At 71.2% G+C, this 55871-nt stretch carries 49 protein-coding genes, 1 tRNA gene and 1 pseudogene (1 of these 51 running past the window's edge); 22 read left to right on the forward strand and 29 right to left on the reverse strand.

The window, feature by feature from the left end; all coding sequences use genetic code 11:
* Window positions 1-521: 521 nt before the first annotated feature.
* The 3 genes from BMZ47_RS24965 to metG are packed head-to-tail and all read right to left on the reverse strand — an operon-like array spanning window position 522 to window position 3738.
* A complete protein-coding gene (locus BMZ47_RS24965) occupies window positions 522-1340 on the reverse strand; it encodes an MBL fold metallo-hydrolase (protein ID WP_091864789.1) in 819 nt (272 codons plus the stop codon).
* Window positions 1337-2131, reverse strand: coding sequence for a TatD family hydrolase (locus BMZ47_RS24970; protein WP_091864791.1), 795 nt, complete (start codon window positions 2129-2131; stop codon window positions 1337-1339). The genes BMZ47_RS24965 and BMZ47_RS24970 overlap by 4 nt, the downstream gene beginning before the upstream one ends.
* Window positions 2132-2148: 17 nt before the next feature.
* The gene (gene metG, locus BMZ47_RS24975) at window positions 2149-3738 is read right to left on the reverse strand and encodes a methionine--tRNA ligase (RefSeq protein WP_091864793.1); all 1590 of its coding nucleotides are present in this window, start codon (window positions 3736-3738) and stop codon (window positions 2149-2151) included.
* Window positions 3739-3949: 211 nt separating this feature from the next.
* Here metG and BMZ47_RS24980 point away from each other — a divergent pair, with 211 nt between their 5' ends.
* The gene (locus tag BMZ47_RS24980) at window positions 3950-4969 is read left to right on the forward strand and encodes an FkbM family methyltransferase (protein ID WP_167369100.1); all 1020 of its coding nucleotides are present in this window, start codon (window positions 3950-3952) and stop codon (window positions 4967-4969) included.
* Between the two features lie 11 nt (window positions 4970-4980).
* On the opposite strand, the gene BMZ47_RS24985 is transcribed toward BMZ47_RS24980, so the two are convergent.
* The 6 genes from BMZ47_RS24985 to BMZ47_RS25010 all read right to left on the reverse strand — a co-directional run bounded on the left by BMZ47_RS24985 (window position 4981) and on the right by BMZ47_RS25010 (window position 11150).
* A complete protein-coding gene (locus BMZ47_RS24985; protein WP_091864797.1) occupies window positions 4981-6033 on the reverse strand; it encodes a DNA polymerase III subunit delta' in 1053 nt (350 codons plus the stop codon).
* Window positions 6034-6420: 387 nt separating this feature from the next.
* A complete protein-coding gene (tmk, locus tag BMZ47_RS24990; RefSeq protein ID WP_091864799.1) occupies window positions 6421-7122 on the reverse strand; it encodes a dTMP kinase in 702 nt (233 codons plus the stop codon).
* Window positions 7123-7132: 10 nt separating this feature from the next.
* Entirely contained in the window at window positions 7133-8353 is a 1221-nt protein-coding gene (locus BMZ47_RS24995; RefSeq protein ID WP_007562999.1) for a D-alanyl-D-alanine carboxypeptidase family protein, read from the reverse strand.
* A gap of 140 nt (window positions 8354-8493) precedes the next feature.
* Entirely contained in the window at window positions 8494-9810 is a 1317-nt protein-coding gene (locus BMZ47_RS25000) for a septal ring lytic transglycosylase RlpA family protein (protein ID WP_091864801.1), read from the reverse strand.
* A 388-nt stretch (window positions 9811-10198) separates the two neighbouring features.
* The gene (locus BMZ47_RS25005) at window positions 10199-10519 is read right to left on the reverse strand and encodes a ribbon-helix-helix domain-containing protein (RefSeq protein WP_050736065.1); all 321 of its coding nucleotides are present in this window, start codon (window positions 10517-10519) and stop codon (window positions 10199-10201) included.
* Complete coding sequence (locus BMZ47_RS25010) at window positions 10503-11150, reverse strand: division plane positioning ATPase MipZ (RefSeq protein WP_007563006.1); 648 nt, start codon at window positions 11148-11150, stop codon at window positions 10503-10505. The genes BMZ47_RS25005 and BMZ47_RS25010 overlap by 17 nt, the downstream gene beginning before the upstream one ends.
* Window positions 11151-11528: 378 nt before the next feature.
* Between BMZ47_RS25010 and BMZ47_RS25015 the strand changes: the two genes are divergently transcribed.
* Complete coding sequence (locus BMZ47_RS25015) at window positions 11529-12089, forward strand: PAS domain-containing protein (protein ID WP_007563008.1); 561 nt, start codon at window positions 11529-11531, stop codon at window positions 12087-12089.
* Between the two features lie 75 nt (window positions 12090-12164).
* On the forward strand, window positions 12165-13802 hold the full coding sequence (locus tag BMZ47_RS25020) for an acyl-CoA synthetase (RefSeq protein ID WP_007563010.1): 1638 nt from the start codon (window positions 12165-12167) through the stop codon (window positions 13800-13802).
* A gap of 11 nt (window positions 13803-13813) precedes the next feature.
* On the opposite strand, the gene BMZ47_RS28715 is transcribed toward BMZ47_RS25020, so the two are convergent.
* The gene (locus BMZ47_RS28715) at window positions 13814-13987 is read right to left on the reverse strand and encodes a hypothetical protein (protein WP_007563012.1); all 174 of its coding nucleotides are present in this window, start codon (window positions 13985-13987) and stop codon (window positions 13814-13816) included.
* Between the two features lie 248 nt (window positions 13988-14235).
* Here BMZ47_RS28715 and BMZ47_RS25025 point away from each other — a divergent pair, with 248 nt between their 5' ends.
* Entirely contained in the window at window positions 14236-15486 is a 1251-nt protein-coding gene (locus BMZ47_RS25025) for an alpha/beta hydrolase (protein ID WP_091864804.1), read from the forward strand.
* A gap of 357 nt (window positions 15487-15843) precedes the next feature.
* Window positions 15844-18093 (forward strand): TonB-dependent siderophore receptor, encoded by a 2250-nt coding sequence (locus BMZ47_RS25030; RefSeq protein WP_007563015.1) that lies wholly within the window; start codon window positions 15844-15846, stop codon window positions 18091-18093.
* A 300-nt stretch (window positions 18094-18393) separates the two neighbouring features.
* Here the strand turns inward: BMZ47_RS25030 and BMZ47_RS25035 are convergent, their stop codons facing one another.
* From BMZ47_RS25035 to BMZ47_RS25085, 11 genes and pseudogenes are all read right to left on the reverse strand, one after another.
* Window positions 18394-19917 (reverse strand): PhnE/PtxC family ABC transporter permease, encoded by a 1524-nt coding sequence (locus tag BMZ47_RS25035; protein ID WP_091864806.1) that lies wholly within the window; start codon window positions 19915-19917, stop codon window positions 18394-18396.
* Entirely contained in the window at window positions 19917-20591 is a 675-nt protein-coding gene (locus BMZ47_RS25040; protein ID WP_091864808.1) for an ATP-binding cassette domain-containing protein, read from the reverse strand. Before BMZ47_RS25040 ends, BMZ47_RS25035 begins: the two co-directional genes overlap by 1 nt.
* Window positions 20592-20595: 4 nt before the next feature.
* Complete coding sequence (locus tag BMZ47_RS25045) at window positions 20596-21486, reverse strand: putative selenate ABC transporter substrate-binding protein (protein ID WP_091864810.1); 891 nt, start codon at window positions 21484-21486, stop codon at window positions 20596-20598.
* Window positions 21487-21701: 215 nt separating this feature from the next.
* Window positions 21702-21938 (reverse strand): hypothetical protein, encoded by a 237-nt coding sequence (locus BMZ47_RS25050; RefSeq protein ID WP_091864812.1) that lies wholly within the window; start codon window positions 21936-21938, stop codon window positions 21702-21704.
* 48 nt (window positions 21939-21986) lie between these two features.
* Entirely contained in the window at window positions 21987-23258 is a 1272-nt protein-coding gene (locus BMZ47_RS25055) for an adenylate/guanylate cyclase domain-containing protein (RefSeq protein WP_244536934.1), read from the reverse strand.
* 170 nt (window positions 23259-23428) lie between these two features.
* Window positions 23429-24901: an MFS transporter gene (locus BMZ47_RS25060; RefSeq protein WP_091864816.1), complete on the reverse strand. Its 1473-nt coding sequence runs from the start codon at window positions 24899-24901 to the stop codon at window positions 23429-23431.
* Between the two features lie 43 nt (window positions 24902-24944).
* A pseudogene (soxR, locus tag BMZ47_RS25065) lies at window positions 24945-25443 on the reverse strand (redox-sensitive transcriptional activator SoxR).
* A gap of 83 nt (window positions 25444-25526) precedes the next feature.
* Window positions 25527-26948, reverse strand: coding sequence for a GTPase HflX (hflX, locus tag BMZ47_RS25070; RefSeq protein ID WP_007563027.1), 1422 nt, complete (start codon window positions 26946-26948; stop codon window positions 25527-25529).
* Between the two features lie 361 nt (window positions 26949-27309).
* Window positions 27310-27561, reverse strand: a complete 252-nt coding sequence (gene hfq, locus BMZ47_RS25075; RefSeq protein ID WP_007563033.1) for an RNA chaperone Hfq — start codon at window positions 27559-27561, stop codon at window positions 27310-27312.
* Window positions 27562-27791: 230 nt separating this feature from the next.
* On the reverse strand, window positions 27792-29156 hold the full coding sequence (gene ntrX, locus BMZ47_RS25080) for a nitrogen assimilation response regulator NtrX (RefSeq protein WP_007563035.1): 1365 nt from the start codon (window positions 29154-29156) through the stop codon (window positions 27792-27794).
* Window positions 29153-31666 carry an ATP-binding protein gene (locus tag BMZ47_RS25085; RefSeq protein WP_091864818.1) on the reverse strand — a complete coding sequence of 838 codons (2514 nt, stop codon included), beginning with the start codon at window positions 31664-31666 and terminating at the stop codon, window positions 29153-29155. Before BMZ47_RS25085 ends, ntrX begins: the two co-directional genes overlap by 4 nt.
* A gap of 638 nt (window positions 31667-32304) precedes the next feature.
* Here BMZ47_RS25085 and BMZ47_RS25090 point away from each other — a divergent pair.
* From BMZ47_RS25090 to BMZ47_RS25125, 8 genes are all read left to right on the forward strand, one after another.
* A tRNA-Sec gene (locus BMZ47_RS25090) sits at window positions 32305-32397 on the forward strand.
* Window positions 32398-32538: 141 nt separating this feature from the next.
* Window positions 32539-33519 carry an amidohydrolase family protein gene (locus tag BMZ47_RS25095; RefSeq protein WP_091864820.1) on the forward strand — a complete coding sequence of 327 codons (981 nt, stop codon included), beginning with the start codon at window positions 32539-32541 and terminating at the stop codon, window positions 33517-33519.
* A gap of 82 nt (window positions 33520-33601) precedes the next feature.
* Window positions 33602-34129, forward strand: a complete 528-nt coding sequence (locus BMZ47_RS25100; protein WP_091864822.1) for a hypothetical protein — start codon at window positions 33602-33604, stop codon at window positions 34127-34129.
* Entirely contained in the window at window positions 34126-34362 is a 237-nt protein-coding gene (locus BMZ47_RS25105; RefSeq protein WP_007563043.1) for a hypothetical protein, read from the forward strand. Before BMZ47_RS25100 ends, BMZ47_RS25105 begins: the two co-directional genes overlap by 4 nt.
* A 231-nt stretch (window positions 34363-34593) precedes the next feature.
* Window positions 34594-35049: a carboxymuconolactone decarboxylase family protein gene (locus tag BMZ47_RS25110; RefSeq protein ID WP_091864824.1), complete on the forward strand. Its 456-nt coding sequence runs from the start codon at window positions 34594-34596 to the stop codon at window positions 35047-35049.
* 208 nt (window positions 35050-35257) lie between these two features.
* Window positions 35258-36007, forward strand: a complete 750-nt coding sequence (locus BMZ47_RS25115) for an SDR family oxidoreductase (protein ID WP_091864876.1) — start codon at window positions 35258-35260, stop codon at window positions 36005-36007.
* Between the two features lie 41 nt (window positions 36008-36048).
* Window positions 36049-36465 (forward strand): cupin domain-containing protein, encoded by a 417-nt coding sequence (locus BMZ47_RS25120; protein WP_091864826.1) that lies wholly within the window; start codon window positions 36049-36051, stop codon window positions 36463-36465.
* A 92-nt stretch (window positions 36466-36557) separates the two neighbouring features.
* Window positions 36558-37463, forward strand: a complete 906-nt coding sequence (locus BMZ47_RS25125; RefSeq protein ID WP_167369102.1) for a sigma-70 family RNA polymerase sigma factor — start codon at window positions 36558-36560, stop codon at window positions 37461-37463.
* 259 nt (window positions 37464-37722) lie between these two features.
* On the opposite strand, the gene BMZ47_RS25130 is transcribed toward BMZ47_RS25125, so the two are convergent.
* Entirely contained in the window at window positions 37723-38109 is a 387-nt protein-coding gene (locus tag BMZ47_RS25130; protein WP_342029075.1) for a hypothetical protein, read from the reverse strand.
* A 265-nt stretch (window positions 38110-38374) separates the two neighbouring features.
* Here BMZ47_RS25130 and BMZ47_RS25135 point away from each other — a divergent pair, with 265 nt between their 5' ends.
* From BMZ47_RS25135 to BMZ47_RS25145, 3 genes are all read left to right on the forward strand, one after another.
* Window positions 38375-38611: a DUF4170 domain-containing protein gene (locus tag BMZ47_RS25135; protein ID WP_007563053.1), complete on the forward strand. Its 237-nt coding sequence runs from the start codon at window positions 38375-38377 to the stop codon at window positions 38609-38611.
* Window positions 38612-38774: 163 nt separating this feature from the next.
* Entirely contained in the window at window positions 38775-39719 is a 945-nt protein-coding gene (locus tag BMZ47_RS25140) for a ribose-phosphate pyrophosphokinase (protein WP_007563055.1), read from the forward strand.
* A gap of 72 nt (window positions 39720-39791) precedes the next feature.
* Window positions 39792-40721: a hypothetical protein gene (locus BMZ47_RS25145; protein ID WP_244536935.1), complete on the forward strand. Its 930-nt coding sequence runs from the start codon at window positions 39792-39794 to the stop codon at window positions 40719-40721.
* Between the two features lie 28 nt (window positions 40722-40749).
* Here BMZ47_RS25145 and BMZ47_RS25150 read toward each other — a convergent pair whose 3' ends face one another.
* Entirely contained in the window at window positions 40750-41025 is a 276-nt protein-coding gene (locus tag BMZ47_RS25150; protein ID WP_007563059.1) for a YiaA/YiaB family inner membrane protein, read from the reverse strand.
* A 39-nt stretch (window positions 41026-41064) separates the two neighbouring features.
* Window positions 41065-41739, reverse strand: coding sequence for a PspA/IM30 family protein (locus tag BMZ47_RS25155; RefSeq protein ID WP_091864832.1), 675 nt, complete (start codon window positions 41737-41739; stop codon window positions 41065-41067).
* A gap of 104 nt (window positions 41740-41843) precedes the next feature.
* Here BMZ47_RS25155 and BMZ47_RS25160 point away from each other — a divergent pair, with 104 nt between their 5' ends.
* Window positions 41844-42470, forward strand: a complete 627-nt coding sequence (locus tag BMZ47_RS25160; RefSeq protein WP_091864834.1) for a TetR/AcrR family transcriptional regulator — start codon at window positions 41844-41846, stop codon at window positions 42468-42470.
* A 93-nt stretch (window positions 42471-42563) separates the two neighbouring features.
* Here the strand turns inward: BMZ47_RS25160 and BMZ47_RS25165 are convergent, their stop codons facing one another.
* A complete protein-coding gene (locus BMZ47_RS25165; protein ID WP_091864880.1) occupies window positions 42564-44240 on the reverse strand; it encodes a methyl-accepting chemotaxis protein in 1677 nt (558 codons plus the stop codon).
* 167 nt (window positions 44241-44407) lie between these two features.
* Here BMZ47_RS25165 and BMZ47_RS25170 point away from each other — a divergent pair, with 167 nt between their 5' ends.
* A complete protein-coding gene (locus BMZ47_RS25170) occupies window positions 44408-45451 on the forward strand; it encodes an ABC transporter substrate-binding protein (RefSeq protein WP_230368148.1) in 1044 nt (347 codons plus the stop codon).
* A 465-nt stretch (window positions 45452-45916) separates the two neighbouring features.
* Window positions 45917-46618, forward strand: coding sequence for a DUF1013 domain-containing protein (locus BMZ47_RS25175; protein WP_007563070.1), 702 nt, complete (start codon window positions 45917-45919; stop codon window positions 46616-46618).
* 35 nt (window positions 46619-46653) lie between these two features.
* Here the strand turns inward: BMZ47_RS25175 and BMZ47_RS25180 are convergent, their stop codons facing one another.
* Together BMZ47_RS25180 and BMZ47_RS25185 are read right to left on the reverse strand one after the other, a co-directional pair.
* Window positions 46654-47679, reverse strand: coding sequence for a histone deacetylase family protein (locus BMZ47_RS25180; RefSeq protein ID WP_091864836.1), 1026 nt, complete (start codon window positions 47677-47679; stop codon window positions 46654-46656).
* A 155-nt stretch (window positions 47680-47834) separates the two neighbouring features.
* Entirely contained in the window at window positions 47835-49028 is a 1194-nt protein-coding gene (locus BMZ47_RS25185) for an HD domain-containing phosphohydrolase (protein ID WP_244536938.1), read from the reverse strand.
* A 597-nt stretch (window positions 49029-49625) separates the two neighbouring features.
* Here BMZ47_RS25185 and BMZ47_RS25190 point away from each other — a divergent pair.
* The 3 genes from BMZ47_RS25190 to BMZ47_RS25200 all read left to right on the forward strand — a co-directional run bounded on the left by BMZ47_RS25190 (window position 49626) and on the right by BMZ47_RS25200 (window position 53759).
* Complete coding sequence (locus BMZ47_RS25190; RefSeq protein WP_091864840.1) at window positions 49626-50510, forward strand: LysR family transcriptional regulator; 885 nt, start codon at window positions 49626-49628, stop codon at window positions 50508-50510.
* 223 nt (window positions 50511-50733) lie between these two features.
* Window positions 50734-51927: an FAD-dependent oxidoreductase gene (locus tag BMZ47_RS25195; protein ID WP_244536936.1), complete on the forward strand. Its 1194-nt coding sequence runs from the start codon at window positions 50734-50736 to the stop codon at window positions 51925-51927.
* 143 nt (window positions 51928-52070) lie between these two features.
* Window positions 52071-53759, forward strand: a complete 1689-nt coding sequence (locus BMZ47_RS25200; RefSeq protein ID WP_091864844.1) for a thiamine pyrophosphate-binding protein — start codon at window positions 52071-52073, stop codon at window positions 53757-53759.
* Window positions 53760-54001: 242 nt separating this feature from the next.
* Here BMZ47_RS25200 and BMZ47_RS25205 read toward each other — a convergent pair whose 3' ends face one another.
* Both BMZ47_RS25205 and BMZ47_RS25210 read right to left on the reverse strand, forming a co-directional pair.
* A complete protein-coding gene (locus BMZ47_RS25205; protein ID WP_091864846.1) occupies window positions 54002-54991 on the reverse strand; it encodes a DUF808 domain-containing protein in 990 nt (329 codons plus the stop codon).
* A gap of 133 nt (window positions 54992-55124) precedes the next feature.
* On the reverse strand, window positions 55125-55871 hold the 3' portion of the coding sequence (locus BMZ47_RS25210) for an Nramp family divalent metal transporter (protein WP_039902862.1). The gene runs 531 nt beyond the window's last position; the window shows 747 of its 1278 coding nt (coding positions 532-1278); the start codon falls outside the window, past its right edge — the gene reads right to left on this strand; it ends in the stop codon at window positions 55125-55127.

The raw sequence follows: 55871 nt of genomic DNA on the forward strand, positions 1-55871 counted from the left end.
CCAGCGTTCGCTCTGAGCCAGGATCAAACTCTCACGTTGAAGAGATTGATCTGGCCGATCACGTAATTCTCAGACGGAGCCTCACAATCGATCCCGCAGCGCTTCACAGCGCGACAAAATCGGTGAGCTCAAAAAGAGAAACACGACGATCGGCACTAGTCTCTCACTTGCCAGGGCACGAAGCCCCAGCCGCAAGGACAAACGCCGTCCGCGTCTCCCTTCCTCAAATCCAACAATGTCAAAGACCGGTCGATCGGGCCCGAGGACCCACCCACCAGAGACAGACAGCCGATCGCCCGGCGTTCCCGCCGGCCAACCCCGCCGATCTGTCAGAAGATGCCTCAGCGCCCGGGCCACTTCCGCGGCCGGCGCCGATGAGCGGTGTATACGCAGATGGTTCCCGGCCGTCAACAGGGTTGTTCCGGGATGGAGCCGATTTTCTTGGACTCCGGTGACGACAGGGGTGTGACGGCCGATTCGGTTTCGACCCCCGATTGTGTCTCCCCGCCCCCGAACGCGGCTCAGGCGTCGAGGGTCAGGGTCATCCCGTCATAGGCGGGCACCACACCCGCCGGCAGGCGCTCGGCCAAGGCAGCGTAGTCGAGATCGGTGTGGAGGTTGGTCAGCACCGCCCGGCGGGGCTGCGTCTCGGCGATCAGCGACAAGGCGTCCGAGACCGAGAAATGCGTCGGGTGAGGCGTATCCCGCAGGGCGTCGATGATCAGGAGATCGAGGCCGTGGAGCCGCGCCCGGCTCGCCGCCGGGATCAGGCTGACATCGGGCATGTAGGCGGCGTTGCCGAACCGGAATCCCAGCGCCGCCTCGGTGCCGTGCTCCACGGGCAGCGATTCGACCGGGATCGGGCCGCCCGGCCCGTCGAGGGTCAGTGCGGGGGGGAGGTCGCGCAGGTCGAGAATCGGCGGATAGGCGCTGCCGGGCGGCGTCTCGAAGCAGTAGCCGAACCGGGTCGTCAGCAGCGACCGGGTGAGCGTGTCGGCATAGACCGGGATGCGCGCCCGCATGGTGATCACCAGGGGCCGCAGGTCGTCGATGCCGTGGGTGTGGTCGGCATGGGCGTGGGTGTAGAGCACGGCGTCGAGGCGCTGGACATCCGCATCGAGGAGCTGCTCGCGCAGGTCCGGCGAGGTGTCGACCAGCACCGTGGTCCGCCCTCCCCCGGAGACGCGCTCGACCAGGATCGAGCAGCGGCGACGCCGGTTGCGCGGATCCTCCGGATTGCACGCGCCCCAGCCGCTGGCGACCCGCGGCACCCCGCCGGAGGAGCCGCAGCCGAGGATGCGCAGGGTCAGGCTCGCCGGCGCATCCACCGAAACCGTCACGCTGCCTCCCCGGGTTTGGCCTTGTTGAACAGGGCGAAAAAATTCGCCGTGGTGATCCGGGCGAAATCCTCGGCAGAGAGCCCCAGGGTCTCGGCCAGCGACCGGGCGGTGTCGGCCGTATAGGCCGGCTCGTTGGTCCGTCCGCGATGCGGCTCGGGGGCGAGGAACGGCGCGTCGGTCTCCACCAGGATCCGGTCGCGGGGCACGCGCCGGGCGATGTCGCGCAGCGCCTGCGAGCGCCGGAAGGTGACGATGCCGGAGAACGAGATCGACAACCCGAGCTCGACCCCCACCTCGGCGAGGCGCTGACCCGACGAGAAGCAGTGCAGCACCGCCCGGAACGGTTTTTTGCCCATCTCGTCGGTGAGCACCCGCTCCATATGGTCGTCGGCATCCCGGGCATGGATGACCAGGGGCAGGCCGGACAGGCGCGCCGCCTCGATATGGGCGCGCAGCACCCGCTCCTGCACGGCCTCGGGGGCGCCGTCGGGATAGTGGTAGTCGAGCCCGGCCTCGCCGATCCCGACGCAGCGGGGATGCGCCTTCGCGATCCCCGCGATCGTCTCGGCGGGCACGTCCGGCTCCTCGGCGGCCCCGTCCGGATGGGTGCCGATGGTGAACCAGATCTCGGGATGGGCCTCGGCGATGGCCCGGTAGGTCTCGGCCCGGGCGACCCGGGTCGAGATGGTCAGCATCCCGGTGACGCCCGCATCCCGGGCGCGGGCGATCACGCCCGGCAGGTCGGCGGCGAAGTCCGGGAAATCCAGATGGCAGTGGCTGTCGATCAGCATCGTGTCTCGGAGCGCTGTCAGGCGGCCGGCGTTTCGGGCCGCTCGAATCGCGGGAAGACCGGGGCCGGGGCGGGCAAGGCGGTGCCCGGCACCAGGCGACCGCCCTCCCCCATATCGGCGAGCGTGCGCCGGTCCGGCGGAACGGCGAGCAGGTCCAGGAGCCTGGACGCCGCCGTGGGCACGAAGGGCTGGACCAGGATGCCGAAGGCCCGCAGGGCTTCCAGCGTCGTGTAGAGCACGGCGTTCATCCGGGCCGGATCGGACTTGCGCAGCTTCCACGGCTCCTGGCCGGCGAAGTAGCGGTTGGCCTCGGCCACCACCGCCCAGATCTCGGCCAGGACGCTGTGGAGCGCGAGCTCGCCCATCAGCCCGCGCACCGTCTCCGGCAGCGCATCGGCCAGCGCCAGGAGGGCGCGGTCGGCCTCGTCCAAGGAAGCGGGCAAGGCACCGGGATCCGGCACCGCGGCGTCGCAATTCTTGGCGACCATCGAGAGCGAGCGCTGAGCGAGGTTGCCGAGGTCGTTGGCGAGGTCGGCGTTGATCCGGCCGATGATCGCCTCGTGGCTGTAGCTGCCGTCACCGCCGAACGGCACCTCGCGCAGCACGAAGTAGCGCACCGGGTCGACCCCGTAGGTGTCGGCGAGCTCGAACGGGTCGAGCACGTTGCCGAGCGACTTCGACATCTTCTCGCCCTTGGAGAGCAGGAAGCCGTGGCCGAAGACGCGCTTGGGCAGGGGCAGCCCGGCCGACATCAGGAAGGCCGGCCAGTAGACCGCGTGGAAGCGGACGATGTCCTTGCCGATCACGTGCAGGTCCATCGGCCAGAATTTCGCCCGGGGATCGGCCTCGTCCGGGAAGCCGGTCACCGTCAGGTAATTGGTCAGGGCGTCGACCCAGACATACATGACGTGGCCGGGATGGCCGGGCACCGGCACGCCCCAGTCGAAATTGGTGCGGCTGACCGAGAGGTCCTTGAGGCCCGAGCGCACGAAGCTCGCCACCTCGTTCCTCCGGGTCTCCGGGCCGATGAAGTCCGGCTGGTCCTCGTAGAGCTTCAGCAGCCTGTCCTGATAGGCGGACAATCTGAAGAGAAAATTCTCCTCCTCCATCCACACCACGGGCGTGTCGGTGGCGAGGCTGCGGCGGCTGCCATCCTCGAGCAGGCGGGTCTCGGCCGCGTCGTAATAGGCCTCGTCGCGCACCGAGTACCAGCCGGCATACTTGTCCAGGTAGATGTCGCCTCTGGCCTCCATCCGCCGCCAGATCTCCTGCGCGGCGGCGTAATGGCCGGGCTCGGTGGTGCGGATGAAGCGGTCGTAGGTGCAATCCATCCGGTCGGCCATCGCCTGGAACCGGGCGGCGGTGCCGTCCACGAAGGTGCGCGGGCTGGTGTTGGCGCGGGTCGCCGCCTGCTGGATCTTGAGGCCGTGCTCGTCCGTGCCGGTGGAGAACAGCACGTCGTAGCCGTCGAGCCGGTGGAAGCGGGCGATGGCGTCGGCGGCGATCACCTCGTAGGCGTGGCCGATATGCGGCGCGCCGTTGGGGTAGGAGATCGCGGTCGAGAGGCCGAAGGTCTTCTTGGAGTGCGCCGGGGCGTTGGACGTCACGTCTGTGGTGTTCCGGATGATCGCGAGAGGCTGCCCGCGTTGTCGCGCGGCAGCGGCGGGGACGCAACCGCCGGGATCGGCTCCCGGCCGGGTGCGGGACCGCCGGCGGGGGATGGCGGGCCCGTCAACGCGGCTGGTGAACGCTTAAAACTTTGGCAACCCTATCGAGATGACAAGAATCCGGCATTCTCTCTTGTGGAGCCGGCCCGTCGTGAGTTTTGCGCTCGACATCGTCAGAAACATCGTCGCGCATCGCAGCGCCGAGATCCCGGATCCGATCATCGACCGCTGGGTGTTCGGCGACCGGGTTCCGAGCCCGCTCCCGGCGGCGCACGCCCTCGAGGCGGTCGCCCGGCTGATCGAGAATCAGGCCGAGTACGACCATGTCGGGAGCCTCCTCGACGCGCGCTCCCGCAAGCTCCTGGGCGACGTCATCACCTACCGCGCCCTCGGACCGGTCCGCTACGCGCTGCCGATGAGCACGCCGGACTACATGGACCTCTACGCCAAGGCCGCGACCTTTCGCGTCGGGCCGAGCGAGCAGGTGTTCCCGCCGTTCCTGTTCGAGACCTTCGCGGTGGAGGACCAGGGCCACAGGCTGGAGCTCGGCGCGTGGCTCGGCAACATCGTCGCGACCTTCCTGGTCCGGCAATACTACCTGGACGGGCCGCGCCGGATCCAGCCCGAGACCGGCGACGTCGTGATCGATGCCGGCGGATGCTTCGGCGACACGGCGCTCGCCTTCGCGGCCAGCGTCGGCGAGACCGGGCGCGTCTTCTCCTTCGACCCGCTGCCGGCGCATCAGGCGGTCATGCGCGCGAATTTCGACCGCAACCCGCAGCTCGCCGAGCGGATCGCGCTGGTCCCGCACGCGCTCAGCCACGCGGCCGGCGAGACCGTCCGGTTCGCCGCCAAGGGCGCGGGCTCCTTCATGCACGCCCAGGGCGAGATCGAGGCCCGGACCGACACGATCGACCAGCTCGTCGAGCGGCAGGGGCTCGACCGGGTCGATTTCATCAAGATGGATATCGAGGGCGCGGAGCGGTCGGCGCTGATCGGGGCCCGGGCCACGATCGCGCGGCACAAGCCGAAGCTCGCGATCTCGGGCTACCATTCCGAGGACGACCTGATCATCATCCCGATGCTGATCAAGCGCCTGAACCCGGACTACGAGATCCACATCGGGCACCACACCAACTTCGAGTGGGAGACGGTGGTCTACGCCGCCTGAGGCGCGCCGCCCTACGGCGCCTCGGCGAGGTCGCCGAACAGGGACAGGATCACCGGGCGCCGGTCGAGATTGTAGATCGCGGCCTCCCGGGCGGCGCGGCCGAACCGCTCGGCCACCTCCACCAGGGCGGCGAGACGCGCCGGCGGCTCGTCCCGGCGCCGGTCGAGCTCGGCCGAGACGAAGCGCAGGACCGCGTCCTGGGCGGCCTCGAACCGGGCCTCGGCATCGCGCCCGGCCAGGGTCTCGGCGAGCTTGAGCACCCGGCCCCAATCGGGCGTCTGCGCCCGGGCCAGCAGGGTCTCGACCTCCGCGACGAGGCCGGCGGTGACCGGATCGAGCATCGCCAGCGCCCGGGCGACCGAGCCCTCGCACTGGGCGACCGCCCGGGCCAGGGCGGCCTCGTCGGGCTGCGGGAACGGCTCGGGCAGGCCGCGCACCACCTGGGCCACCGCCTCGGGCGCGAGGGGGCGCAGCATCAGCACCCGGCAGCGGGAGCGGATCGTCGGCAGCAGGCGCCCGGGCTGGTGGGCCAGGATCAGGAACAGGGCGCGGGGCGGCGGCTCCTCCAGCACCTTGAGCAGGGCGTTGGCGGCGTTGGCGTTCAAATCCTCGGCGCTGTCGAGGATGCAGACCCGCCAGCCGGAATCGGTGGCCGTCGAGGCGAACAGATCGAGGGCCCGGCGGACCATGTCGACCGAGATCTTGGTCGGCAGCGCCTTGGCGCCGGCGGTGCGGTGGCGGCGCAGGGCCACGAGGTTCGGATGCGACAGGCCCGCGACCTTGCCGGCGACGGGGTTCTCGTCCGGCACATCGAGCCCGGCCGGCCCGCCGCCCTCGGGATAGGCGAGCAGGCGGCGGGCGACCCGGTAGGCGAGGGTCGCCTTGCCGATGCCGGGGGCGCCGCCGATCAGCCAGGCATGGTGCAGGCGCCCCGCCGCGATCCCGGCCGCGAAGGCGTCGGCCGCGGCCTCGTGGCCGACCAGCGCCCGGGTCTCCCGCGGGCGCGGGATGCCGGGAAGGTCGCCGGGCTCGACATCGTCGGCGGCGCGGTCTGCCAATCTCATGCGGCCTGTCTCATCGCGCGAAGGCCCGACCACCCGGCAAGGAGCGGCAAGCGCTTTGAAGTCCTCGTTGCGCGCGGTTTACACAGACGGGACGGCGACGCCCACCGCCCCGGGTCCGAATCACGCCGGCCTCGCACGGTGGCCCCCGCCAACCCGCTCCGCGAAGGCCGCACGGGGCCGGGAGCGCGGAGAATCATTTTCTCTCCTCGGCAGTCTCCAGAACAGCAGACGCCGCGTGGAGCCTGCACCTGCGCCTCGCCGTCCACCCGCTGAACTGGGCTCGGCGACACCTTGACGGGTGAAGGCCAGGGATCGGCGGCAGCCACCACCGATCCCACGCCCGAAGATCGACCCGTCGAGACGCCCCGCAAACCCGGATCCGGCCCCTCAGGCGGCGCCCCGGCTTCCCTTCAGCGGCAGCAGGCCCGGCAGGCGGGACGCCACGGTGGCGCGGATCGCGGATTCCACCGAATCCGGGTCGCGCGCGGCGTCGATCACCGCGCAGCGCTTCGGCTCGGCCCGGGCGATCGCCAGGAAGGCCTCGCGCAGCCGCGTGTGGAAGGCGAGGGATTCGGCCTCGAACCGGTCGGCCCCCTGCCCCGTCCCGGCGCCGCGCCCCGCCGCGCGGGCGAGCCCGTCCTCGGGCGGCAGGTCGAGGATCAGGGTCAGGTCGGGCCGGGTCGGTCCGACCACGACCCGCTCCAGGGCGGCGATCACCGCCGGGTCGAGCCCGCCCGCGGCGCCCTGGTAGGCCCGGGTCGAGTCGATGAAGCGGTCGCACAGCACGATCTCGCCCCGGCGCAGGGCCGGGCGGATCAGCCGGTCGAGATGATCGATCCGGGCCGCGCTGAACAGCAGTGCCTCCGCGAAGGGGCCGTAGGGCTTGGCGACGCCGCCGAGCAGGGCCGCGCGGATCTCCTCGGCCCGGGGCGAGCCGCCGGGCTCGCGGGTCACGCAGACCGCCCGCCCCGAGCGGGCCCGCAGGGTCGCGGCCAGGCGGGCGACCTGGGTCGACTTGCCGGCGCCCTCGCCGCCCTCGAAGGTGATGAAGGCTCCCTGCGCGCGCTCTTCGGCGTCTGGCACGATCACGGGCGCCCAATCACGTCGGATCGGCCGCCCGGTCGCCGGATTTCGCGTCCTTCTTGCCGACCCGGTCGAAGGCCTTGCGGACCAGGCCGGTGCCGAATTCGAGCGCCGCATCCATCGCCCGCTGCGACAGGGTGCCGGGCTCCACTGTGGCGCCGGCATAGAGCGGCTGGTCGAGGGCGACCGTGTCGCCGCGCTGGATCCGCAGGGTGCCGACCTGCCGGCCCTCCTCCACGGGGGCGATGAGCGGCCCGGTATAGACCGCCTTGGCGCTGACCCGGTCGCTGGAGCCGCGGGGCAGCAGCACCCGCACCGGCTTCTTCGAGACCAGCGGCACCGAGCCGGCCTCGCCGCCGAACACCGAGGCCTCGGCCACGGTCTCGCCCGCCGCGAAGATCTGCCGGGGCTCGAAGGCGCGGAAGCCCCATTCCATCAGCTTGCGCGCCTCGGCGGCCCGGTCCCGGGCGGTCTTGAGGCCCGAGATCACCAGCACGAGGCGCTGGCCGTTCTGCACCGCCGAGCCGGTCAGGGCATAGCCGGATTCCTCCAGGTAGCCGGTCTTGAGCCCGTCGGCGCCGATATCGAGCGCCAGCAGCGGGTTGCGGTTCTGCTGGCGGATCTTGTTCCAGGTGAACTCCTTCTCGGAGAAGATCTTGTACAGGTCCGGGTAGGTGTCGATCAGGTGGATCGCGAGCTTGGCCATGTCCCGGGCCGTGACCTTCTGGTCCGGCGCCGAGTAGCCGGTGGCGTTGCGGAAGGTCGAGTTCGTCAGCCCGATCTCCTTGGCGCGCTGGTTCATCAGCCCGGCGAAGGCCTCCTCGGTGCCGGCCATGTTCTCCGCGATGGTGATCGCGGCGTCGTTGCCCGACTGGACGATCAGCCCGCGCAGCAGGTCCGACATCTTGATGCGGCTGTTGACCTGCGCGAACATCGACGAGCCGCCGCCCCCGGCCCCGCCCCGCTTCCAGGCGTCCTCGGTGACGGTGAACTCCGTGTCCATCGAGACGCGGCCGGATTTCAGCGCCTCGAACACGATGTCGGTGGTCATCAGCTTGGCCATGCTGGCCGGGGAGAACCGCTCGTCGGCGGCCTTCTCGAACAGCACCGAGCCGGAATCGGCATCGATCAGGATCGCGTGCGGGGCCGCGGTCTGGAAGCTCTGGGCGGCCGCGGCGGCGAGGCCCGCCCCCAGCGCGCAGGCGGCCGCGACAAGGGTGAGAAGGGTCCTGCGCATCACCGTTCCGTCCCGCGCCTGCCGTCCGACCGGAGGGACTCCGACCGTATCCGGATAACAAGCGTGACCATATTACGGTTTCGACGCGGGATCGAACGCGAAATGCCGCATTGCGGGACCGGGGCGCGCCGGAGGCCGCCTCAGTAGATCCCGGCCAGGCGCGCATGCCCGGCGCCGCCCGCCCCCGGCTTGGCCGGGCCGCCGGCTTTCGCCTGGGCCGGCGCCTTGGCGGCGGTGGCGACCTTGGCGGGCACCGCGACCTGGGCGGGCGCCGCACCCTTGGCGGAGGCCGTCGTCTTGGCGGGGATCGCGGCCGGGCCCCTGGCCGGCGCCGCCGCGGAGGCGAGATGCGCCAGGGCGGATCTGGACGCGGGCGGCAGCGCCGCGGGCACCGCCGCGGCGACCTTCACCGGAGCGCCGGGGCGGCCCGGGCCGGGGGCGGTCCGGAGGGCGGCGATCTTCGACGCCGCGCCGTGGCCGCCCGCCTGCGGCGAGGTCTGGCCGGAGGCCGGGTTGAGGCCGGCGACCTTCAGGCCCGCGCCCTTCGTCTCTGCGGCCTTGTTGTCGGCGACCTGGATCGGCGCCGGCCGGAAATCCCGAACCTTCTGGGCGGTCGGCTGGACGGCCGCCGGCACCCGCATGGCGGCCGAGGCCATCATGATCGGGGCGCGCACCGGAGCCGGCCGCTCCTGCCGCGGCGCCGGGGCCTCGTCCGACTGCGCGCGCTCGGGGGCGGGCTTGAAGGCCAGCGGCTCGGGGGCCGAGCGGGCGTAGCGCTCCGGCTCCTCGGTGGGGCCGAGATCGGCCATCATCACGGTGGAGCGGCCGGCCGGCTGTCCGTCCGTGCGCAGGCTGGCGAGCAGCTTGCGGTCGTCGCTGCCGGCGACCGAGGCCCGGCCGGCATATTCGACCCGCACCCGCGCGGTGCCGCGGCGGTGGAAGCCCAGGGCCTCGGCCGCCTCCTCGGAGACGTCCATGACGCGGCCGGCATGATAGGGGCCGCGGTCGTTGACCCGCACGATCATCGAGGAGCCGTTGTCGAGGTTGGTCACCCTCGCGTAGCTCGGCAGCGGCAGGGTCGGGTGGGCGGCGGCGATCGAGTGGCGGTCGAACACCTCGCCGTTGGCGGTCATGCGCCCGTGGAAGGCCGAGCCGTACCAGGAGGCCAGGCCCTCCCGGACGTAGCCGCGCGGATCCTCCTTGGGCACGTAGGTCTGGCCCGCCACCACGTAGGGCTTGCCGGTGTAGCGGCGCCCGCCGCCCTTCGGGATCACGTCGCCCTCGTTGTAGAGGCGCGGGCTCGCCTTGACCCCGTATTTCGGGTCGATGCCGTTGCCGGAGGCGAGCTTCTGCTGCTGGGGATTGGTGGCGCAGTTGGCCGTGGCCAGGGCCACGCCCGAGACGGCCAGGAGCCGCAGGGCGAGGCGCGCAGGCCGGGGAAGGGTCGTGCGCACCATATCGGGGATCACCAAACTCTACGCGGGACCATGGCCGGGGGACGGACCGGCACCGGCCGCGCCTCTGGGCTCAGCCGGTCCACCGAGAATTGTATCGGTCGCGTAAAGGAAGGCTGAACGACGCCTGCGGTCGTGGTTCAGGAGATGCCGCCGAGCCGCTCCCGAGCCTCGCGTGGGACATCAGGAATTGCCGGCAGGTGGCTGCAGGAACGACGTTTCTCGTTCTCGGCGGTGAAGGCCCGGGCGCATTCGTCGCGCGGGCGAATGCCGAAGGGCCGGCACGGAAGCGGGGGACGGATCGCGGATGTCCGAGTCGGCCTCGGCATCCGCCCCGTCGTCCCGACGAACGCTTCGAGCACCCTGCGCGGGCGCAGGGCCATGCCCGGGTTCAGCGCGGCGGGGTGTCGGTCAGCTGCGCGATGGAGCGGGCGCCGCGCTGCTTGAACAGCAGGTCGAGGCCCTCCAGCATCAGGGCGTGCATCTTGGTCCGCTCGGCATAGGCGAGGTCGCGAAGCTGGTCGTAGACCGGCGGCTCCAGGTAGACCGACATCTGCCGGGCGCGCTGCTTCAGCGTCGCGGCCGGCTTCGCCGCCGGGGGCGCCAGCGCCAGGGTCACGATCTCGGCGCCCTGCGGCCGGGCCGCATGCCGGTCCGGCGGGTTCGCCGAGGCGACGATCGCCGCGAGGCTGAGCTTAGGCGGCTTGGACATGCTGGCCCGTCTTCAGTGACTGCGTGCGGCGCTCGATCCACGACCAGAGGCGGCGGACCTCCCCGGCGGCCTGGCCCTTGGGATTGAACTCGGTGACGCCCTGGCCGAGGCCGATCGCGTCCTGGTGGTCGGTGCGGGCGACGATGTTCACGTCGGGCAGGATGCCGAGCACGGCGAGCCCGTCGGCCGCGTCCCGGACCCGGTAGGAGCGGGGCGGGGTCTGGTTCAGCACGAAGGCGAACTTCTTCTCCAGCCGGTAGACCGCGGCCAGCGTCGGCTTGAACGCCCTCAGGTCGGCAGGCGTCGGCCGGCACGGGATGATGCACAGGTCGGCCGCGCGGATCGCCGAGAGCGTGCCGGTGGAATCGACCCCCGGCGTGTCGATGAACACGTAATCGTAGGCCGAATCACGCAGGCGCTCCATCACGGCGTCGATCTGCGTCGCGTCGATCTGGGCGACCTCGGGGCCGTCGGCGGTGCGGTGGTCGAGCCAGTCCGAGATCGTGGCCTGGCGGTCCATCTCGAGGATGCAGACCGTGTGGCCCGCCTCCCGGGCGGCCACCGCCAGGGAGATGCACAGCGTGCTCTTGCCGCTGCCGCCCTTCTGCGTGACGAAGGTGATCGCTTTCATCCTGGGCGTCCTCCAGAAGGCCCCGCGCATCCGCCGGGGTGCGGGCAACCACGATTGCCGCGCCCGCGCCGGGCAACCTCAGGTGCCTGATCACGGGCTGCCGCGATCCTGTGACCCAAGGATGTCGTGCGGCACGTTGCGTCCGCTATGGTTAACGACCCGTTAAAGGGCGTCGCCGCCGCCGGGCCGCCGGATCCCGCGCGTAACTGGTCCGCCCCGCACAACCTAAACTTCAAGTTAACATTTGTGTCGACCGAGACTCGAACGGTCTTTTCAGTCGTTGGTGGATACCGTAGCTTCACGGTCGCCGGCGCCGGCACCTCGATGGATTTAATAACCTCAGGTTTCGTTGCGTTCGACAGTCCGGCGAGGAATGGTATGTCCGAAGCCCCGATCTCCCAATCCGTCCTCGACGCCTCCGGCGTGGTCGGGACCTGGGTCCACGATCACTGGGCCGATCGTCTGGCGCTCTCGGCCTCCCTGGCGGGGCTGCTCGGCCTCGACCCGGAGGCGGCCGCGAGCGGCGTGTCGCTCGCGGTGTTCCTAGACCGCACCCATCCGGAGGATCGGATCCGGATCGAGAGCTACCTGCACGCGGTCTCGGAGACCGGCGGCACCCTGGAGGCGGAGTTCCGCACCCGCGACACTCGCAAGGGCGTGCGGACCCTGCTGATGCGCGGCCGGATCGACCGCGATCCCACGGGCCGGACCCTGCAGGGCCGCGGCATCGCCATCGACCGGACCGAGACGCAGACCGCCAACCTCCTGCAGAGCGAGCGGGTCGTGAACCGGATGGCCGAGCACGTCATCGCCCTGCGCGACCTCGCCCAGGCCCTGCAGCGGCCGGTGCTGGTCGAGCGGATCGAGCACCTGATGATCGAGATCGGCTTCGAGCTCGCCCGCTTCCTGCCGGAGCCCGAGGACGAGCCGCGCCACTGAGCCCGCCGGTGCGCGATTGATCGCGGCCGCGCCCGCAAGCTACGGTCCCGGAAAGACTTGACCGGGAGGACGCCCATGGCGCGCGACACGATCTACGACCGCGATCTCGACCGTGTGCCGGCCAACCACCAGCCGCTCACCCCCCTGCTCTATCTCGAGCGGGCGGCCCAGGTGTTTCCCGATCAGGTCGCCGTGATCCACGGGGGCCTGCGGCGCACCTACCGGGAGCTCTACGCCCGGTCCCGGCGTCTGGCCTCGGCGCTGGCGCGGCGCGGGCTCGGCCGCGGCGACACCGTGGCGGCCCTGCTCGCCAACACCCCCGAGATGATCGAGTGCCATTACGGCGTGCCGATGACCGGGGCGGTGCTCAACACCCTCAACACCCGCCTCGACGCCGCCGCGATCCGCTTCTGCCTGCAGCACGGCGAGGCCAAGGTGCTGATCACCGACCGGGAATTCGCCAGGACCGCCGCGGCGGCGCTGGAGGGGCTGGAGCCGAAGCCCTTCGTGATCGACGTCGACGACCCGGACTATGACGGGCCGGGGGCGCGGCTCGGGGAGACCGCGTACGAGGCCTTCCTGGCGCAGGGCGACCCGGCGCACGATTGGGCGCTGCCCGGCGACGAGTGGGACGCGATCACCCTGAACTACACGTCGGGCACGACCGGCGACCCGAAGGGCGTTGTCTACCACCACCGGGGGGCGGCGCTGCTGGCGCTCGGCAACGTCATCACCGGCGCGCTCGGGCAGCACCCGGTCTATCTCTGGACCCTGCCGATGTTCCACTGCAACGGCTGGTGCTTCCCCTGGACCCTGTCGATCGTGGCCGGCACCCATGTCTGCCTGCGCCAGGTCCGCGCGGAGGCGATGTACCGGCTGATGGCCGAGCACGGGGTCACGCATCTCTGCGGCGCGCCGATCGTGATGCAGATGCTGATCAACGCCCCCGATGCCGAGCGCCGGGACCTGCCCCGGCGGGTGGCGTTCTTCACCGCCGCGGCGCCCCCGCCCGAGGCGGTGCTGGCCGGGATGTCGGAGGCCGGGTTCGACGTGACCCACCTGTACGGCCTGACCGAGAGCTACGGCCCGGCGGTGGTCAATGCCTGGAACGCCGATTGGGACGCCCTGGCGGCGGACCAGCGGGCGGCCAAGAAGGCCCGCCAGGGGGTGCGCTACCCGGTTCTGGAGGCGCTGGACGTGCGCGACCCGGACACGATGGCGCCGGTGCCGGCCGACGGCACGACGATCGGCGAGGTGATGATGCGCGGCAACGTCGTGATGCGCGGCTACCTCAAGAACCCGAAGGCCACGCAGGCCGCGTTCCGGGGCGGCTGGTTCCGCACCGGCGATCTCGGGGTGAGGCACCCGGACGGCTACATCCAGCTCAAGGACCGCTCGAAGGACATCATCATCTCAGGGGGCGAGAACATCTCGTCGATCGAGGTGGAGGATGCCCTGTTCAAGCACCCGGCGGTGTCGGCCGCCGCGGTGGTGGCCAAGCCGGACGCGAAATGGGGCGAGACGCCCTGCGCCTTCGTCGAGCTGAAGCCGGGCGCCTCGCCCAGCGCCGACGAGCTGATCCAATGGTGCCGCGGCCGGCTGGCGGCCTATAAGCTGCCCCGCCACGTGATCTTCGGCGAGTTGCCGAAGACCTCCACGGGCAAGGTTCAGAAGTTCATCCTGCGCGAGCGGGCCCGCCAGGATGGGACCTGACGCGGAGCCGGTCAGGCCTGCGGGGGCTGCCGGCGCTCGGCGCGGACCGGCACGCGCACGGCCTTGGCGGCGCGCAGGTCGGAGGCGATCTGGGCGATGAAGGCCTGGATCGACACGAGGCTGAACAGGCTGATCGAAGCCACCAGGGCGGCGGAAACCAGGATCTTGGCGGTAGCGGGGTCCACGGCGTGACGTCCTTGACGTAGGTCTCGCCGCGGGCTGCCCGGGCGAGGGGCGCCGTCGAGGGCGCCCGCGATGAACCGAAGGTGGGCGTGCGGCCGCGGTTTCACCAGCGTCGCCGTGATGGGCCTGGCATGCGTGTGGGTTCGGGCTCTCGCGGAGCCGTTCCTGCGTCAACCGGAGGTGCTGGCCCAATGCTCCGTTTCCCGCAATAAGCCGGCCCGGTGCGGGGCGCGCACCGGGGGAGAGACGTATGGCCGGCAAGGGGCGCGCGAAGGGGCTCGCGAAGGGGTTCGCGGAAGGGGTTGCGGAGCGGATCGCGGGCGGCCTCCTGGTGGGGGCGCTCGCGGTTCAGGGCGCGATCCTGGCGGCGGCGCCGGTCCGGGCCCAGGCGCCAGCCCAGGACCCTGCCAACGAGCCGATCACCCGGGCGGGCTACGTCTATGTCGGCGGCCGCTACCAGAAGCTCGGCGACAAGACCGTGATGGTCGGCCAGATGTTCGTGCAGTCGCGCACGCCGGCCAAGATCACCCAGCCCTACCCGGTGGTGATGGTGCACGGCCTCGCCCAGACCGGGGTGAACTTCCTCGCCACCGCGGATGGCCGCCCGGGCTGGGTGCAGCGCTTCGTCGAGAAGGGCTACCAGGTCTACGTGGTCGATCAGGTCGGGCGCGGGCGGTCGGGCACCAACCCTGAGGTCTACGGCCCCTACGACCGGCTCGGCACCCGAAGCCTCGAGAAGACCTACACGGCGCCGGAGGTCTACGACCTGTTCCCGCAGGCCAAGCTCCACACGCAATGGCCGGGCGGCCCCGGCGTGCAGGGCAATGCCGCGTTCGACCAGTTCTTCGCCAGCCAGGTCCCGTTCCTGGCCAACGGCCAGCAGACGGAGGAGCTCGTCGACCCGGCCCTGGTGGCGCTGCTCGAAAAGATCGGGCCGGCGATCCTGCTCACCCACGGCCAGGGCGCCCTGTTCGGCTGGGCGGCCTCGGATGCGCGGCCCGACCTGGTGAAGGCGCATGTCAGCGTCGAGCCGAACGGGCCGCCCTTCTTCGACGTGCAGTTCCGCGGCGGCAAGGAGTTCTGGGAGAAGTCCGGCGACGGCCGCGCCCGCGCCTACGGGCTGACCCGGATGCCCCTGACCTTCGAGCCGCCGGTCAAGGCGCCGGAGGATCTGGTCGTGGCGCAGCAGCCCAAAGGGGCGGACAAGGCGGCGGACAAGGGAGCGGACGGCCAGATCCGCTGCTGGCTGCAGGCCGAGCCGGCCCGGACCCTGCCGAACCTCGCCAAGGTGCCGGCCGTGGTGGTGACCGCCGAGGCCTCGTTCCACGCCACCTACGATGCCTGCACGGTCGCCTTCCTGACCCAGGCCGGCGCCAAGCCGGACGCGATCCGGCTGGCCGACCGGGGCCTGCGCGGCAACGGCCACATGGTGATGCTGGAGACCAACAGCGACGCCGTGGCGGATCTCGTGGCCGGCTGGATCGGGTCCCACGTGAAGTAGCCGCCCCGGCGCGGGCTGCGCTATCCGCGCCTCGTCCGGAGATGTGTGAAACCGCGAGCCGGAGCGGGGTGAGCGGCGCGCTACCTCGCGGCCGTCCACAGGCGTCTGCACGGGCCCGGGCTCGGGCCGCGCCGCCGGGCAGGCGGGGCGCGCCATCGCCGCGTGTTGAAACCGCAACAGCCCTCGCCTTCCGCGTGTGACCCGCTTGCGGCCAAGCCTGGCCGCACGTACTGCGTGTAGCGGAAAGCTGAACGAAAACAGCAGTTTATCACAATTCTAAAGAGCGGGGCAGCCCCGCCGGGACCGATCCCGGCGAACGCGGCCGGCTGTCCACGGCGTCGTACAGGGCTCAGGCAGATGAGAGTCGTTCACCCCCGTTCCGGCGCCCTGCGCGCGCTTCTCGCCGGCGCCTCCCTGGCGGTGCTGGCGCAGGCCGTGCCGGCGCAGGCCCAGGACGCGACGCCCCCGCGCCGGGGCGTCTCCCGCCCGCCGGCCGAGGGCAGCGTGCAGCTCGACGAGATCAGCGTCGAGAGCCGCGGCGGCGGCCCGGTCCAGGCGGCGCGCTCCACCGCGGCCTCGCGCGCCGTGGAGAGCCCGACCGGCCCGATCGACGGCTTCGTGGCCAAGCGCTCGAACACCGCGACGAAGACCAACACCCCGCTGATCGAGGCGCCGCAATCGATCACCGTGATCGGGCGCCAGCAGCTCGACGCCCAGAACGCCCAGACCCTGACCCAGGCGACCCAGTACGTGGCGGGCGCCTATGGCGGCGTGTTCGGCGCGGATTCGCGCATCGACTACCTGACCCTGCGCGGCTTCGTGGTCAGCGATTTCGGCATCTACCGGGACGGGCTGCAGCAGCTGAATTACGGCTTCGGCTACTTCAAGACCAACACGTTCGGGCTCGAGCGCATCGAGGTGCTGCGCGGCCCGGCCGCGGTGCTGTTCGGGGCCGGCAGCCCCGGCGGCATCGTCAACCAGGTGACCAAGCGTCCGACCCTCGACCCGTTCGGCTATGCCGAGGTCGGCGGCGGCTCGTTCGGCCAGAAATACGCCGCCTTTGATTTCGGCGGCCCGGCCGACCAGGAGGGCCACTGGTTCTACCGGCTGACCGGCTACGGCCGCCACGGCGGAACCCAGGTCGAGGGCGCCCCGGACGACAGCTTCTACATCGCGCCGGCGGTCACCTATAAGCCGGACGGGGCGACGCGCTTCACCTTCCTGTCGAGCTTCCAGCACGACAACACCGCGGTGACGTCGAACTTCCTGCCGTATTTCGGGACCGTTCGGCCCAACGCCTCCGGCCTGCGCATCCCGCGCTCGCTCAATGTCGGCGATGCCGGCTTCAACACCTTCCAGCGCGACCAGGCCTTCCTGGGCTACGAGTTCGAGCACGATTTCAACGAGACCTGGACCTTCCGGCAGAACCTCCGCTACTCGTTCCTCAAGAGCTTCCAGAACTCGGATATCGGCCAGCTCGGCTACAGCAACCCGGCCCAGACGCTGCTCGCCCGCTACCAGTTCCGGGACAGCGCCAAGGTCAACCTGTTCCAGGTCGACAACCAGGCCGAGGCGCGGTTCTTCGACGGGTACTTCCGCCACGACCTGCTGATGGGCCTGGATTACAAGGATTACCGCCTGAACGACAACCAGGCGTCGCTGTTCCCGGCGAGCGACCTGAACATCCTCGCCCCGGCCTACGGCCTGCCCACCGGGACGCCGTCGCCGTACCTGATCAATTCCGACGCGTTCAAGCAGCTCGGCCTCTACCTGCAGGACCAGATCAAGATCACCGACCGGCTCACCCTGCTGGTCGGCGGCCGCCAGGATTTCGCCGACAACCGGGTGGTGGACAAGCTCAACAACGGCACGGGCAACAACGGCCGCAGCGATAACGGCACCACCTACCGCACGGCGCTGATCTACAATTTCGACAACGGGCTCGCCCCCTATGTCAGCTACTCGACCTCGTTCCAGCCGCTGATCGGCACCGGCCTCAACAACCAGACCTTCAAGCCCGAGACCGGCAAGCAGGTGGAGGGCGGCGTGAAGTTCGAGCCCCCCGGCCAGGGCTACTTCGTCACCCTGGCGGGCTTCGACATCCACCGCCAGAACGTGCTGACCGCCAATCCGATCAACCCGCTGTTCAACGCCCAGCTCGCCGAGGTCCGGTCCACGGGCTTCGAGGCGCAGCTCGTCGCGAGCCTGTTCGACGGCCTCAACGTGGCGGCCTCGTACACGATCTACGGGCTGACCAACGAGCGGGGCGGCCCGGACCTGATCGGCAAGGTCCCGGTCAACATCCCGGAGAACTTCGCCAACCTGTTCGTCGACTACACGATCCCGACCGGCGACCTGCGCGGCTTCGGCTTCGGCGGCGGCGTCCGCTATGTCGGCCGCTCCTTCGCGGATGTCGCCAACGCCTTCCGGGTGCCGGATTACGTGCTGTTCGACGCGCAGGTCCATTACGACTGGGAGCGCTGGCGGCTGCAGGTCAACGCGACGAATATCGGCGACCGGCGCTTCGTCTCGTCCTGCCAGACGACCACGTCCTGCTTCTACGGCGATGCCCGGCGGGTCCTGGCGAGCGTGAGCTACAAATGGTGAGGCATTCGCCTCGCCGGTCTTGAGAGCGCACGCGAGCGTCGCGTAGTAAGCTTCTGATCCGAAACAACTTTGATTGTGTCCCCTTAGGGCAGTGGGGGATGCTTCTGTTCCGGGTCCGGGAGCACCACGGACGCTTCCGCACTCACTCCGTCATCCCGGGGCTCCGCTGCGCGGCCCCGGGATGACGGATTTGTCGGCAGGACGACCCGTGCGAAGCCCCCATGTCGCCGGGCCAGCGGGAGGCTCCACTGCCTGCTGCCAAGGCCTTGAAAGGACTGGGTTCGCCCGGTCCGGATCCCGTCAGCCCGCCACGGGCTGCGGCCCGGACAGGCGGGTCGGCAGGGTGTCGATGCGCAGGGAGCGGCGCAGGCCCCGGGAAAGGGCGTCCACCGCCACGGTCACGCCGGCGGTGGCGGCGATCAGCACCACGGCCACGTCGAGGCGCAGCTCCGAGATCGCGGCGTCGACGTAGAAGCCCAAAGTCGTCACCCCTAGGATGCCGAAGATCGCGCTCTCGCGCAGGATGAGCTCCCAGCGGTAGAGCAGGTAGGCCAGGAACTGCCCGTAGAGGCGCGGCACCGTCTCGTAGGCGTAGAGGTTCAGCCCCGTGGGCGCGTCGGCCCGGTAGGGCAGCGCGTCGGCGTGCCGGCCCATCAGGTAGGCGACGATCCCGGCATTGTGCAGCGCCAGCGCGAGGATCGCCGGCAGCATTGAGGGGCCCAGCAGCTGCAGGCCGCAATAGGCCAGCATGTATTCCGGGGTCGAGCGCACCACCACGAGGAGCACGCGCCCGAGCGGCCGTCCGAGGGGCCCGGCGAAGCGCCGTGCGGTGAGCGGGAACAGGACCAGCGCCCCGAGCGCGGTCGCCGCCAGGGCGATCTGCGCCAGGATCAGGGTCTGGATCGTGCCCGGCAGGATCTGGTCGGCGAGGATCGGGCGCAGCCAGGACCAGAGCCGCGCCCAGGTCTCGGGCTCGGCGAGCGCGGCGCCGCGCAGGGGCGCCGGCACGATGTCGTGGCCGAGGAAGCGCGCGAGGCTCGCCCCGATGGCCGCGTTGCCGATCGCCGGGGGCAGGGCCAGGGGGGCGGCGGCGAGCAGGAGCGGCACGGTCCAGCCCCGGATCCAGAGCCGGCGGGTGCCGATCAGCCCGTAGAACACCAGGAGCAGCGCCCCGGCCTCGGCGTAGCGGCCCTGGCGGAAGGCGGATTCGAGGTAGAAGCCCATGGTCGGCAGGCCGATGAAGCCGAGGACCAGGCTGGAGCGCAGGCCGCATTCGAGCCGGTAGAGGGTGTAGTCGCGCAGCCGCCCGGCCACCTCGGGCAGGCGGGCATACAGGAAGGCCGAGACCGTGCCCGTGCCCGCGGGCAGCACCCGGAGCGCGGCGAGGTCGGCCTCCTCGATGATCTCGGCATAGACCTTGGCGCAGATGCCCGCGTAGGGCAGCGCGATGGCGAGAACGCCGGTCGTGGCCGAGAGGCCGAAGACCTGCATCAGCAGCAGCGCCCAGAACAGCTCGTGCACGGCGCGCAGGCCCGCGCAGGCGAGCCGCACGGTCCGCGAGCGGGCGAACGGGATCGCCAGCAGCAGGCCGCTCCCGGCCCCGAGCCCGACGCCGAGCACCGCGAAGGCCACCGTGTAGACGACGCTCCAGCCCTCCACCGACGGGAAGTCCGGCCGGACCAGGCCGTCGAGCAGGCGGGCGAGGTCGGCGAAGGGGTGCAGGGTGGTGACGTGCAGATCCGCGACCAGCAGGCCCGCCAGCGCGGCCGCCAGGAACCAGCGGCTCACCGCCGCGTAGCCGGGCCGCGGCACGGCGAGGCGCATCAGGCGGCCTCGTAGAAGGGGCGCAGCCGTTCCGGATCGAGCGCCTGGGCCGGGGCGTCGAGGACGATCCGGCCGGCCTCCAGCACCACGATCCGGTCGGTCTGGGCGAGGGCCAGGGCCACGTCGTGGAGCGCCAGGATCAGGGTCTCGTGGCTCGCCGCCATCTCGGCCAGCACCCGGGAGCCCTGCTGGCGGTCCAGGGCCGAGACCGGCTCGTCGCCCACCAGGATCGGCCGGCCGTTATAGAGGGCGCGGGCCACCGAGACGCGCTGCTGCTGGCCGCCGGAGAGCTCCCCGGCCTTCGCCCAGAGCGTGTCCGCCAGCCCGACCCGGTCGAGGATCCCTTGCACGGCGGCGATGTCGGCCTTGGCCGGGCGGACCAGATTGCGCAGGTTGTGCAGGGTCGAGCGCCGGTCGAGCCGGCCCATATAGACGTTGTGGAACACCGACAGGGTCCGAACCAGGGCGGCGGCCTGCGGCACCAAAGCGACCCTGTCGGGCGCCTGGGCCTGGATCAACCCGATCAGGGTCGACTTGCCGGCGCCGGAGCGGCCCATCAGGGCGACGCGCTCGCCCCTCTGCACCGTCAGGTCGATGCCCGACAGGACCGTGCGGCCGCCATAGGCGGCGGAGGCGTTCGCCAGGAGGATCGCCGTCCGGGACCCGTCCGGCACCGCCTCAATCCAGCAGGCCGGTGGAGCGGCCGACCTCGACCAGGGGCTCGTAGGCGGCGTTGGTCACCGGGATGAACTTCGAGCGCCCGAACGGCTCCAGGATCGCCGGGTCGGTGACGCCGACGAGGGCGTCCTTGAGTTTCTCGGTGAAGCCGGGGCCGTAGGTCCGGTCCACGTCGCCCCGCACGGTCCATTGGTAGTCCGGGAAGGTCGGGCTCTCCCAGATCACCGACACCGCCTTCGGGTCGACCTTGCCGGCCTTCGTGTCGAGATCCCAGACCGAGTAGTCGACGGCGCCGACCGCGAAGGCGCCGGACTGCACCAGCTGGATCGTGCGGCTGTGGTCGCCGGAGAACCCGACCCGGGCAAACACCTGCTCCGGATTCTTCCCCGGGAAGGCCTGGCGGATGAAGTATTCCGGCATCAGCCGCCCGGAGGTCGAGGCCCGGGCGCCGAACGTGAAGGTCTTGCCGGCGATGGCCTTCGGGAAATCCTTGCTGGGCTCCAGCCCGCTCCCGGCATGGGCGATCAGGTAGGTCTTGAACGCCGCGTCCTCGGCGCCCTGGGCGATCGCCTGGGAGCCCGGCACGGCGCGGCGCGCCTGGACCCCGGTGAAGCCGCCGAACCAGGCGAGCTGCACCTGGCCGTTGGTGAAGGCGGTCACCGCCGCCGGGTAGCTCTTGACCGGGATGTAGCGCACCGGGACGCCGAGCTTGGCCTCGAGATAGGTCGCGACCTTGCCGAAGCGCTCGACCAGACGGCTCTCGTCCTGGTCGGGGATGCCGGTGAAGACCAGGGGCGGGACCGGCTTGGTCGGCTGGGCCTGCGCGGCCGTGCCGAGCGCGAGCGAAACCAATCCCAGGGCGAACCGCCCCACCCGTCCCAGTCCCGGCATGGATCCTCCACCGCATCGCGCCCGCGTCCGGCGCGCCTCGTGCGGTGCCCTGGATATCGGATTCAAGACGATGCGCCAGAGCTTTGATGGCGCCCCCGTGTTCCGAGAACCAGAAGCCGTCGTTCGGTACGCGGCTCCGGCGGCCGACATCTTCGGGCGCCGGTCATCCGGCCCTCGTGCCTGCCCGCAGGACGTGCAGGCACGGGGCGAGACGATCAGCGGTAATGGCGGCGCATCATGTGGTGGCGGTGGTGCCGGCGCATCATGTGATGGCGGCTGCGCATCACGCCCCGGGAGGTCATCCGGGCGCCGCGGTGCATGCCGCCGAAATTGCTGTTGCCGGTGGCGGCGGCGTTCCGGTCGAGGCCGTCGCCGGGGGCCGCGAGGGTCGGGCTGGCGGCGCCGAGGACGAGGCCGAGCGCGAGGGTCGCGCCGAGGAGGATCTTGTTCATGGGGTGATCGGACTTTCCGCGACCCTGCGCCGCGCCGATCCGAACGGATCAGCCGCGCGCTTGTTCCGGGACGCCCCGGGCCTCGGGCGTCTCCACCACGGCGAACAAGGCGGGCTGCGCATCGCGCGCATCCGGCACCGGGACGGCCCGGATGCGGGGCGGCAGCGGCCCCCCGAGCAGGTCCAGGAAATCCCCCGAGGCGGCGATCCCGATCTCGGCCGCCTTGGCCCGGGCCTCCAGGCGCGACAGGGCGTTCATGGCCGGGCCCAGCACCGTGTACTCGGCCCGCACCCCGTCATCGAACACGCCGACCAGAAGGTCGCCGGCATGCAGGGCGACCACGACCCGCAGGGTGAACAGCCCCTCCTTCTCCCGCGCTTCGTTGAGGGCGGCGATGCGGTCCTGGAGCGACAGGGCGCAGGCGAGCGCCGCCCGGGCCTGCGCCCGGGGGCGTCCGACCACGAACTGCACCAGCACCGCGTCGCCGACATACTTGTCCACGAGGCCGCCCTGCTCGGCCACCGCGGCCTGGGCGGCGGCCCGGACGGCGAGCAGGGCCGTCACCATCGCCTCGGGCGGATGCTCCCGGCTCAGCCGCGAGAAGCCGCGGATGTCGAGGACCATCAGGCAGGCGTGGCGCCGGTGGATGCCCATGGCGGCGTCCGCGTCCTCGGCGGCCAGATCGAGAGCGACCGTGTCGGGCACGAACCGGGCGAGCTGGGCGCGCTCGTGCTCCATGCGCAGGGCCCGGGTGACGGCGTCGCGCAGGCGGACCACGCCGTCGATCACCAGCAGGCCGGCCGCCACGAAGGTGGCGAGCCCGGTGATCTGCGCGGTCGGGAAGGAATCCGGCCCCGGGAACAGGTCCGGCCAGGCCAGCCCGACCAGGAAGGTTGCGGTCCAGCAGGCGGTTACCACCCCGCAGAACAGCAGGGTCTGGGCGACCCGCATGCTCAGGCCGGTCTGGAGCAGGAGCAGGAAGGCCGGCAGGCGGCTCACCGCGTCGGCGCCGAGGCCGGCCCCACCGCCGGCCAGCATGTGCTCGATGATCACGTAGACGGCGAGCCCGGCATTGAGCAGCGTCCCGGCCCAGCTATAGGCCGCCGCCGCGGGCCCCCCGCCCCGCTCGCCCAGCCCGAACCAGATCGTGCCGACGCCGTAGAGGCCGAGGATGAACCAGTGGCTCAGGGCGTGCAGCGAGCCGTCATAGGCCTGGGCCGCCATCAGCAGCACCAGCACGATCACGATCCGCAGCCCGAGAAGCCGCAAGCCGCCGCCCGCCTGCATGGCGCGCAGGACCGCGGCGTCGTCTTCGGCCACCTCCGCCTTGCGCGCAGAGCGATCCCGCGCCGTCCGCCTACTGCCCGCCATGAACCCGATTGTGCCGCCGCTCTCCGCACGGCATCATACCGTATAGGGCACGCGCCGCCGAAGGGGATACCGGTTCGGCGGCGCAGGCTTTCGAGCACGGCCTCGGAGCCGCGGCAGGCTCAGCCTTCGTTCGGGGACAGGCGACCGATGCGCAGCGCCAGCCCGATTCCGAGCGCTGGCGCGGTGGCGAAGATCCCGGCCAGCCAGAGCGCTGCCCGTTCCGCGCCCGGCACGCCTCCCGGCTCGGCGATGCCGGCGAGGTTCGCGACCATGCCGGCCGCGGCCGTGCCGAACGCGACGGAAAACAGCTGCACGGTGGTCATGCCGCCGGAGGCCAGATCCTGCTCGGTCTCCGGTGCGAAGCGGTAGACGCGGGTGACGAGGCCGGGCCAGGCCAGGCCGATGCCCAGCCCGATCAGGATCAGCCCCAGGCAGATGGCACCGACGACGGTTTCCTGCCCGCCGCTCCGGATCGGCATGAACAGGCCGAACAGGCCGAGCCCCGCGACCCCGAGGAGCGGGCCGAGGAGGAGCAACGGCCGGGCCGCCCGCGCCTGCCAGCGGGCGCTCAGGAATGCTCCGACCGTCCAGCCGATCGCCATCAGGGCCGCCAGGTATCCGGCCCGGAGGGGCGGCTGATCGTGCAGCACCTGCAGCAGATAGGACACGAAGATCTCCGGCTGCATGCCGATCATCAGCAGGGCGATCATCAGATAGACCGCGCCGAGCGGCGCCCGGAGGCTGAACGCGCCGCGCGGCAGCAGGCGAGCCCTGGCGCCGCGCTCGATCAGCCCGATCAGGCCGATCAGCAGGATGGCCGCGCCGAGCCCCGCGAGGTTCCATCGGGGCTCGGGCGAGAGGCTGCCGGCGGACACGACCAGGACGGCCGCCGTGAGCAGGATCAACTGCGGATAGGCGATCGGGGAGCGTTCCTTGCGGTCCGGGCTGCACTTCGGCAGGCTCGCGAGCGCACCGACCACGAAAGCGGCGGTGAACGGCAGCAGTGACCAGAACGCCGCCCGCCAGGCGTGATGCTCGGCGAACAGGCCGCCCAGCGCCGGTCCGACCTGCGTGGCGATGCCGAAGACCGTGGCGATCAGGCCGATGGCACGCGCCCAGAGCGCGGGCGGGAAGACCAGGCGGATCACCGCATAGGCGAGGGCGTAGAGGAAGCCGCCGCCCAGTCCCTGGATCGCCCGCCCGGCGAGCAGGACGGTGATGTCCGGGGCGAGCGAGGCGATCAGCGTGCCGGCGGCGAACAGTGCCGCCGCGATGGCATAGGCGCCTCGCGGGCCGAAGCCCCTGAGGAGGCGGGCCGTCAGCGCGGCCGCGAGGATCGACGCCAAGACGAAGAGCGTCGTCGCCCAGGCATAGAAATCGAGGCCGCCGATCTCGGCGACCACGGACGGCATGACCGTGGTGACGACGTACATGTTGACGGCATGCAGCGTGACGCCGGCGGCCAGCACGGTGGCGAAGATGCCGTTCCGGCCGGCGAACAGATGCGCCTCGTCCGGCGCGGGCGATCGGGGGTCGCCTATCCCGCCGCGGTGCTCCGAGGCCCGCGATTGTTCCAGCGTATGGTTGTGCATGCCGACGCCCTCGACGATTCGGGTCGGCCAAGCTTGTAAAACCTCACCCTTTGTTGAGGTCAAGGGCGGGCGCATCGTCCGGGTCGTTCCCGCCCGGTGCGACCGCCAGATCGAACAGGCGTGCGCCCGGCCCCTTGCCGGCGGCGATGTCGCCGGGGTTGCGGAGCGGACATTCGGTGGCGGAGAGGCAGCCGCAGCCGATGCAGGCGGTGAGCTGGTCGCGCAGCCGCGTGAGCAGGGTGATGCGCGCGTCCAGGTCCGTTCGCCACGCGCTCGACAGGCTCGCCCAGTCCGCGGCCGTGACCGGCCGGTCGCTCGGCAGCCGGTCGAGGCGATCCTTGATCTGCGCCAGCGGGATCCCGGTGCGTTGCGCCACCCGGATGATGGCGATCAGGCGCAGGACCGAGCGCGGATAACGCCGCTGGTTGCCGCCGGTTCCGGATGAGACCCTGTGCCTCGTAGAAATGCAGGGTCGAGACCGGTACGCCGGCCCGTCGGGCGACCTCGCCGACGCTGAGTTCCCGACCAGCTCGATCCGGCATCGCTGCGTCCCGTCGGCTCTACACGGCCGACACCCCCTCTTACCGTGACAAAGGTAGAGGTTTCAAAGGATCGCGCCGGTCGATCACGCCCCCCGGTCGAGACGCCGGGCCGCGCTGAACCGGTTGAGGAAGCGCGGCTCCTTCTCGGGGGCGATCCGGATCGCGAGGTGCAGGGTGCCGTCGGCCTCGGCGCGCCGGTCGAGGATCTCGGCGTTCTCGTAGAGCCAGTTGAGCGCCGCCCCGTCCTCGGGCGGCAGCGACACCGCGAAGCTCGCCCGGTGGCGGCCGATCCGCGCCTCGATCCGGGCGGTGAGCGCGGCGAGCCCCTCCCCGGTCAGCGCCGAGACCAGGACCGGCGCGTCGCTGTCGCGGTCGTTGCGGGCCTTGGACTGGCCGCTGAGATTCATCAGCCGGGTCCGCTCGTCGTCATCCAGGAGGTCGGACTTGTTCCAGACCTCGATGATCCGCTCGGCCGTGGTCTCGATGCCGAGCTCGCGCAGCACCTCGCCGACATCCTCGGCCTGGGCCTCGGAATCGACGTGGCTGACGTCGCGCACGTGCAGGAGCACGTCGGCCTCGATCGCGTCCTCCAGGGTCGCCCGGAACGCCGCGATCAGCGGGGTCGGCAGGTCGGAGATGAAGCCCACCGTGTCGGACAGGATCACGGTCTCGCCGTGGGGCAGCTTGGTCGCCCGGGCGGTGGGGTCGAGGGTGGCGAACAGCATGTCCTTGGCGGTGACCTCGGCCCGGGTCAGGGTATTGAACAGGCTCGATTTTCCGGCATTGGTGTAGCCCACCAGGGCGACGATCGGATAGGGCACCCGGGCGCGGCTCTGCCGGTGCAGGCCGCGGGTCCGCACCACCGCGTCGAGGTCGCGCTCGATCCGGGTCATGCGCTCCTGGATCATGCGCCGGTCGGCCTCGATCTGGGTCTCGCCGGGGCCGCCCAGGAAGCCGAAGCCGCCGCGCTGCCGCTCCAGGTGGGTCCAGGACCGGACCAGCCGCGACTTCTGGTAGGCGAGGTGCGCGTGCTCGACCTGGAGCGTGCCCTCCCGGGTCGAGGCGCGGCGCCCGAAAATCTCCAGGATCAGGCCGGTGCGGTCGATGACCTTGGCGCCCCATTCCTTCTCGAGGTTGCGCTGCTGCACCGGCGAGAGCGCGCAATCCATCACCACGAGGCCGATCTCGCGGGCGCGGATCAGCCCGGCGATCTCCTCGACCCGGCCCTTGCCGAGATAGGTCGAGGGGCGGATGCGCGGCAGGCTGATCGCCAGGCTCTCGACCACGTCGAGCTCGATGGCGGCGGCGAGCCCGGTGGCCTCGTCGAGGCGCGCCTCGACGGAGCGGGTCGGATGGGCGGCGCCGTTGCCCGGCACCCCCGGCCCGTGCGCGCCGCGCGCCAGATAGGGCCCGATCACCAGGGTATGGGTCGCCGCGGCGATCTCGCCCTCGGGCGCGGCCTGTGCCTGGAGCCGGGCCTCGCCGGACGTCAGCGTCTCGCTCATGCAACCTTTAACGCCGCCCGCGCACGGACGGCTTCGTTCGAGAAGTCGGATTGTCCGAGATGGGGATTGGGCGGGGCCGGGCCAAGATGCCGGGATTCAAGAGGTTGGGATCGGAGCGATCGGAATCCGGAGGCCCGCTCGGCGCGATCTATCCCACCCGCGCCCTTATCCGGAGGCGACGGAGCGCGGAAAGACCTCGAAGGAGCCCTCCAGCCGGCCGCGCGATCCCCGGAGGCCGCCTTCGAGGCCGCTAACGCAGCACCTTAGGATGAGGGGGATGATCGGGATAGGTTTGGGATTCGCCGCCCGCTGCCGGCGAATCGCGGCCTCAGAGCGCGCGAGCCGATCGCCCCTCAACACATCATGCCTTCTCGGCGGTCTCGTCCGGCTCGAACAGCTGCACCGGGTGGCCCGGCATGATCGTCGAGATCGCGTGCTTGTAGACCAGCTGCGAGTGGCCATCCCGGCGCAGCAGCACGCAGAAATTGTCGAACCAGGTGACCACGCCCTGGAGCTTGACGCCGTTGACGAGGAAGATGGTCAGCGGGATCTTGTTCTTGCGGACATGATTGAGGAACGTGTCCTGAAGGTTCTGTGCGCGTTCGCCCGCCATCTTCTTTGCCTTCTTGTTGTCCCGGCGCGAAAGGCCCGGGTTGGGTACGCAACGTTGGGTCCGTCACGCGCGGGATCGTCCGATCATCCCGCCCGGACCGGATATACAGCATGACCGCGTGAAAGCGTGGGGGCAAGCAAGGCCCGCGCCCGCCGATCCGTAACGGATCGGCGCCTCTTTCACGGTCCGCGCCGAGACTGCGCCTGCAAAAACCCGGCCGCCCCGGATCGCTACGGGCCGATGCCGAGAGACTTCAGCTTGCGGTGCAGCGCCGAGCGCTCCATGCCGATGAACTCGGCCGTGCGCGAGATGTTGCCCGAGAACCGCGCGATCTGCGCCACGAGATACTCGCGCTCGAAGATCTCGCGGGCCTCGCGCAGCGCCAGGCTCATCAGCTTCTCGCCGCCCGCGCCCCCCGGGGTGGTCGGCACCAGGGCGCCGATCTCGGAGGGCAGCATCTCGGACGTGACCTCCTGCTCCGGGTCGGCCTGGGTCAGGATCATCAGCCGCTCGACGTTGTTCTTAAGCTGGCGGACGTTGCCCGGCCAATTGTGCGACTGGAGCACCGCCATCGCGTCCTCGGCGATCACCCGCTTCGGCAGGCCGGTCTGGGACGAGATGTTGTCCATGAAGAACTGGATCAGCTCGGGCACGTCCTCCCGGCGCTCGGACAGGGCCGGCACCCGGATCGGCACCACCGAGAGCCGGTGGAACAGGTCCTCGCGGAACCGGCCCGCGGCGATCTCTTCCTGCAGGTCCCGGGACGAGGACGAGATGATGCGCACGTCGACATGCACCCGGGTGGTGCCGCCGACCCGTTGGAAGTTCTGGTCGACGAGGACGCGCAGGATCCGGTTCTGGGTCTCGCGGGGCATGTCGGCGACCTCGTCGAGGTAGAGGGTGCCGCCATGGGCCTCCTCCAGGGCGCCGACCCGCCGGCCGGATTCGCCCTCGACCCCGAACAGCTCCGCCTCCATCGTCTCGGGCAGGATCGCGGCCGCGTTGAGCAGCACGAACGGGCCGTTCGCGCGCGCCGAGGCCTTGTGCAGGCTGCGCGCGGCGAGCTCCTTGCCGGAGCCCAGCGCCCCGGTGATCATCACCCGGGCGTTGGTCGGCGCCACCCGGTCGATGGTCTGGCGCAGCTGGTTGATCGCCAGCGAGCCGCCGACGATGCGGTTGGGATTGCCCGAGCGCGCCGTCAGGTCGCGGACCTCGCGCCGGAGCCGGGAGGCTTCCAGCGCGCGCTCGGCCACCAGGATCAGCCGGTCGGCCTTGAACGGCTTCTCGATGAAGTCGTAGGCGCCCGCCTTGATGGCCGAGACCGCGGTCTCGATGTTGCCGTGGCCCGAGATCATCACCACCGGCAGGTCGGGATTGGCCGCCTTGATCAGGTCGAGCACCTGCAGGCCGTCGAGGCGCGAGCCCTGCAGCCAGATGTCCAGGAAGACCAGGTGCGGCCGGCGCGCCTCGATGGCGGCGAGCGCCTCGTCGGAGCCGCCGGCCGTGCGGCAGCGGTGGCCCTCGTCGTCGAGGATGCCCGCCACGAGGTCGCGGATGTCGGCCTCGTCGTCGACAATCAGGATATCGGCGCTCATGCGTGCATCTCCGCGATCCGGGGGGCCGTCGGTGCGGCGCCCTTCTCCTCTGTCGTGACGGGACTGGTCTGCGGGCCCGAGGCGGACGGCTCGGGCCCGTGCTCGCGCGGGACCCGCATCTGAACCTGCCCACCACGGCCGGCGGGATTGTCGTTCAACGCGATCCCACCGCCGTGCTCCTCAAGCACCTTGCTGACGATAGCAAGCCCCAGCCCCGTGCCACCCTCGCGTGTGGTCATGTAGGGCTCGAGCAGCCGCTGGCGCCCCTCCACCGGAAAACCCTTGCCGTTGTCGGTGACCGTGATCACCGCGAAACCGTCCTCGACCGCCAGGCTCAGGGCGATCTTGCCCTTGCCGAGCTCGGCCGGCGGCACCTCGGCCACCGCCTCGACGGCGTTCTTCAGGATGTTGGTGATCACCTGGCTGAGCAGCCGGATGTCGAAGGCCGCCACGATCTTCTCCGCGCTGCCGGCGCCGCCCTGCGCCGAGAACGCGAAATCGATGTCCGGATGCGCCACGCGCATCATGAACAGGTTCTGCTTGGCGATCTCGGTCAGGTCGTTCGGGGCGATGGCGGGCTTGGGCATCCGCGCGAAGGCCGAGAACTCGTCGACCATGCGCTTGATCTCGTCCACCTGGCGCACGATCGTGGCGGTGCACTGGTCGAACACCTCCTTGTCGGCGGTGATGACCTTGCCGTACTTGCGCCGGATGCGCTCGGCGGAGAGCTGGATCGGGGTCAGGGGGTTCTTGATCTCGTGGGCGATGCGGCGGGCGACGTCGCCCCAGGCGGAGCTGCGCTGCGCCTGGACGAGGTCGGTGATGTCGTCAAGGGTCACCACCGAGCCGCGGGAGGTCCCCTGGGCCTGCTCGCTCGTGACCCGCACCGTCACGGTGCGCTCGCCCCGGGACCGGGTGAGCTGGAGCTGCTGCTGCTGGAGGGCGCGCGGGCGGCTCTCGCTCTCGGCGAGCACAGGCGCGAGTTCCGGCACCGCCCGGGCCAGCGGCTGGCCGATCAGGGCCTCGCTCTCCAGGTCGAGCATCCGCTCGGCGGCCGGGTTGGCGATGGTGACGAAGCCCGCCGCGTCGAGGCCGATCACCCCGGGCGAGACCCCCGACAGCACCGCCTCCGTGAACCGGCGGCGGGTGTCGATCAGGTCGTTGGCGGCGATCAGCCCGGTATGCTGGCGGCGCAGCTCCTGCGTCATCTTGTTGAAGCTCTCGCCGAGATGGGCCAGGTCGCCGCTGGTCTTCTTGGTCGGCACCTGGGCGTAGAAGTTGCCCGACGCGACCTGGTCGGCGGCGTTGATCAGCCGCCGGATCGGCGCCACGAACCGGTTGGCGAAGTTCATCCCGAACCACACCGCCGAGAGCAGGGCGATCAGGGCGATCAGCAGGAACACCGACGCGAAGGTGATCTGGATCGAGCGCCGGAGCGAATCGTAGGTCAGGTACTCGGCCGCCGCCGCCCGCGACACGCCCGGGAAGTCGATGGCGAGCTGGCTGACCTCCCGCTGCACCATCAGCACCGCGTCGTCGTAGGCCGGCATCCGCAGGAGCGCGGCGAAGACCCGGCCCTCCGAGGGCAGCAGGCAGATCGGGTCGGTGGAGGTCGCCGCCTCCTCGAAGGCCGCCGCCGAGGGCAGCCGGACCTGCTTGAGCACGTCGATCTTGGCGCGGGCGACCACGTCGGTCGGCCCGCGCATGATCTGCGCCACCGGCAGGCCGAGATTGGTCGCCCGGGTGGTCAGGAAGTTCTCGAACCAGGCCCGGTCCCGGTCGAAATTCGGGCGCGCCCGGGTCAGGTCGTCCACCAGGATGCGGATCTCCCGGGCCAGCGACTGGCACTGGTTCTCCTGGTAGGCGTCGGCCACCTCGACGGATTTGAGCACCACGTCGCGGACCCGGTCGGTGAAGCCCAGCGACAGGCCCCGGTCGATGGTCACCGACGCCACCACGGCGAGCAGCACGGTGGGCAGGATCGCGATCAGCGAGAACAGGCCGACGATGCGCGAGTGCAGCCGGGCCACCGCCGCATTGGCCTTGCGGGCGTGCAGGAAGACCCGCGCCTCCCAGGCGATCACGAAGACGAGCCCCAGCACCAGGGCGGCGTTGATGCCGAGCAGCGTGACGCCGTAGGCCGGCGTCGGCGTCACCCGGATCACCCCGGCCAGGATCAAGAAGGTCGCCAGCGCCGAGACCAGCGCGGTCACCACCACGGCGGCGCCGATCCAGCCCGGCCCGCGCGGCCCCGGCCGCAGCGACTCCGCGAGCGGCGTGCCCGGGTCCGGGTCCGACGAGAATTCCGACGCCGCTTCCTGCGTCGCGGTTTCCTGGGCAACGGCCTCTGGCGCAACGGCCTCTTGGCCGGCGCCCTGCGCGGTCTCCTCGGCCGGCGGCCTCGACCCGTCGCCCGCCCCCTCGGCCACCGGCTCGGCGGACGAACGGGCAGCCCCCTCGGGGTCCGGCGCAGGGCCTTCCACAGGCGGTGAGCGTCGCAGGAACGGCATGACTGGTGCAGGGCCACAACAGTGTGGCGGAATTAATACGAGTCGCGGCGCCGGAGAGGCGATCGGTGGTCCATTCGGCGCCGGTATCTTGCGCCGGCTCAGTGTGAGCGGCGGCGCTTCCGCAGGGGTGGCTCCAGGCGAATGTTCGTCACCGGCACCGCGAAGCGGAGTGGCTGCCATACAGGCTGAGCCTTTGGATGCGGCGGGTGCGCAATCGCGGCGCATCGGTTCGGGCGTGAACAAGGCTGCGAGTCACGTCGACCGCGCACAGACCGTTGGGGAACGCTCATCTGCGGGTGGCCCTCGGTTATTCTTGCGTGGCAGTCTAGATTGGGCTGCACGGTGAGCTTTGCGGGCGATTGAGGCATGAGCGACGGGTTTCTGTCCGCTGCCACCATAAGCCCGCTGATGCTCGCGGCGACCGCCGGCTTCGTCGACTGATTCACGAGCCGGCAGGATCGGCGCGATGCTTCGGAGCACGAGCGCTAGGATTTCGGCCCCGTTCTTAAGGCGGGTGCTTCAGATCAGCGCATCGCCGGCGAGGCCGCGTTCGGACGCGTCTGGTTTTCGCGCCGTTATGACCGTGGCGACGACGCCCACCCTTGACCCCGCCGGCACGGCCCCGTACCCCCGCCCGTGGAGGCGAACGGGGTCTGGTGGCCCCCCTGGTCTTCAAAACCAGTGGTACGCCAACAGCGTACGGTGGGTTCGATTCCCATCCGCTTCCGCCAAGCCCCACAGCCTCCGAGCATGCATCCCCGTCGCGTCGTAACGGGCGCGGCCGATGCCGCCTTGCGCGTGTCGCGCCTGAGTGGTCCGCTCCGGATGAGGCGCTCGTAGAAGTGCGCCCGCCGATCCGGAGGAGACCCGCCATGCTGTCACGCCGGCAAACGCTCGCCCTGGCTCTGGCCAACGGCCTCGCCTTGACCGACAGAACGGCCCTGGCCGCGGGAGAGGCCGCCGCGCCGACCGTCAAGAGTCCGGTCTCGTTCGCGGTCCCGCCGGGGGCGTGCGACTGCCACGTCCACGTCATCCCCGATCCGGCCAGGTTCCCGTTCTGGGCGGGGCGCGGCTACACCCCGCCGGTCGATCCGCCCGAGCGCCTGCTCGCCCTCCAGCACGCGCTCAAGCTCGACCGCGTGGTGATCGTGACGCCCAGCGTCTACGGCACCGACAACGCGGCCACCCTCGACGGATTGCGCCTGCTCGGATCCCGGCGCGCCCGCGGCGTGGCGGTGATCGGCGCCGGGACCGGCCCGGCCGAGCTCGACGCGCTGGCTGAGGCCGGCATCCGCGGCATCCGGGTCAACCTGGAACAGGCCGGCGTGTTCGATCCGGCGGCCTCCGCCAAGGCCCTGGCGAGCGCGGTCCAGCAGATCGGGCAGCGGCCCTGGCACCTCCAGGTCTATGCCCGCCTGTCGGTCATCGGCCCGCTGAAGCCGCAGCTGGCCGCCCTGCCGGTGCCGGTGGTGTTCGACCATTTCGCCGGCGCGCAGGCAGCCCTCGGACCCGACCAGCCGGGCTTCGGCGACGTGCTCGACCTCGTGCGCGGCGGCCGGGCCTGGGTGAAGCTGTCGGGTGCCTATCGCGCCTCGACCCGGGCGCCCGACTATCCCGACGTGGCGCCGCTCGCCCGGGCCCTGGTGGCGGCGAACCCGGAGCGGCTGGTCTGGGGCAGCGACTGGCCGCACCCGGACAGCACGCCGAAACCGGGCCGCAAGCCGACGGATCTCGCCCCCGCGCAGGATATCGACGACGGCCGCCTGCTCGACCTGCTCGCCGCCTGGGTGCCCGAGCGCGCCGCCCGTGACCGGATCCTTGTCGAAAATCCCAAGCGGTTGTACGACTTCTGAGCGAAATATCGGCCCAGCGGACGCGCGCGGACCGGGAATCCGGTCCCTGGACTCGCTGCCGCGCTCGCCCGGGAGATCGCCCATGCAGGGTCTGGCACGTCTCGGCCCGCCCGCCGCCGCGGATTGTGCGTCCGGCCGATCACGCTCCGCGCGCGGGGCGCTCGTCCTGCTGACCGCCGCCGCCGTCCTGGGCGCCGGCGCCCTCGCGGCCCGGGCCCCCGGCGCCGCCCTCGATCCCGATCTGGTGCGGGTGCTCCGCTTCATGGCGCTGATCAAGGGCGGGTTCGCGCTGGCGGCCTTCGCGGGCTGCTTCTGGCGCCTCGCCCGGCCGGCCGGCCCGTGGCGCATGCCGGTCTACGTGGCCGGGCCGCCGCTCATCGCGGCGGGCGCGATCGGGCTCTGGTCCGTCCAGGCCCTCCCGATCGCGGCGGCGGGCCTGCATCTCGGCCTGCTCGCTCTGCTGGCGGCCGCGCTGACCGACCCCCGATTCCTGCCCGACCTGGCGCGCCTCGGCCGGGGCGGAACGGCGGACTGCCCGATCCGTTTCCCCGAAACCCGCTCGATGCGCCGGGCGCTGCCGCGTCGAACCGCCCCGACCCGTTCCCCATGATCGACACGCTGTTCCCCCTCCTCCCGCCCGGCGCGCAGGCGGCTCTGCGCAGGCTCGCCGCCCGCTGGCCGTCGCGCCCCGCCCGCGCGGAGCCGGTGGTCCGGCTCGACCACGATCCGCGCCCCGGCCCGATGAAGCCGCTGCTCCCGCCGGCCGCGATCAACGACAACCCGCTGCAGGCCGTCCACGAGGCGGTGGAGCGGGACCTGCGCGCCAGCGGCCACCTGCGCTGAGACCGTTTTTGGGGCTGAACGCGATCAACATGAGCATTTGGGAGGGCGGGTTTCGACCCATGTCGGTCGTCAATCGACCTGCTCGGCCTGCTTGGAAGCGGACGTAGATGCTCTCGGCTGAACGGTGATCCGCTTCGTCAGAGAATGCGGCATCGCATGTCACACCCGGGTCGCCTGGCTCGTCATGGCTTCGAACGTCGATCTCCGGCGCTCCGAGCACAAGGACGAGACATGAGCGAGATCAAGCGACTGGTCTGGAACGAGGTGGCCCCGGAGGGTGCCAAAGCGCTCTATGGCATTCATCACTACATCACCACTGGCACCGATCTACCCCATGAGCTGATCCACCTCATCTTCCTGCGGGTGTCGCAGATCAACGGCTGCGCGTACTGCATCGCCCTGCACACCAAGGACCTTCTCAAGACGATGCCGCTTGAGAAGGTCGTCCTGATTCCGGTCTGGGCCGAAGTGCCCCACCTGTTTCCTGAAAAGTACCGCGCCGCTCTCGCCTGGGCGGAGGAAGTCACGCTGGTGAGTGAGACGCACGCCTCCGATGAGGCGTATGCCGCCGCGAGCGCGGTCTTTGCGGCCAAGGATCTCGTCGATCTGACGATCACGATCGCCGCGATGAACGCGTTCAACCGCCTCGGCGCACCCTTCCGCCTCCCGGTCCAGGCGAAGGTTTAGTCGGCTCTGCGCTCCGTCAGGGGCGGCGCCAGCGCCGTCCCGCTTCCGCGGATGTCAATCGATCCCCGGCGGCAGTTCCACGTCTCACGTCGCTGATTTTTCCCGAGGCATGTCACATCGGGCCCGGGCCGCCTCGTCATTTGTTCGACGGACGCCTGAAAGCGGCATGGAGCCGCCCCGTCCGTTCTCGAACATGGAGACGGGTACCATGAGGATCGTGGTGATTGGCGGGAGCGGCCTCGTCGGCAGGCATCTGACGGCCGAACTGCTGCGACAAGGACATGAGGCCATTGCGGCTTCGCCGAGCAGCGGGGTGAATGCGCTGACGGGCGAAGGCTTGGCCGGCGTTCTTTCCGGAGCCGACGTCGTTGTGGACGTGTCGAACTCTCCGTCCTTCGAGGACGCGGCGGTGCTCGACTTCTTCGAGCGCTCGGGCCGCAACCTCCTCGCCGCGGAGCGCGAGGCGGGGGTGAAACATCACGTCGCCCTATCCATCGTCGGCACGGACCGCCTTGAGGGGAACGGATACTTCCTCGCGAAGGTGGCGCAGGAGCGATTGATCGCGGCTTCCGGCCTTCCCTACACCATCGTCCGGGCGACGCAGTTCTTCGAGTTCGTCGCGACGATTGCCCAGGCTTCCGTCGCAGGCGACCGCATCGTTGTTCCCGACGTCGACTTCCAGCCGATCGCCGCCGCCGATGTCGCCGCAGCGCTCGCCGATGTCGCTCTTGCTTCCCCGCGCAACGGGACGATTGAGATCGCTGGGCCGGACCGCCTGCCGTTCCGCAACTTCGTCGCCCGCTCGATCGCATCCACCGGCGACCGTCGGGAGGTACTAGCCGACAGGGCGGCGCGCTACTTCGGCGCCGCGCTCGACAAGGGTTCGCTTGTTCCCGAGCATGCGGAAGCGGCGCGGCTCGGGCCGACGCGGTTTGAGAACTGGCTCGCTGCCGCCTGAACCGCTGCGCTTCTCCGCTTCTACGAAGAAAGTCCCCTTCCATGTTCAGAGCAGTTCTGCTGGCAGCCCTCTTTACCGTCTCCGCCGCTCCTGCGATGGCGGCCGATGTTGTGAGGGGCGAGGCCCGCGTCACGACGATCTTCGACCATCCGCTGCCTTCGGTTCCCGGCAAGAGCCTGCGCGGCGTCCTCGTCGAGTACGGTCCGAGCGGATCCTCACCGTCCCACACCCACGCCGCATCTGCCTTCATCACGGCAACAGTGATCGAGGGCGCGGTGCGCAGCCGGATCAACGACGGCCCAGAGAAAGTTTTCCGCACCGGCGAAAGCTTTGTCGAGATTCCCGGTGATCACCACGGTGTCAGCGCCAATGCCAGCGATGCCGAGCCCTCGAAGCTCCTCGCCGTCTTCGTCGTGGACACTGCCGACCGGGTGTTGACGACGCCGGACCGGCCCTAGCAGCGGCGCGGGAACTCAGCTGTTCACGGCGACAAGGATAGCCGATGGTCGTCCACCTTCGCTCAACCGGCTTCGTTTACGAGGAACGGTCCATGTCGCAGGCCGAAATCGCCGCGGCGACCTTCGAGACCCATCGCGCGCGGCTATTGCGCATCGCCTACCGCATGCTTGGCTCGCGCAGCGAAGCAGAGGATGTCGTGCAGAATGCCTGGCTGCGCTGGGTAGCGGTGAACCAGACGAAGGTCGCTGCTCCCTATCCGTTCCTCGCGCGCATCGTTACGCGCCTCTGCCTCGACGAGATGAAGTCGGCCCGCGCCCGCCGGGAGACCTACATCGGCGCTTGGCTGCCCGAGCCGCTCGTCGAGAACGAGGAGGATGGGCTCGACAAAGATGACCTGACGCTGACGCTGATGATGGCGCTGGAGCGCCTGTCGCCGCTCGAGAGGGCGGCATTTCTCCTCCACGACGTCTTCGGCGTGCCGCTCGGCGAGGTGGCGGACACGCTCGGCCGGGAGGCGGCGGCCGTGCGCCAACTCGCCGTCCGGGCACGGCGGAACGTGGAGGCTGCGCGTCCGCGCTTCCCCGTAGGGCGCGAAGAGGGCGAGCGGATCGCGCGGGCCTTCTTCGCGGCGTCCACCAGCGGCGACACCGCAGCGCTGCGTACTCTTCTCGCCGAGAACGCGGTGTTGCGCTCCGATGGCGGCGGCAAGGTTTTGGCCTTCATCAACCCCATCACCGGATTGGACCGCCTCCTGCGCATGTTCGAGGGTGTGCGGCGCAAATGGGGTCACGGCTGGGCGCAGATGCTCGAACCCGTCTGGATCGATGGCTTGCCCGGCTATATCAGCCGCGAGCGCGGCGACGTTCTCCAAACCACTGCGCTCGCCATCGAGGACGGCCGGATCACTGCGATCTACATCACCCGCAATCCCGACAAGCTTCGCCACGTCGCGCACGCGCTCGCGGTGGCACCGGACCCTACCTCGCGGACACAGTGATCAGGCAGCGGGCGCCCCCGAGTCGCCTTGCCCGACATTCGCTTCTCAGGGTGTGCCCCGGCCATTGGAAGCTGAAGGCAATAACCGCCGAGGTCGCGGCCGACCGCTCCTTGGTCTTCGGTCGACAGTCGGAAGCAGACGCGGCGCGATGTCTGCGCTTGCGTGCTGCCGACCGAAAGCAGACGATCGCAAACCCACCCAAAGCAGCCCTTCAAACGGCCAAGCGGGCTGAGTCCCGACCAGGGACGAGGCGCGGTCCTCAGCGCTTGGCGGCGGCCGCCGGGGCGGGCCGCGCGGCCGCTCCGGCCTCCATCCAGTGGCAGGCCGTGGTGGTCGGCAGGCCGGCGCATTCGTAGCTCCGGTCGCCCAGGGTCACCCGGTCGACCAGGCCGGTGATCTCGCTGCGGGTCACCAGGGTGCAGCCGAGATGGTCCGCCTTGGGATCGGCCAGCAGGGCGGCCGCCGCGGCGGCGCCGTCGTGCATCAGCATCCGGTAATTGGCCAGGGACGGGCAGCCGATCACCTGTCCGGTCCCCGGCCCGGCGCCCTTCCGGTCCGGGCCGGGGCGGGCCGGCGCCTTGGCCGGCTGGCCCAGCGCCGGCAGGGCGCAGAGGCCGAGGGCGAGAGCGGCGACGCGAAGTGGCATGCGTGTCATCGGCCGCCCCTAACGCATGACGCGGCACAGGGGAATCCGGCTGTTCGGCCGCACCGTGCGGGACCGGGGCGCCGGACCGGCGGATCGGCCGGCGAATCTAGCACGGAGACCGGGCGGTGTCGTACCCGCGCCGACGCCGCGGCGGTGCTGCGCGCACGCGGTTGCGGCCGGCCGCGAAACCGTCGATGAAGCCCGCGATGGAATCGCCGGCGCCGGACATCCGGGGCGCCGCGGGCGGGACGGACAAGGAGAGGTCATGGCGACGACGATCGATAGCGACCAGAAGCTCCATCTGGTCTTCGGTGGTGAGTTGCAGGACCTCGACGGCGTCCGGTTCCGGGACATCAAGGGCCTCGACATCGTCGGCATCTTCCCGGACTACGCCTCCGCGCAGGCCGCCTGGCGGGCCAAGGCGCAGGCCACCGTCGACAGCGCGCAGACCCGGTATTTCGTGGTCCACCTGCACCGGCTGCTGGAGCCGCCGGTCGCCTGAGGCCGGGGCGGGCCGGGCGCGCGCCTGTGCGGTGCGCCCGTGAAGGCATTGTGACACTTCCGGCCCGCTGCTAAGAGCCTCGCCCGTCATCAGATCCATCCGGCCCGCGGGGGACCGGTATTCGGAGCGCGGCGCGAAGCTCGGCCGCGAGTGGGCGGACGTCATGAAATCCTCGATCAAGATCATCGCCGGCAACGCGAGCCGGCCCTTGGCCGAGGCGATCGCCGCCTATCTCGAATTGCCGCTGGCCAAGTGCATGGTCCGGCGGTTTGCCGACATGGAGATCTTCGTCGAGCTCCAGGAGAACGTGCGCGGCGAGGACGTGTTCATCGTCCAGTCGACCTCGTTCCCGGCCAATGACCACCTGATGGAGCTGCTGATCATGATCGACGCGGCGCGTCGGTCCTCGGCCCGACGCATCACCGCGGTGATCCCGTATTTCGGCTACGCACGGCAGGACCGGCGCACCTCGGGCCGGACCCCGATCTCGGCCAAGCTGGTGGCGAACCTGATCACCGAGGCCGGGGCCGACCGCGTCCTGACCCTCGACCTCCATGCCGGCCAGATCCAGGGCTTCTTCGACATCCCCACCGACAACCTGTTCGCCGCCCCCGTGATGGTGCGCGACATCAAGGAGCGGCTGCCGAGCGCCGACCGCATGGTGGTCTCCCCCGATGTCGGCGGCGTCGTGCGCGCCCGCGCCATCGCCAAGCGGATCGATTGCCCGCTCGCCATCGTCGACAAGCGCCGCGAGCGCCCCGGCGAATCCGAGGTGATGAACATCATCGGCGAGGTCGAGGGCCGCTCCTGCATCCTGGTCGACGACATCGTCGATTCCGGCGGCACCCTGGTCAACGCCGCCGAGGCCCTGCTCAATGCCGGCGCCCGGGACGTCTCGGCCTACATCACCCACGGCGTGCTGTCCGGCGGCGCGGTCTCGCGCATCGCCGCCTCGCGGATGAAGGAGCTGGTGATCACCGATTCGATCCAGCCGACCCAGGCCGTCAAGCTCGCCCGCAACATCCGGGTGGCGACGATCGCGCCGCTGCTCGGCGAGGCGATCGGCCGGACCGCCACCGAGGCCAGCGTCTCGAGCCTGTTCGACTGACCGCGCCGTCTCTGCGCAGGGACGCGCGCCACCCCGTCGGCGCGATGGGCAACCGGCGCAGCATTCGTCGCAGTGCCGGCGACGGATTTCGGCGCTACCTCCCGGTGCGGACGCATCGCCGATCCGGGAGGGCGGGCACTGGGTCGGACGACACTCATCGGCATCCACGGGCTCGCCAACAAGCCACCCCGGGATGAGAAGGCCGCCTGGTGGCGCGCGGCGATCCTGGAAGGCCTCGCCCGCAACCGCGGCGCCGCGCCGCCCGAGGTGCCGTTCACCTTCGTGTACTGGGCGGACCTGCGCTACCCCGAGCCCCTGGTCGGCGGGCGCAACCGCGAGCCCTACAGCCCCGATCCCGGCACCGGCCCGTTCCCCTCCCCGGCGAACGATCCCGACCAGGCGGCGCCGACGCTCACCGACCGGATCTATCGCGGCCTCTCGCACCTGCAGGAAGCTACCGGGCTCACCCCGGTCGACGACCTGATCCTGGAGCACCGCCTCGACGACCTCTGGGGCTATCACGCGGACGCGGCGTTCCGCGCCGCCGCCCGCGCGCGCCTGCTGGAGGCCCTGACGGAGGCAACGGATCGCGACGTGCTGATCGCCGCGCATTCGATGGGCGGGCTGATCGCCTACGACGTGCTCCGGGCCGCCGAGCGGGACGGAACCGCCCTGCCCCGCTGCACCCTGGTCACCCTCGGCTCGCCGCTGGCGCTCGCCGAGCTGAAGCTGACGCTCGCCGCCGAGCACGGCGACCTGCGCGTGCCCGAAGCGGTCACGGCCTGGACCAACCTGATGGACCGGCAGGACATCGCCACGGTGGGCGACGACCTCGCCGCGATCTACCCGCCCAACGCCGCCGGGGTGCGGGTCCGGGACGTGCCGGTGATCAACGCCTACCGGCGGCCGGACGGCACCGAGAACCGGCACAAATCCTACGGCTACCTGCGCACCCCGGAATTCTCGGAGGCCGTGGCAGCGTTTCTGGCGGCCGAGGCCTGAGACGGCCCCGGCCCCCGACAGGCCGCCGTCAGAGCCGGCCCGGCACGGCCTCGCGCAGGACCCGCTCCGCGGCGGCGTCCTCGATCTTGTTGATCAGCCGGCTCGCCTCGTGCTCGTCGCGCAGGGTCTTGGCGAGGGTGAAGGTCGTGCCGGTGAGGAAGAGCGCCGCCATGGCAAGGTAGCCCTTGATCCAGATATCGGCGGGCAGGAAGAAGATCCCGATCGCCAGCATCGCGGCGGCGGCGGTGAAGCTCACCAGCGTGAAGGTCTTCCAGGCGGCGGTGTGGGGCATCTGCGGCATCATCGGTCGTGCTCCTGTGGCTGGGGTGGCGAACGGGGTGGGTCAGGCCTGGGCCCGGAGGCGGTCGAGCACCGCCCGCGGATCGGTGCGGGGACGGCCGTAGCCGGCGGCGTCGAGGTCGGCCTCGATCCCGGACGCCGCCTCGGCCTCCAGGCCCGCCAGGGCCTCGGCGGCATCCGCCTCGGCGGCCTGGGCCTCGCGCAGGCGCGCCAGCGTCCGCTCGGCCTCGCCGAGGGCGCCCGCCGACAGGGCCGTGACCCGGCGCCCCTCGAGCCCCGCCCGCCGCAGCGCCTCGGTGGTCCGGGCGGTCTGGAGCCCGCGGTCGAGGTCCCGCAGCCGCTCGCCGCCCTGCCCGACCAGGCGCTTGAGCCGCTCGATCTCAGCGGCGAAGCGGGCGGCGGCGGCTCGCCGGTCGGAGCGCTCATCCTCCAGGGCGGCGATGTGGACCGCCGCCTCGCTGCCGAGATCCTCGCGCCCGTCGGCCAGCGCCCGGCGGGCCCCGTCCGACAGGGTCTCGATCCGGGCGCCGATCGCGTCCAGCGCGCGCGCCTCGGCGGCGTGGTAGGCCAGGGCGACGGCGAGTTCGCGCCGGGCCGTCGCCAGGGCGCCGGCCGCGTCCCGGATCTGCTGGCGCAGGATCGTCACCGCATTGGCATCGTGGAGCGCCTGGGCGTTGTCGGCGATCGCGCCGCGCATCAGGAGGGAGAGGGTCCTCATCACGGTTCACCTCGGGGAGCGGCGCACCGGACCCGGTCCGGAATTGATTGAACGCCGTTCATGAAACACATAAGCACGGCCCGACCGGCTCGGCAAGGTATTTAATGAACGACGTTCAGAAAAAAGTGCGGGGCCGTCCCCGCAAGGGTCAGACCGACCGTCAGGCGGACCGCGAGGCGCTGATCGCGGCCGCGGTGGCGATCCTGGATGCGGGCGGGCCCGGGGCGCTGACCGCGCGGGCGGTCGCCGAGCGGGCCGGCACCGCGGTCGGCTCGGTCTACACCCAGTTCGACAGCCTGGAGCTGCTGCGGCTGGAGGCGAACGCCATCACGATGCGCCGCCTGCGCGACGCCCTGGCGGCGGCGCTGTCCGCCTGCCCGTCCCGGGAGACCGACGCCCGGCTGCTGTGCCTGGCCGACGCCTATCTGGGCTTCGCGGCGCAGAACCATCCCGCCTGGGTGGCGATCTTCGAGCGGCGCACGGTGGAGGCGCCCGCCTCGGTCCAGGCCGATATCGCGGCCCTGTTCGGGATCCTGGAGGGCGTGCTGCGCGACGGCGGCCAGCTCGCCGAGGACGCGATCCCGGTGATGGCCCGGGCGCTCTGGTCGAGCGTCCACGGCATGACCTACCTGGCCGATCTCGGCGGACTCGGGCCCCTCGGGGCGGCGGATGTCCGGCCGATGATCGACGCCCTGGTGCGGGCGGCGGTGCGGGGCTTTTCGGGGACCTGAAATCGTCCCCGCGCCGGGTCTGGTCGAACGATCGGGGCTCCGCCCCGATGCCCCGCCAAAGGGCTGAGCCCTTTGGGAACCCGGTTTCGTCGCCTACGCGGCTTTCACCTCGGCCAGGAACGCCTTGACGGTCTGGTCGAGGTCGTCGGAGCCGCGGGTGAGGTCGCGGGCGGCGGCCAGCACCTGCTCGGAGGCGATCCCGGTCTCGTCGGCGCCCTGGCGGAGGTCGGCGATGCTGCCGGACACCGCCTGGGCCCCGGAGGCGGCGCTCACCACCCCGCGCACGATCTCCTGGATCGCGGCGTTCTGCTCCTCCATGGCGGCCGCGACCCCGACCGCGATGCTGCGCATCTCCTCGATGGTCTGGCCGACCTCGCCGATCGCCGCCACGGCCTGCCGGGTCTCGCCCTGGATCCGGCCGATCTGGGTGGCGATGTCGTCGGTGGCCTTGGCGGTCTGGCTGGCCAGCTCCTTCACCTCCGTGGCGACCACCGCGAAGCCGCGGCCGGCCTCGCCGGCGCGTGCGGCTTCGATGGTGGCGTTGAGCGCCAGCAGGTTGGTCTGCGCCGCGATGCCGGAGATGAGGGCGACCACGTCGCCGATCCGCTCGGTGCCGTCGGCGAGCGCCCGCACGGTCGTCTCGCCCTGGCGGGCGGTCTCGGCCGCCCGGCCGGCGATCTCCGAGGTGCGGTGCACCTGCCCGGCGATCTCCTGGACCGAGGCCGACATCTCCTCGGTGGCCGCCGCCGCGGTCTGGACGTCGGCCGAGGTCCCGGCCGCCTGGGCGGTCACCGCGCCCGAACGCTCGGTGCCGCGCGCGGCCGTGGCGGTCATCGCCTGGGCGGTGACTTCGAGCTCGGACGCCGCCGCCGCGAGGCCCCGGCTCAGCGCGCCCGCCCGGGTCTCGAACGCCCGGGTCAGGCGGTCGAGGGAAGCGGCGCGGCGGGCGGCGCCCTCGGCATCGCCGGCGGCGCGGGTATCCGCCTCGGCCTTGGCGATCAGCGCGTCCTTGAACACCTGCACGGCGCCCGCCATCGTGCCGATCTCGTCGCTGCGCCCGCGCTCGGGCACCGCGGCGGCGGTGTCGCCCGCCGCGAGGCGGTGCATGGCCTGGTTCAGGGCCAGGAGCGGTCGCGTCACCCGGCGGCCGATCAGCGCCGCCAGCAGGGCGATCAGGGCGATCACCACCAGCATCCCGGCCGCCGCCCGCCAGGCCGCGTTCCACAGGATCGCGGCGGTGTCGTCGGCATAGATGCCGGTGCCGATCACCCAGCCCCAGGGGGCAAAGCCGCGGACGTAGGACAGCTTCGGGACCGGTGCGTCGGACCCAGCCTTGGGCCAGTAATAATCGACGAAGCCCTGGCCCTTCTGCTTGGCGAGGTCGACGAAGTCTCGGAACAGGTACTTGCCCGTCGGATCCTGCACCCCGGCGAGGTCCTTGCCCTCGAGCTCGGGCTTCATCGGATGCGCCACCATGCGGGGCTGCATGTCGTTGATCCAGAAGTATTCCTGGTCGTCGTAGCGCAGGGTCTTCACGGCCCGGATCGCGGCCCCCTGGGCGTCGGCCCGCGACAGCCGCCCGGCCCGCTCCTCGCCCTCGAAATAGGCCGCCACGCCGTAGGCCACGTCCGTCAGGTTGCGGGTCTTGGCCATGCGGCCCTGCTCGACCTGCGATTTCAGGTTGAGCAGGCCGATGCCCGAGACCACGGCGACGCCGACCAGTGCGGTAGCCGTAATCGTGTGGAGCTTCGCTCCGATGCCGATTTTCATGAGCCCGCCCCCGGACGACAAGAATAGGAGCGGCAAGTTTACAGCTTCCGCGTTAGCGCGCCGTGAAGACTGGTCGAGGCCTTGCGCGGATCGAGATGACGCTGTCCACTCGCGGCCGACGAAAGCCAGGACCGGACGAGATGCCGGCGGGCCAAGGGAGGAACGACATGATGTGCACGCCGCGGGCAGACGCGATTCTGAAGGTTTGTCGCCGCCTCGTCCGGGCGGGACCGGCCGCCCTCGTGCTGGCGGGGCTGGCGATGGCCGCCCCGGCCCGGGCCGACGACGCCAAGGTCCGGATCAGCCGGCAGCCCGGCTTCGTCTACCTGCCGGCGGTGCTCGCCGAGCAGCACAAGCTGATCGAGAAGCAGGCCAAGGCGGCCGGCCTCGGTGACGTCACGGTGGAGTGGGTGAACCTGACCAGCGGGGCGGCCGGCAACGACGCGCTCCTGTCGGGCAATATCGACATCGTCGACAGCGGCTCCACCAACATGCTGCTGCTCAACGACCGGACCCGCGGCGACGTGAAGGGCCTGTGCGGCGTCGGCAGCACGCCGATGCTGCTGCTCACCCGCAACCCGGCCGTGAAGACGCTCGGCGACTTCTCCGGCAAGGACAAGATCGCCCTGCCCTCCGTGAAGGTCTCGACCCAGGCGGTGCTGCTCCAGATCGCCGCCAGGAAGGCGTTCGGGCCCGAGAACGCCACCAAGCTCGACCCGCTCACCGTCCAGCTCGGCCATCCCGACGCGGTGGCGGCGCTCGCCAGCCCGCAGAACGAGGTCAACAGCCACTTCTCGCTGCCGCCGTTCCAGCAGCGCGAGCTGCAGGACCCGGCGATCCACGCGGTGCTCAATTCCTACGAGCTGGTCGGCGAGCCGGTGAGCAACGCGATCTTCTACGCCCGCACCGGCTGGTTCAACCGCAACCCCAAACTCGCCGCCGCCATCGTGGCCGCCATCGACGAGGCGAATGCCGAGATCGCCAAGGACCCGCTCCAGGCCGCCAAGGACTACGTCACCGCCACCAACGACAAGACGCCCCCCGAGACGCTGGTGGCGATCATGAAGGAGCCGGGCACGACCTTCTCCACCACCCCGTACGGGATCATGCTCCAGGCCCGGCACTTCTACGCGATGAAGACCATCAAGGCCGAGCCGAAGGACTGGAAGGACACGTTCTTCCCGATCGTGCACGGGCTGCCGGGGAAGTAGGGGCGTCGGTCTTCCCGCGCGGACGTTGTTGCCTGTTCCGGGCCGCGTTATATTGGGAAGTGGGATCGGCGGGGGCTACCGCCGATCCCTGGCATTCACCTGCTAAGGTGTAGCCAAGCCCAGAGAGGAATGGCGAGGCGGAGGCGGAAGCTCCACTCGCCATTCGCTTTTCTGGACCATGCCAGAGAGAGAACCATTCTCTGCACTCCCGGCCGCAACCGGCCGCGTGCGGCCTTCGCGGGTGAGTCGGTCACGCTCACATTCCGTTTGTAGCCGGGCCTACAGCCTCGGTTAATCGGCGCTCGGCCTCCCGAACCGCCGAACCCGCGATTGCGCCCCACCCCGGGCGGCCCTATAGTGAGCCATCCCCATTTCGATAGCGTGAGACGGGACTTCCGGATCTGCATCCGGAGCCCGCGGCCCGGTGCCCGGCCCCCGTCCCGCCAGGCCGGAGCACGAGAGCACATGTCCCAGGGTCCGCTGATGCCGAAGGCGACCGCCGTCTGGCTGGTCGAGAACACCTCCCTGGCCTTCGAGCAGATCGCCGACTTCTGCAAGCTGCACCCGCTCGAGGTGAAGGGCATCGCCGACGGCGAGGTCGCGGCCGGCATCAAGGGGCTCGATCCGGTCTCCACCGGCCAGCTCACCCGCGACGAGATCGAGAAGGCCCAGAAGGCGCCGCACTACAAGCTCAAGCCGGCCGTCTCGAAGGTGAAGCTGCCGGAGGTGAAGCGCACCACCAAGGGCCCGCGCTACACGCCGCTGTCCCGTCGCCAGGACCGGCCCAACGCCATCCTGTGGCTGCTGCGCAACCACCCCGAGCTGAAGGATTCGCAGATCATCCGCCTGGTGGGGACCACCAAGTCGACGATCCAGCAGATCCGCGAGCGCACCCACTGGAATTCCGGCTCGCTCCAGCCGATGGATCCGGTGACCCTGGGCCTGACCACCCAGATCAACCTCGACTTCGAGGTCCAGCGCGCGGCGGCCGACCGCCCGGCCGCCCTGGCCGCCGAATCCGGCGCCTCGCTCCTGCCCACCGAGGTCTCGACGGCGCCCGAGCCCGAGGAGACGGCCGAGCATGGCGGCCGCGAGGAGCGCATCGACGCCGATTCGGTCTTCGCCAAGCTCAAGGGCCGGCACCAGGACGAGGACGACGAGGACTAGGATCGGAGACGCCGTCGCGGCGCGTCGAGCCCGGCTCAGCGTGCCGCGTCGAACGCCGCCAGGAAGGCCGTCAGGTTCTCCGGCAGGGCCGGGCAGAGGTAGCCGCCCTCCTGGACGAGCGCGGTGGGCAGCCCGGCCCGCGCGATCCGCTGGGCCGCGGCGGCGAAGCCCGCTTGGGTCACCGTGAGCACGCCGATCGGGTCGTCCGCGGCGGCGTCGAGGCCCAGAGCCACCACCAGCCCCCGGGGCTTGAGCGCCGCGATCGCGGCGAGCCCGGCCTCCACGGCCGCGAGCCACGGGCCGTCGCCGGAGCCCGGCGGCAGCGGCAGGTTGCGGTTGAGGCCGGCGCCCGCCCCGGCCCCGGTCTCGTCGGCATAGCCGGCATAGAACGGGAAGTAGTCCGACGGGTCGGCGTGGACCGAGACCGTGAGCACGTCCCCGCTGGCGTAGAAGATGCCCTGCGTGCCGTTGCCGTGATGCACGTCGATGTCGAGGATCGCCACGGGGCCGCCGGCAGAGGCCAGCATCCGCCGCGCCGCGATCCCGCTGTTGTTGAGGAAGCAGAAGCCGCCCGCCGAATCCGCGTAGGCGTGATGGCCGGGCGGCCGGCACAGGGCATAGGCGTGGCCGGCCTCCAGAGCGGCGTCGGCGGCCGCGACGGCGCATTGCGCCGCGCCGTAGACCGCCGCCCAGGTGCCGGCCCGGATCGGGGTCGAGGTGTCGGCGGTGTAAAGGCCGACGCGCCCGAGCAGGCTGGCGGGCGTCCGGTGCATCTGCGGCCGGGCGAAGCTGCCGGTGAGGATCTCGTCGGCGAGGCCCGGGATCTCCGCCCGGCGGGTCCAGGCCTCGGCCAGGAACGCGACGTAGCCGGCATCGTGCACCGCCTGGATCGGGTCGAGGCCGTGATCGGCGGGCTCCGCGAGGGCGTGGCCGCCGTCCCGGGCCGCCGCGTGCAGGATGGCGTAGCGGGAGGCCTGCTCGGGATGCGGGATCGGCGTGCCCCGCCGCAGGTACAGTTCGGGATCGTGCCGGGCGGAGGCGGCGGTGTGGAAGACGCGCATGGCCGCAGGTTAGGCGCCCCGGCCCCGCGCGTCACCCGCCTTCGGATCGCGGCTTGAAGTCCGGGTTCCCAAAGGGCTGGACCCGCAAAATCTCTCGGACCTTTGAATCCGAGGTTTCCCCGGATGAGCCCTGTGCAGCGACCGCGCCCGCGCTCTCACCCGTGGCGCCGGAGGGCGGGGGCTTCCTCCCGGGCGGGGCGGGGGTTGGGGCTGTCGGCGAACCGGCCCGCGAGGACGGGCGTCTCGGAGGCGATCTCGCGCAGCAGGGTCGGCACCCGAGCCCAGGGCTCGGTGACGGCGTGGGCGCCCCGCCGGCCGGCGGCCCGCTCCTGGCCGCCGGCCACGCGGATGTCCGGCCAGCGCGCGCAGAAGGCCTCGACGCAGGCCGGATCGAAATGGCGGCCGCTATCGGCCCGGATGCAGTCCAGGGCCGCCTCGAACGGCATCGCCTCCTTGTAGGGCCGCTGCGTGGTCAGGGCGTCGAACACGTCCGCCACCGCGACGATCCGGGCGGAGAGCGGGATCTGGGGGCCGGCGAGGCCCTTCGGATAGCCGCTCCCGTCCCATTTCTCGTGATGCGCCTCGGCGATCTCGGCGGCCAGTCGGATCAGCTCGGAGGTGCTGCCGCCCAGGATGCGCTGGCCGATGGTCGCGTGCGTCTTGATCAGGGCGAACTCGTCCGGGTCGAGCCGGCCGGGCTTCAGCAGGATGCCGTCCGGGATCGCCACCTTGCCGACATCGTGCAGCGGCGCGGCGAGGTACAGGTTGCGGCAGACCTCCGCCGGCAGGCCGAGCGCCTCGGCCACGATCTGGCTGTAGCGGGCCACCCGCCAGGTGTGGTCGCCGGTGTCGTTGTCGCGGTACTCGACCGCCAGCGACAGGCGGAAGATGATCTCCTCCTCCCGCTCGCGCATGTGCCGCAGGGCGGCCTCGACCTCGCCGTCGAGCCAGGCGGCCTGCTCGGCCAGCCGCCGCACCGCCTTGGCGAGGCGGATCAGGTTGCGCAGCCGCACGGTCTGCTCGACGCCCCGCATGGACTTGTCGAGGAAGTCGGTCGCCCCCGCTTCCAGGGCGGCGAGCCGCACCGCGTCGGAGATGTCGCTGGTGACCATCGCGATGGGCACCTGGGCGTAATGCGGGATGGTGCGCATCTGCTGGATGAACGCGATCCCGTCCATCGTGGGCATGTGGTAATCGACCAGCACGAGATCGAAGGCGCGCATCTGCGCCTCGACGAGGGCCGCGGCCGGGTCGGCATAGTCGGTGACGCTGACGTCGGGCTTGGCCTCCAGCATCTGCCGCAGCCGCAGGCGCATGGTCGCGCTGTCGTCAACCAGGAGCGCGTCCATCATGGCGTGTCGTCTCGCTCCGCGGGCCCGTGCCCGGCGCGGGAAGGGCAGAGGGTCGAGGCTGCGCCGGACGCCGGACCCGCGATCACGCGAGCCTGCGGGCGCCGGCAGCGGCGGGGGTCCGAGGACGGATCCAGAGGGCTGAGAGCGGTCATGGTCCGATCCGGTGACGATCGCGGGTGAAGTTGCCGTCCTCGATGTGGAAGGTCTCGCCGGCTATGCGATACATTTGGAATATTGCACGTTAAAGGGGAGTAAATGATCTCCGGCTCGCCTGTGGGGATGTTTTTCACTATACGCTAGATATATAGATCGTATTGTTCGGCAGAAATGTCATGAATTCCCGGTAAAACTTGTATGTCCGGATCATGGTTGTGCGATTACGGATGATATCGATCGGCTATTAAGGTGTTTGAACTTCGATATTGACGTTGCCGGCTCGGCGCCGTCGCCGTCGCCTGCCGTGCTGCGGGTCCGCTCCGCACGCCGCGCCTGCCGCAGGGCGCTGACAGGCCGGCCGGGCGGCGATACCGTCCCGCACTGTCGCCGCGAGACGGATGGTCCGGGCGATGCGATGCCCGGGAGAGGCCTCCGGCGATGATGCGGTTCGATCTCGTCGATCTCGGCCTGTTCCGGCACGTGGTCGAGGCCGGCTCGATCACCCACGGGGCCGCGCGGGCGAACCTCGCCCTGGCGGCGGCCTCGACGCGGATCCGGCTGATGGAGGACTCCCTCGGCGCCGCCCTCCTGACCCGGGGGCGGCAGGGCGTCAGCCCGACCCCGGCCGGGCGCACGCTCCTGGCCCATGCCCGGGAGGTGCTGGCGGGCGTCGAGCGCCTGCGCGAGGAGATGGCGGTGTTCTCGGGCGGCGCGGTCGGGCAGATCCGGGTCCTGGCGAACACCAACGCGCTGACCGAGTTCCTGCCCGACGCGCTCTCGGCCTTCCTGGCCACCCATCCCGGGATCGGGGTCGAGATCGAGGAGCGCACCTCCGAGGAGATCGTCGGGCTGGTGGCCGAGGGCGCGGCCGATCTCGGCATCCTGTCGGGCACGGTCGATACCGGCTCGCTCCAGACCTTCCCGTTCCGGGAGGACCGGTTCGTGCTGGTGGCGGCCCGGGACCACCCCCTGGCGGCGCGCGCCGACATCGCCTTCGCCGAGGTGCTCGGCCACGACCTCGTCGGCCTCGACCGGCGCAGCGCGATCAGCCGGTTCCTGGTCGCCCAGGCGGTGCGGGAGGGGCGGCCGATGCGCCTGCGGGTGCAGCTGCGCGGCTTCGACGCCGTCTGCCGCCTGGTCGAGGCCCGGGTCGGGCTCGCGGTGCTGCCCGAGAGCGCGGCCGCGCGCGCAGCGCAGGGCCTCGCCATCGCGGTGGTGCCCCTCTCCGATGCCTGGGCGCGGCGCGACCTGACCCTGTGCCTGCGCGACCTCGACGGCCTGCCGCCGTTCATGCGCGCCTTCGTGGCGCAGCTGCGCGCGTAAGCGCAGGGCAGATCGGAGGCGGCCGAGAGATCGGCATAAGGTGGGGGACTTCAATCAGAAGATGAGGTCGCCCGCGGTTGCCGACGCGGTCATGTAGATCTCCGTCTCCGGGCGCTGGAAAATTACGTACGTGCTTTACGGAAACCATGATCGCTGGCATGTCTGCGTTTTCGCGCGTTGAGATCCTGACGTCGCGGACGGGACAACTTCACAGATGATAGCGATGGGCAGCGGGGCGGACAGCTACGACGTGGCCGTGATCGGGGCCGGGCTGGCCGGGAGCTGCCTGGCCGGGGCGCTCGCCCGCGCCGGGACCCGGGTCGCGCTGATCGACGCCCAGGCCGAACGCGGCGCGGCGCGCCGGGATTTCCGGGCGGAGAAATTCGGGGCCGACCAGATGGCCCTGTTCGAGGGCCTCGGGTTCGGCCGGGCGCTCGCCGCCTGCACGACGGCGACCGAGGAGGTCGCGGTGGTCCGCTACGGACGCCTCGCCTACCGGGAGGCCGCCCGCGAATGGGGCGCGCATTACCCGGTCCTGGTCGGGGCCGCCCGGGCCGCCCTGCCCGACGGGCTGCTGGTGCCCGGCCGGGTCGCCGATCTCGAGCTCGGACCCGAGCGCCAGGCGCTCACCTTGAGCGACGGGCGCCGGATCGAGGCACGCCTCGTCGTGCTCGCCACCGGTCTCGGCCACGCGCTGCTCGCCAAGGCCGGCATCGCCAAGCGGGCGCTGAGCCCGCGCCACTCCCTGGCGGTCGGCTTCGACATGGCAGCGCCCCGGGGCGACTTCCCGTTCCCGGCCATGACCTACTTCGCCGAAGGGTTCGGCGCGCGCGACGCCTACCTGACCCTGTTCCCGATCGGGGACGTGATGCGGGCGAACCTGTTCTGCTACCGCGACCCCGGCGAGCCCTGGGTCGCGTCCCTGCGCCGGGACCCGGAGGCGACCCTGCGGGCGATGATGCCTCGTCTGGCGCAGCATTGCCCGGACCTGTCCGTGGCCGGGCCCCTCGAAATCCGGCCGATCGACCTCGCCCGGGCCGAGGGGGTGGAGCGGGACGGGCTGGTGCTGATCGGCGACGCCTTCCAGACCGCCTGCCCGATCCCCGGCACCGGGATCGGCAAGCTGCTGACCGATGCCGACCGGCTCGCCCGGGTCCATGTGCCGGCCTGGCTCGCCAGCCCCGGCATGGGCCGCGAGAAGATCGCGGCCTTCTATGCCGACCCGATCAAGCAGGCCTGCGACGCGCGCAGCCTGCGCGCCAGCGTCTACGCCCGCGGCCTCGCCGTGGAGACGGGCGCGCTCTGGCGGGCCCGGCGCCTGCGCAACCGGCTCGCCCGCACGGCGATCCGCATGGCGAAGGACGGACCCAGGGCCGCCGCGGCTCTGGCGCCCGGCCTCCTGCCGATCGGACTGTAACCGGCTTCGTCAGGGCTGCGCCCTGACAACCCGCCGAAGGGCTCGCCCTTCGGAAACCCGATCCCGCGCCCCGGCTCTTCGTCGTGGCGCGGCCATGGGGTAGCGTCGCGCTGATTCCGCCGGGGGGCGGAGGAGGGTTGCGCATGCCGATCGAGACCGTGGACGCCGCCGGGAGCCGCAGGGGCGCCGAACTGCTGCTGGATGTGCTGCGCTCGGAGGGCGTGCGCTACATCTTCGGCAATCCCGGCACCACCGAATTACCGCTGATCGACGCGCTCACCGAGGCGCAGGACATCGGCTACATCCTCGCCCTGCAGGAGGCGACCGTGGTGGCGATGGCCGACGGCTACGCGCAGGGCGCGCGCCGGCCGGCCTTCCTCAACCTGCACACCGCCGGCGGCCTCGGCCACGGGATGGGCGCCCTGTGGAACTCGCAGGTCAGCGGCACGCCGCTGGTGGTCACGGCCGGCCAGCAGGACCTGCGCCACGCCCTCTCCGACCCGCTGCTGATGGGCGACCTCGTCGCCATCGCCGACCCGGTGGTGAAGTGGGCGCGCGAGGTCACAAGCCCGGACCAGATCCCGGTGCTCCTGCGCCGCGCCTTCCACGATTGCGCCGCCGCCCCGTCCGGCCCGGTCTTCCTGTCCCTGCCGATGGACGTCATGGAGGCGAAGACCGCCGTGCCGGCGGGCGAGACCTCGACCATCGACCAGCGGGCGGTGGCGGGCTCCCTCGACAAGCTGGCCGAGAAGCTCGCCGCCATCGCGCCCGGCCGCCTGGCCCTGATCGCCGGCGACGAGATCGACGCCTCAGACGCCTCCGCCCAGGCGGTGGCGCTGGCCGACCTGCTGTCGGCGCCGGTCTACGGCTCGTCCTGGCCGGCCCACATCCCCTTCCCCACCGCCCACCCGCTCTGGGCCGGCAACCTGCCGACCCGGGCCGACGCCATCGCCGACATCCTCGGGCGCTACGACGCGGTCTTCGCGCTGGGCGGCAAGTCGCTGATCACCGTGCTCTACTCGGAGGTCTCGGCGGTGCCGCCGGGGACGCAGGTGTTCCAGCTCTCGGCCGACGTCCGCGACCTCGGGCGCACCTACGCCACCAGCCTGTCGACGGTGGGCGACATCCGCGCCTCCCTGGACGCGCTGCTGCCGCTGCTGGCCCCCCGCGTGGCCGATCGCGCCGCCGCCTTCGCGGAGCTGCGGACGCAGGCGGAGACGGCCCGGACCGAGCGGCGGGCCAAGCTCGCCGCCGCGGCCGACGCCGCCTTCGAGGATCCGGTGATCGCGCCGCTGGTCGCGGCCCGCGAGGTGGCCCGGGCGGTGGGGGCCGAGACGACGATCATCGACGAGGCGCCCGCGACGCTGACCCATCTGCGGACCTTCCTCGACAGCGCCTCCACCCACCAATACGCGGCGATGCGCGGCGGCGTGCTCGGCTGGGGCATGCCGGCGGCGGTCGGCTTTTCGCTGGGCATCGACCGGGCGCCGGTGGTCTGCGTCGTCGGCGACGGGGCCGCGATGTACTCGCCCCAGGCGCTCTGGACCGCCGCGCACGAGAAGCTGCCGGTCACCTTCGTGGTGATCAACAATGCCGAGTACAACATCCTGAAGAATTTCATGAAAGGCCAGGCGCACTACGCCTCGGTGCGGGCCAACCGCTTCATCGCCATGGATCTCACCGACCCGCGGGTCGACTACCTGGCGCTCGCCACCTCCATGGGGGTGCCGTCCCGGCGGGTGACCCGGGCCGCCGACATCGCCCCGGCGATCGAGGCCGGGATCCGGTCCGGCGGTGCCAACCTCGTGGAGGTCGTGGTCCGGGCGAGCTGACCCGGGGCGTCGCCGAAGGCCGCCGCGTCCGTCCGTCACCACAGGCGAGGCCCGGCCTGGGCGGGCCGGGCTTCACCGGACCACGCAGTCCCGCGCGAGCCCGGCCGTGTGATTCCTCGCGGTGCCCGATGCGTCCACCGCCGGAAAGGGGCGAGACAACGCTTCGACGCGGCAGCCGCGCCGCTTGGCGACGAGGCTGGCGGGCGATCGCCGCGCCATCTCTCCTGCGGGCCGGCCTCGCTTCAGGCGCGCCGCCACAGGCCCGACAGGCTTCGCCAGGCCGGCGCCAGGACGACGCTCGTCAGCGGGATCAGCAGACCGCCGACCACCAGCCCGATCAGGCCCGACGCCATCGCGGTGACCAGCCACGCGACCAAGCCCTTGGCAAACGGGACGTAGGAGGCCGCGCTCACGGCGGCCTCGTGCGACACGTGTGCCGGCCCCGACAGGCCGTACGTTTCCAGCCCGTGCATCAGGATCCCGCCGCCGACCCAGATCATCGCGGCCGTTCCGACGATGGCCAGGAGCTTGAGCAGGATCGGCATGCTTCTGACCACGCCGCGCCCGAGACCGCGGATGAGGGTTCCGAGCGGCGGCCCCGCTTGGCTGCGGGCGAGCGCGAGGCCCGCATCGTCGGCCTTCACGATGAGCGCGACCGCGCCGTAGACGCCCGCGGTGATGCCCAGGGCGACGATGGCGAGCACAGCCGCCCGCATCCAGAAGCTGCCCTCCGGCAAGGCGGCCAGGGTGATGGCCATGATCTCGGCCGACAGGATGAAGTCGGTCTTGATGGCACTCGCGACGCGGCTGTCTTCCCGGGCCTGATCGCTCCCTGTGTCGCCCTGGCCCTCCGCCGCATGCCCGTGCGCGCGATGGGGAAAGAGGGCCTCGTAGACCTTCTCGGCGCCCTCGTAGCAGAGGTAGGCGCCGCCCAGCATCAGGAGCGGGGTGATCGCCCAGGGCGCGAAGGCGCTGAGTGCCAGCGCGCCCGGCAACAGGAACAGGAGCTTGTTCTTCAGCGATCCCAGGGCGATCTTGCCGACGATCGGCAGCTCGCGCGCCGCCGCGAAGCCGACGACGTAGCGCGGCGTGACCGCGGCATCGTCGATGACGACGCCGGCCGCCTTCGTTCCCGCCTTGGCGGCTTGACCCGCGACGTCGTCGAGGGACGCGGCGGCCCCCCTGACCATGAACGCGACATCGTCCAGGAGGGCGATCAATCCAACGCTCACAGGTCGTTCCTCGTCCACGGTAAGTCCGCCAGACAGACGATCCGCGACCGAATTTGATCCCTCGCGGACGATCGCGGCGGCGGTACAGCCGGAATCGTCCGCCCGGATGGGCGCGATGCCCGCGCGGAAAGGCTCACTCCAGCCCCGGGACCGGCAGGCCGAACGCGGCGGCCAGCAGCACCATGTTGAGGCCGAGCACGACGGCCGCCCCGGCCACGGAGGCGATCTGGGTGAGCGGGCCGTTGGCGAAGGCCCCCATCACGCTGCGGCGGCGGGTGAACACGACCAGCGCCACCATCGGCACCGGGAGGGCGAGCGACAGCACCACCTGGGACAGAACCAGCGCCCGGGTCGGGTCGACGCCGATCGCCACCACCACGAAGGCCGGCAGCATGGTCACCAGCCGGCGGACGATGAGCGGGATGCGCCAGCCGGTGAAGCCCTGCATCACCATCTGCCCGGCGAGCGTCCCCACCACCGAGGAGGAGATCCCCGAGGCGAGCAGCGACACCAGGAAGGCGGCCCCGGCCGCCGGCCCGAGCAGCGGCGTCAGGGTGCGGTAGGCCTGCTCGATCTCGGCGACCTCGCTGTGGCCGGCATGGAAGGCCGCCGCCGCCATGATCACCATCGCCATGTTGACCAGGCCGGCGAGCAGCAGCGCCACCACCACCTCGCGGTTCGAGTAGCGCACCAGCAGGCGCCGGTCGGCGTCGGTCCGGGGGCTGCCCCGCCCCTGGGTCAGCCCCGAATGCAGGAACAGCGCGTGCGGCATCACGGTGGCGCCGATGATCCCGACCGCGATGGTCAGGGCCTGGGCGTCCGGGATCCTCGGGGTGACGAGGCCCTTGGCGGCGTCCGCCCAATCCACCGGGGCGATCAC

The sequence above is a fragment of the Methylobacterium brachiatum genome (assembly GCF_900113845.1).
Taxonomy (GTDB): Bacteria; Pseudomonadota; Alphaproteobacteria; order Rhizobiales; family Beijerinckiaceae; genus Methylobacterium; species Methylobacterium brachiatum.

What these genes read in the sequence shown, in the direction of transcription:
- BMZ47_RS25035 (WP_091864806.1), bottom strand. Translation starts at nt 19,917, where the DNA reads ATGCGCCTCGCCGTGCCGCGGCCCGGCTACGCGGCGGTGAGCCGCTGG.
- BMZ47_RS25175 (WP_007563070.1), top strand. Translation starts at nt 45,917, where the DNA reads ATGTCCCAGGGTCCGCTGATGCCGAAGGCGACCGCCGTCTGGCTGGTC.
- BMZ47_RS25100 (WP_091864822.1), top strand. Translation starts at nt 33,602, where the DNA reads ATGCAGGGTCTGGCACGTCTCGGCCCGCCCGCCGCCGCGGATTGTGCG.
- BMZ47_RS25135 (WP_007563053.1), top strand. Translation starts at nt 38,375, where the DNA reads ATGGCGACGACGATCGATAGCGACCAGAAGCTCCATCTGGTCTTCGGT.
- BMZ47_RS25085 (WP_091864818.1), bottom strand. Translation starts at nt 31,666, where the DNA reads ATGCCGTTCCTGCGACGCTCACCGCCTGTGGAAGGCCCTGCGCCGGAC.
- BMZ47_RS25015 (WP_007563008.1), top strand. Translation starts at nt 11,529, where the DNA reads ATGTCCGAAGCCCCGATCTCCCAATCCGTCCTCGACGCCTCCGGCGTG.
- BMZ47_RS25150 (WP_007563059.1), bottom strand. Translation starts at nt 41,025, where the DNA reads ATGATGCCGCAGATGCCCCACACCGCCGCCTGGAAGACCTTCACGCTG.
- BMZ47_RS25050 (WP_091864812.1), bottom strand. Translation starts at nt 21,938, where the DNA reads ATGAACAAGATCCTCCTCGGCGCGACCCTCGCGCTCGGCCTCGTCCTC.
- BMZ47_RS25110 (WP_091864824.1), top strand. Translation starts at nt 34,594, where the DNA reads ATGAGCGAGATCAAGCGACTGGTCTGGAACGAGGTGGCCCCGGAGGGT.
- BMZ47_RS24985 (WP_091864797.1), bottom strand. Translation starts at nt 6,033, where the DNA reads ATGAGATTGGCAGACCGCGCCGCCGACGATGTCGAGCCCGGCGACCTT.
- BMZ47_RS25060 (WP_091864816.1), bottom strand. Translation starts at nt 24,901, where the DNA reads ATGCACAACCATACGCTGGAACAATCGCGGGCCTCGGAGCACCGCGGC.
- hflX (WP_007563027.1), bottom strand. Translation starts at nt 26,948, where the DNA reads ATGAGCGAGACGCTGACGTCCGGCGAGGCCCGGCTCCAGGCACAGGCC.
- BMZ47_RS25140 (WP_007563055.1), top strand. Translation starts at nt 38,775, where the DNA reads ATGAAATCCTCGATCAAGATCATCGCCGGCAACGCGAGCCGGCCCTTG.
- BMZ47_RS24995 (WP_007562999.1), bottom strand. Translation starts at nt 8,353, where the DNA reads ATGCGCAGGACCCTTCTCACCCTTGTCGCGGCCGCCTGCGCGCTGGGG.
- BMZ47_RS25130 (WP_342029075.1), bottom strand. Translation starts at nt 38,109, where the DNA reads ATGCCACTTCGCGTCGCCGCTCTCGCCCTCGGCCTCTGCGCCCTGCCG.
- BMZ47_RS25095 (WP_091864820.1), top strand. Translation starts at nt 32,539, where the DNA reads ATGCTGTCACGCCGGCAAACGCTCGCCCTGGCTCTGGCCAACGGCCTC.
- BMZ47_RS25200 (WP_091864844.1), top strand. Translation starts at nt 52,071, where the DNA reads ATGCCGATCGAGACCGTGGACGCCGCCGGGAGCCGCAGGGGCGCCGAA.
- BMZ47_RS25010 (WP_007563006.1), bottom strand. Translation starts at nt 11,150, where the DNA reads ATGAAAGCGATCACCTTCGTCACGCAGAAGGGCGGCAGCGGCAAGAGC.
- BMZ47_RS25155 (WP_091864832.1), bottom strand. Translation starts at nt 41,739, where the DNA reads ATGAGGACCCTCTCCCTCCTGATGCGCGGCGCGATCGCCGACAACGCC.
- BMZ47_RS25005 (WP_050736065.1), bottom strand. Translation starts at nt 10,519, where the DNA reads ATGTCCAAGCCGCCTAAGCTCAGCCTCGCGGCGATCGTCGCCTCGGCG.
- BMZ47_RS25000 (WP_091864801.1), bottom strand. Translation starts at nt 9,810, where the DNA reads ATGGTGCGCACGACCCTTCCCCGGCCTGCGCGCCTCGCCCTGCGGCTC.
- BMZ47_RS25180 (WP_091864836.1), bottom strand. Translation starts at nt 47,679, where the DNA reads ATGCGCGTCTTCCACACCGCCGCCTCCGCCCGGCACGATCCCGAACTG.
- BMZ47_RS25120 (WP_091864826.1), top strand. Translation starts at nt 36,049, where the DNA reads ATGTTCAGAGCAGTTCTGCTGGCAGCCCTCTTTACCGTCTCCGCCGCT.
- BMZ47_RS25195 (WP_244536936.1), top strand. Translation starts at nt 50,734, where the DNA reads ATGGGCAGCGGGGCGGACAGCTACGACGTGGCCGTGATCGGGGCCGGG.
- ntrX (WP_007563035.1), bottom strand. Translation starts at nt 29,156, where the DNA reads ATGAGCGCCGATATCCTGATTGTCGACGACGAGGCCGACATCCGCGAC.
- BMZ47_RS25165 (WP_091864880.1), bottom strand. Translation starts at nt 44,240, where the DNA reads ATGAAAATCGGCATCGGAGCGAAGCTCCACACGATTACGGCTACCGCA.
- BMZ47_RS25185 (WP_244536938.1), bottom strand. Translation starts at nt 49,028, where the DNA reads ATGGACGCGCTCCTGGTTGACGACAGCGCGACCATGCGCCTGCGGCTG.
- BMZ47_RS25030 (WP_007563015.1), top strand. Translation starts at nt 15,844, where the DNA reads ATGAGAGTCGTTCACCCCCGTTCCGGCGCCCTGCGCGCGCTTCTCGCC.
- BMZ47_RS25115 (WP_091864876.1), top strand. Translation starts at nt 35,258, where the DNA reads ATGAGGATCGTGGTGATTGGCGGGAGCGGCCTCGTCGGCAGGCATCTG.
- hfq (WP_007563033.1), bottom strand. Translation starts at nt 27,561, where the DNA reads ATGGCGGGCGAACGCGCACAGAACCTTCAGGACACGTTCCTCAATCAT.
- BMZ47_RS25025 (WP_091864804.1), top strand. Translation starts at nt 14,236, where the DNA reads ATGGCCGGCAAGGGGCGCGCGAAGGGGCTCGCGAAGGGGTTCGCGGAA.
- BMZ47_RS24970 (WP_091864791.1), bottom strand. Translation starts at nt 2,131, where the DNA reads ATGCTGATCGACAGCCACTGCCATCTGGATTTCCCGGACTTCGCCGCC.
- BMZ47_RS25125 (WP_167369102.1), top strand. Translation starts at nt 36,558, where the DNA reads ATGTCGCAGGCCGAAATCGCCGCGGCGACCTTCGAGACCCATCGCGCG.
- BMZ47_RS25170 (WP_230368148.1), top strand. Translation starts at nt 44,408, where the DNA reads ATGATGTGCACGCCGCGGGCAGACGCGATTCTGAAGGTTTGTCGCCGC.
- BMZ47_RS25160 (WP_091864834.1), top strand. Translation starts at nt 41,844, where the DNA reads ATGAACGACGTTCAGAAAAAAGTGCGGGGCCGTCCCCGCAAGGGTCAG.
- BMZ47_RS25020 (WP_007563010.1), top strand. Translation starts at nt 12,165, where the DNA reads ATGGCGCGCGACACGATCTACGACCGCGATCTCGACCGTGTGCCGGCC.
- BMZ47_RS25105 (WP_007563043.1), top strand. Translation starts at nt 34,126, where the DNA reads ATGATCGACACGCTGTTCCCCCTCCTCCCGCCCGGCGCGCAGGCGGCT.
- BMZ47_RS25190 (WP_091864840.1), top strand. Translation starts at nt 49,626, where the DNA reads ATGATGCGGTTCGATCTCGTCGATCTCGGCCTGTTCCGGCACGTGGTC.
- BMZ47_RS25045 (WP_091864810.1), bottom strand. Translation starts at nt 21,486, where the DNA reads ATGCCGGGACTGGGACGGGTGGGGCGGTTCGCCCTGGGATTGGTTTCG.